The sequence below is a fragment of the Serratia sp. CY33525 genome (genome assembly GCF_052169115.1).
In the GTDB taxonomy this organism is placed as follows: Bacteria; Pseudomonadota; Gammaproteobacteria; order Enterobacterales; family Enterobacteriaceae; genus Serratia; species Serratia sarumanii.
Genome location: NZ_JBJNLK010000002.1, coordinates 731,435 through 786,814, shown reverse-complemented (window position 1 = coordinate 786,814; position 55,380 = coordinate 731,435). Strand labels below are relative to the sequence as shown.

General features: G+C 58.0%; 58 protein-coding genes and 4 tRNA genes (1 of these 62 running past the window's edge). 43 read left to right on the top strand and 19 right to left on the bottom strand.

From position 1 onward, the window contains the following. Positions 1 to 922: 922 nt before the first annotated feature. Both ACJ8IM_RS08710 and ACJ8IM_RS08705 read right to left on the bottom strand, forming a co-directional pair. Complete coding sequence (locus tag ACJ8IM_RS08710; protein WP_033654163.1) at positions 923 to 1,960, bottom strand: phage portal protein; 1,038 nt, start codon at positions 1,958 to 1,960, stop codon at positions 923 to 925. After that, positions 1,961 to 3,730 carry a terminase large subunit domain-containing protein gene (locus ACJ8IM_RS08705; RefSeq protein WP_033654164.1) on the bottom strand — a complete coding sequence of 590 codons (1,770 nt, stop codon included), beginning with the start codon at positions 3,728 to 3,730 and terminating at the stop codon, positions 1,961 to 1,963. Between the two features lie 187 nt (positions 3,731 to 3,917). Here ACJ8IM_RS08705 and ACJ8IM_RS08700 point away from each other — a divergent pair, with 187 nt between their 5' ends. The 25 genes from ACJ8IM_RS08700 (at position 3,918) to ACJ8IM_RS08580 (ending at position 23,437) form a co-directional block, all read left to right on the top strand. Beyond that, on the top strand, positions 3,918 to 4,718 hold the full coding sequence (locus ACJ8IM_RS08700) for a GPO family capsid scaffolding protein (protein ID WP_033654165.1): 801 nt from the start codon (positions 3,918 to 3,920) through the stop codon (positions 4,716 to 4,718). 60 nt (positions 4,719 to 4,778) lie between these two features. Continuing rightward, positions 4,779 to 5,873 carry a phage major capsid protein, P2 family gene (locus ACJ8IM_RS08695; protein WP_051917626.1) on the top strand — a complete coding sequence of 365 codons (1,095 nt, stop codon included), beginning with the start codon at positions 4,779 to 4,781 and terminating at the stop codon, positions 5,871 to 5,873. 3 nt (positions 5,874 to 5,876) lie between these two features. Next, the gene (gpM, locus tag ACJ8IM_RS08690) at positions 5,877 to 6,533 is read left to right on the top strand and encodes a phage terminase small subunit (protein WP_033654166.1); all 657 of its coding nucleotides are present in this window, start codon (positions 5,877 to 5,879) and stop codon (positions 6,531 to 6,533) included. A gap of 91 nt (positions 6,534 to 6,624) precedes the next feature. After that, positions 6,625 to 7,146 (top strand): head completion/stabilization protein, encoded by a 522-nt coding sequence (locus ACJ8IM_RS08685; RefSeq protein ID WP_077791431.1) that lies wholly within the window; start codon positions 6,625 to 6,627, stop codon positions 7,144 to 7,146. Beyond that, the gene (locus tag ACJ8IM_RS08680; RefSeq protein WP_033654167.1) at positions 7,146 to 7,349 is read left to right on the top strand and encodes a tail protein X; all 204 of its coding nucleotides are present in this window, start codon (positions 7,146 to 7,148) and stop codon (positions 7,347 to 7,349) included. The genes ACJ8IM_RS08685 and ACJ8IM_RS08680 overlap by 1 nt, the downstream gene beginning before the upstream one ends. 23 nt (positions 7,350 to 7,372) lie before the next feature. Next, positions 7,373 to 7,639 (top strand): phage holin, encoded by a 267-nt coding sequence (locus ACJ8IM_RS08675; RefSeq protein ID WP_033654168.1) that lies wholly within the window; start codon positions 7,373 to 7,375, stop codon positions 7,637 to 7,639. Then, positions 7,639 to 8,124: a lysozyme gene (locus ACJ8IM_RS08670; protein WP_033654169.1), complete on the top strand. Its 486-nt coding sequence runs from the start codon at positions 7,639 to 7,641 to the stop codon at positions 8,122 to 8,124. The genes ACJ8IM_RS08675 and ACJ8IM_RS08670 overlap by 1 nt, the downstream gene beginning before the upstream one ends. Then, positions 8,121 to 8,558: a lysis protein gene (locus ACJ8IM_RS08665; RefSeq protein ID WP_033654170.1), complete on the top strand. Its 438-nt coding sequence runs from the start codon at positions 8,121 to 8,123 to the stop codon at positions 8,556 to 8,558. Before ACJ8IM_RS08670 ends, ACJ8IM_RS08665 begins: the two co-directional genes overlap by 4 nt. An 8-nt stretch (positions 8,559 to 8,566) precedes the next feature. After that, entirely contained in the window at positions 8,567 to 9,034 is a 468-nt protein-coding gene (locus tag ACJ8IM_RS08660) for a phage tail protein (RefSeq protein WP_033654171.1), read from the top strand. Next, a complete protein-coding gene (locus ACJ8IM_RS08655; RefSeq protein WP_033654172.1) occupies positions 9,022 to 9,477 on the top strand; it encodes a phage virion morphogenesis protein in 456 nt (151 codons plus the stop codon). The genes ACJ8IM_RS08660 and ACJ8IM_RS08655 overlap by 13 nt, the downstream gene beginning before the upstream one ends. An 81-nt stretch (positions 9,478 to 9,558) precedes the next feature. Next, entirely contained in the window at positions 9,559 to 10,197 is a 639-nt protein-coding gene (locus tag ACJ8IM_RS08650) for a phage baseplate assembly protein V (protein WP_033654174.1), read from the top strand. Further along, on the top strand, positions 10,194 to 10,541 hold the full coding sequence (locus tag ACJ8IM_RS08645; protein WP_033654175.1) for a GPW/gp25 family protein: 348 nt from the start codon (positions 10,194 to 10,196) through the stop codon (positions 10,539 to 10,541). Before ACJ8IM_RS08650 ends, ACJ8IM_RS08645 begins: the two co-directional genes overlap by 4 nt. Then, entirely contained in the window at positions 10,541 to 11,449 is a 909-nt protein-coding gene (locus tag ACJ8IM_RS08640) for a baseplate assembly protein (RefSeq protein ID WP_033654176.1), read from the top strand. The genes ACJ8IM_RS08645 and ACJ8IM_RS08640 overlap by 1 nt, the downstream gene beginning before the upstream one ends. Then, positions 11,442 to 12,050, top strand: coding sequence for a phage tail protein I (locus ACJ8IM_RS08635; RefSeq protein ID WP_033654177.1), 609 nt, complete (start codon positions 11,442 to 11,444; stop codon positions 12,048 to 12,050). Before ACJ8IM_RS08640 ends, ACJ8IM_RS08635 begins: the two co-directional genes overlap by 8 nt. Beyond that, the gene (locus ACJ8IM_RS08630) at positions 12,043 to 14,205 is read left to right on the top strand and encodes a hypothetical protein (protein WP_033654178.1); all 2,163 of its coding nucleotides are present in this window, start codon (positions 12,043 to 12,045) and stop codon (positions 14,203 to 14,205) included. Before ACJ8IM_RS08635 ends, ACJ8IM_RS08630 begins: the two co-directional genes overlap by 8 nt. Before the next feature lies 1 nt (position 14,206). Continuing rightward, positions 14,207 to 15,142 (top strand): hypothetical protein, encoded by a 936-nt coding sequence (locus tag ACJ8IM_RS08625; protein WP_033654179.1) that lies wholly within the window; start codon positions 14,207 to 14,209, stop codon positions 15,140 to 15,142. 8 nt (positions 15,143 to 15,150) lie between these two features. Further along, positions 15,151 to 16,242 (top strand): phage tail protein, encoded by a 1,092-nt coding sequence (locus ACJ8IM_RS08620; protein WP_033654180.1) that lies wholly within the window; start codon positions 15,151 to 15,153, stop codon positions 16,240 to 16,242. A 193-nt stretch (positions 16,243 to 16,435) separates the two neighbouring features. Continuing rightward, positions 16,436 to 17,608 (top strand): phage tail sheath protein, encoded by a 1,173-nt coding sequence (locus tag ACJ8IM_RS08615; protein WP_033654181.1) that lies wholly within the window; start codon positions 16,436 to 16,438, stop codon positions 17,606 to 17,608. 10 nt (positions 17,609 to 17,618) lie between these two features. Next, a complete protein-coding gene (locus ACJ8IM_RS08610; RefSeq protein WP_033654182.1) occupies positions 17,619 to 18,134 on the top strand; it encodes a phage major tail tube protein in 516 nt (171 codons plus the stop codon). Between the two features lie 71 nt (positions 18,135 to 18,205). Then, entirely contained in the window at positions 18,206 to 18,532 is a 327-nt protein-coding gene (locus ACJ8IM_RS08605) for a phage tail assembly protein (RefSeq protein WP_051917628.1), read from the top strand. 11 nt (positions 18,533 to 18,543) lie between these two features. Further along, a complete protein-coding gene (locus ACJ8IM_RS08600) occupies positions 18,544 to 18,666 on the top strand; it encodes a GpE family phage tail protein (protein WP_072008420.1) in 123 nt (40 codons plus the stop codon). Then, a complete protein-coding gene (locus ACJ8IM_RS08595; protein ID WP_033654268.1) occupies positions 18,659 to 21,577 on the top strand; it encodes a phage tail tape measure protein in 2,919 nt (972 codons plus the stop codon). The genes ACJ8IM_RS08600 and ACJ8IM_RS08595 overlap by 8 nt, the downstream gene beginning before the upstream one ends. A gap of 11 nt (positions 21,578 to 21,588) precedes the next feature. Next, positions 21,589 to 22,053: a phage tail protein gene (locus ACJ8IM_RS08590; protein WP_033654183.1), complete on the top strand. Its 465-nt coding sequence runs from the start codon at positions 21,589 to 21,591 to the stop codon at positions 22,051 to 22,053. Next, positions 22,050 to 23,141, top strand: coding sequence for a phage late control D family protein (locus ACJ8IM_RS08585; protein WP_033654184.1), 1,092 nt, complete (start codon positions 22,050 to 22,052; stop codon positions 23,139 to 23,141). The genes ACJ8IM_RS08590 and ACJ8IM_RS08585 overlap by 4 nt, the downstream gene beginning before the upstream one ends. A 74-nt stretch (positions 23,142 to 23,215) precedes the next feature. After that, positions 23,216 to 23,437, top strand: coding sequence for an ogr/Delta-like zinc finger family protein (locus tag ACJ8IM_RS08580; RefSeq protein ID WP_072008418.1), 222 nt, complete (start codon positions 23,216 to 23,218; stop codon positions 23,435 to 23,437). 173 nt (positions 23,438 to 23,610) lie between these two features. On the opposite strand, the gene ACJ8IM_RS08575 is transcribed toward ACJ8IM_RS08580, so the two are convergent. The 6 genes from ACJ8IM_RS08575 to uvrY all read right to left on the bottom strand — a co-directional run bounded on the left by ACJ8IM_RS08575 (position 23,611) and on the right by uvrY (position 27,762). Next, positions 23,611 to 23,696: transfer RNA gene (locus ACJ8IM_RS08575), tRNA-Leu, on the bottom strand. A gap of 10 nt (positions 23,697 to 23,706) precedes the next feature. Next, positions 23,707 to 23,780: transfer RNA gene (locus ACJ8IM_RS08570), tRNA-Cys, on the bottom strand. 673 nt (positions 23,781 to 24,453) lie between these two features. Further along, positions 24,454 to 24,529, bottom strand: a tRNA-Gly gene (locus ACJ8IM_RS08565). A gap of 144 nt (positions 24,530 to 24,673) precedes the next feature. Further along, positions 24,674 to 25,222, bottom strand: a complete 549-nt coding sequence (gene pgsA / locus ACJ8IM_RS08560) for a CDP-diacylglycerol--glycerol-3-phosphate 3-phosphatidyltransferase (protein WP_033637960.1) — start codon at positions 25,220 to 25,222, stop codon at positions 24,674 to 24,676. A 58-nt stretch (positions 25,223 to 25,280) separates the two neighbouring features. Beyond that, complete coding sequence (uvrC, locus tag ACJ8IM_RS08555; RefSeq protein WP_048233314.1) at positions 25,281 to 27,113, bottom strand: excinuclease ABC subunit UvrC; 1,833 nt, start codon at positions 27,111 to 27,113, stop codon at positions 25,281 to 25,283. Continuing rightward, entirely contained in the window at positions 27,106 to 27,762 is a 657-nt protein-coding gene (gene uvrY, locus ACJ8IM_RS08550; protein WP_004927947.1) for a UvrY/SirA/GacA family response regulator transcription factor, read from the bottom strand. The genes uvrC and uvrY overlap by 8 nt, the downstream gene beginning before the upstream one ends. Positions 27,763 to 28,464: 702 nt before the next feature. Between uvrY and ACJ8IM_RS08545 the strand changes: the two genes are divergently transcribed. Together ACJ8IM_RS08545 and ACJ8IM_RS08540 are read left to right on the top strand one after the other, a co-directional pair. Beyond that, the gene (locus ACJ8IM_RS08545; RefSeq protein ID WP_004927950.1) at positions 28,465 to 28,689 is read left to right on the top strand and encodes a DUF2594 family protein; all 225 of its coding nucleotides are present in this window, start codon (positions 28,465 to 28,467) and stop codon (positions 28,687 to 28,689) included. A gap of 121 nt (positions 28,690 to 28,810) precedes the next feature. Then, a complete protein-coding gene (locus tag ACJ8IM_RS08540; RefSeq protein WP_033637958.1) occupies positions 28,811 to 29,152 on the top strand; it encodes a GlpM family protein in 342 nt (113 codons plus the stop codon). A gap of 18 nt (positions 29,153 to 29,170) precedes the next feature. Here ACJ8IM_RS08540 and ACJ8IM_RS08535 read toward each other — a convergent pair whose 3' ends face one another. Next, the gene (locus ACJ8IM_RS08535) at positions 29,171 to 29,602 is read right to left on the bottom strand and encodes a hypothetical protein (RefSeq protein ID WP_033654185.1); all 432 of its coding nucleotides are present in this window, start codon (positions 29,600 to 29,602) and stop codon (positions 29,171 to 29,173) included. Positions 29,603 to 29,773: 171 nt separating this feature from the next. After that, a complete protein-coding gene (locus ACJ8IM_RS08530) occupies positions 29,774 to 30,088 on the bottom strand; it encodes a hypothetical protein (RefSeq protein WP_033654187.1) in 315 nt (104 codons plus the stop codon). Positions 30,089 to 30,632: 544 nt separating this feature from the next. On the opposite strand from ACJ8IM_RS08530, the gene ACJ8IM_RS08525 reads away from it, so the two are divergent. After that, positions 30,633 to 30,992: a hypothetical protein gene (locus tag ACJ8IM_RS08525; protein ID WP_033637955.1), complete on the top strand. Its 360-nt coding sequence runs from the start codon at positions 30,633 to 30,635 to the stop codon at positions 30,990 to 30,992. A 41-nt stretch (positions 30,993 to 31,033) separates the two neighbouring features. Here ACJ8IM_RS08525 and ACJ8IM_RS08520 read toward each other — a convergent pair whose 3' ends face one another. From ACJ8IM_RS08520 to ACJ8IM_RS08505, 4 genes are read right to left on the bottom strand one after another with little or no spacing between them, the layout of a single operon-like run. After that, positions 31,034 to 32,302 (bottom strand): NAD(P)/FAD-dependent oxidoreductase, encoded by a 1,269-nt coding sequence (locus tag ACJ8IM_RS08520; protein WP_033654188.1) that lies wholly within the window; start codon positions 32,300 to 32,302, stop codon positions 31,034 to 31,036. Beyond that, positions 32,295 to 32,555, bottom strand: a complete 261-nt coding sequence (locus ACJ8IM_RS08515; protein ID WP_033654189.1) for a (2Fe-2S)-binding protein — start codon at positions 32,553 to 32,555, stop codon at positions 32,295 to 32,297. The genes ACJ8IM_RS08520 and ACJ8IM_RS08515 overlap by 8 nt, the downstream gene beginning before the upstream one ends. Then, on the bottom strand, positions 32,552 to 33,676 hold the full coding sequence (locus ACJ8IM_RS08510) for an NAD(P)/FAD-dependent oxidoreductase (RefSeq protein ID WP_033654190.1): 1,125 nt from the start codon (positions 33,674 to 33,676) through the stop codon (positions 32,552 to 32,554). Before ACJ8IM_RS08510 ends, ACJ8IM_RS08515 begins: the two co-directional genes overlap by 4 nt. Further along, positions 33,676 to 34,623, bottom strand: coding sequence for a 4-hydroxyproline epimerase (locus tag ACJ8IM_RS08505; RefSeq protein ID WP_033654191.1), 948 nt, complete (start codon positions 34,621 to 34,623; stop codon positions 33,676 to 33,678). Before ACJ8IM_RS08505 ends, ACJ8IM_RS08510 begins: the two co-directional genes overlap by 1 nt. Before the next feature lie 389 nt (positions 34,624 to 35,012). On the opposite strand from ACJ8IM_RS08505, the gene ACJ8IM_RS08500 reads away from it, so the two are divergent. The 5 genes from ACJ8IM_RS08500 (at position 35,013) to ACJ8IM_RS08480 (ending at position 41,310) form a co-directional block, all read left to right on the top strand. Next, positions 35,013 to 35,867, top strand: coding sequence for an AraC family transcriptional regulator (locus ACJ8IM_RS08500; protein WP_033637947.1), 855 nt, complete (start codon positions 35,013 to 35,015; stop codon positions 35,865 to 35,867). A gap of 208 nt (positions 35,868 to 36,075) precedes the next feature. Continuing rightward, on the top strand, positions 36,076 to 36,996 hold the full coding sequence (locus ACJ8IM_RS08495) for a dihydrodipicolinate synthase family protein (RefSeq protein ID WP_033654192.1): 921 nt from the start codon (positions 36,076 to 36,078) through the stop codon (positions 36,994 to 36,996). A gap of 54 nt (positions 36,997 to 37,050) precedes the next feature. Then, positions 37,051 to 38,667: an aldehyde dehydrogenase (NADP(+)) gene (locus ACJ8IM_RS08490; RefSeq protein WP_033654193.1), complete on the top strand. Its 1,617-nt coding sequence runs from the start codon at positions 37,051 to 37,053 to the stop codon at positions 38,665 to 38,667. A 44-nt stretch (positions 38,668 to 38,711) separates the two neighbouring features. Continuing rightward, positions 38,712 to 40,277, top strand: coding sequence for an APC family permease (locus tag ACJ8IM_RS08485; RefSeq protein WP_033646537.1), 1,566 nt, complete (start codon positions 38,712 to 38,714; stop codon positions 40,275 to 40,277). Between the two features lie 19 nt (positions 40,278 to 40,296). After that, on the top strand, positions 40,297 to 41,310 hold the full coding sequence (locus ACJ8IM_RS08480; protein WP_033654194.1) for an Ldh family oxidoreductase: 1,014 nt from the start codon (positions 40,297 to 40,299) through the stop codon (positions 41,308 to 41,310). Positions 41,311 to 41,355: 45 nt separating this feature from the next. Here the strand turns inward: ACJ8IM_RS08480 and ACJ8IM_RS08475 are convergent, their stop codons facing one another. From ACJ8IM_RS08475 to ACJ8IM_RS08465, 3 genes are all read right to left on the bottom strand, one after another. Next, positions 41,356 to 42,036 (bottom strand): hypothetical protein, encoded by a 681-nt coding sequence (locus tag ACJ8IM_RS08475; RefSeq protein WP_033637942.1) that lies wholly within the window; start codon positions 42,034 to 42,036, stop codon positions 41,356 to 41,358. A 177-nt stretch (positions 42,037 to 42,213) separates the two neighbouring features. Continuing rightward, positions 42,214 to 42,642, bottom strand: coding sequence for a universal stress protein (locus tag ACJ8IM_RS08470; RefSeq protein WP_033637941.1), 429 nt, complete (start codon positions 42,640 to 42,642; stop codon positions 42,214 to 42,216). A 181-nt stretch (positions 42,643 to 42,823) separates the two neighbouring features. Further along, entirely contained in the window at positions 42,824 to 43,540 is a 717-nt protein-coding gene (locus tag ACJ8IM_RS08465) for an autoinducer binding domain-containing protein (protein ID WP_033646539.1), read from the bottom strand. A 335-nt stretch (positions 43,541 to 43,875) separates the two neighbouring features. On the opposite strand from ACJ8IM_RS08465, the gene ACJ8IM_RS08460 reads away from it, so the two are divergent. From ACJ8IM_RS08460 to ACJ8IM_RS08430, 7 genes are all read left to right on the top strand, one after another. Next, the gene (locus tag ACJ8IM_RS08460; RefSeq protein ID WP_033654196.1) at positions 43,876 to 45,405 is read left to right on the top strand and encodes a 3-hydroxyacyl-CoA dehydrogenase NAD-binding domain-containing protein; all 1,530 of its coding nucleotides are present in this window, start codon (positions 43,876 to 43,878) and stop codon (positions 45,403 to 45,405) included. Positions 45,406 to 45,414: 9 nt separating this feature from the next. After that, positions 45,415 to 46,626, top strand: coding sequence for an acetyl-CoA C-acyltransferase (locus tag ACJ8IM_RS08455; protein WP_033654197.1), 1,212 nt, complete (start codon positions 45,415 to 45,417; stop codon positions 46,624 to 46,626). 15 nt (positions 46,627 to 46,641) lie between these two features. Further along, entirely contained in the window at positions 46,642 to 47,853 is a 1,212-nt protein-coding gene (gene hemA, locus ACJ8IM_RS08450) for a 5-aminolevulinate synthase (protein WP_033637936.1), read from the top strand. After that, positions 47,850 to 49,022: an MFS transporter gene (locus ACJ8IM_RS08445; protein WP_033646543.1), complete on the top strand. Its 1,173-nt coding sequence runs from the start codon at positions 47,850 to 47,852 to the stop codon at positions 49,020 to 49,022. The genes hemA and ACJ8IM_RS08445 overlap by 4 nt, the downstream gene beginning before the upstream one ends. Further along, the gene (locus ACJ8IM_RS08440; RefSeq protein ID WP_033637933.1) at positions 49,015 to 49,734 is read left to right on the top strand and encodes an enoyl-CoA hydratase-related protein; all 720 of its coding nucleotides are present in this window, start codon (positions 49,015 to 49,017) and stop codon (positions 49,732 to 49,734) included. Before ACJ8IM_RS08445 ends, ACJ8IM_RS08440 begins: the two co-directional genes overlap by 8 nt. A gap of 122 nt (positions 49,735 to 49,856) precedes the next feature. Next, a complete protein-coding gene (locus ACJ8IM_RS08435; protein WP_049195811.1) occupies positions 49,857 to 50,423 on the top strand; it encodes a GNAT family N-acetyltransferase in 567 nt (188 codons plus the stop codon). Beyond that, positions 50,407 to 50,967: a hypothetical protein gene (locus ACJ8IM_RS08430; protein ID WP_033654200.1), complete on the top strand. Its 561-nt coding sequence runs from the start codon at positions 50,407 to 50,409 to the stop codon at positions 50,965 to 50,967. Before ACJ8IM_RS08435 ends, ACJ8IM_RS08430 begins: the two co-directional genes overlap by 17 nt. Before the next feature lie 111 nt (positions 50,968 to 51,078). On the opposite strand, the gene ACJ8IM_RS08425 is transcribed toward ACJ8IM_RS08430, so the two are convergent. After that, positions 51,079 to 51,381: a putative quinol monooxygenase gene (locus ACJ8IM_RS08425; RefSeq protein WP_033637930.1), complete on the bottom strand. Its 303-nt coding sequence runs from the start codon at positions 51,379 to 51,381 to the stop codon at positions 51,079 to 51,081. 382 nt (positions 51,382 to 51,763) lie between these two features. Between ACJ8IM_RS08425 and ACJ8IM_RS08420 the strand changes: the two genes are divergently transcribed. Together ACJ8IM_RS08420 and ACJ8IM_RS08415 are read left to right on the top strand one after the other, a co-directional pair. Beyond that, on the top strand, positions 51,764 to 53,077 hold the full coding sequence (locus tag ACJ8IM_RS08420) for an MFS transporter (RefSeq protein ID WP_033654201.1): 1,314 nt from the start codon (positions 51,764 to 51,766) through the stop codon (positions 53,075 to 53,077). 74 nt (positions 53,078 to 53,151) lie between these two features. After that, entirely contained in the window at positions 53,152 to 53,655 is a 504-nt protein-coding gene (locus ACJ8IM_RS08415; protein WP_033654202.1) for a DedA family protein, read from the top strand. A gap of 220 nt (positions 53,656 to 53,875) precedes the next feature. On the opposite strand, the gene ACJ8IM_RS08410 is transcribed toward ACJ8IM_RS08415, so the two are convergent. Next, a tRNA-Lys gene (locus ACJ8IM_RS08410) sits at positions 53,876 to 53,951 on the bottom strand. 349 nt (positions 53,952 to 54,300) lie between these two features. Here ACJ8IM_RS08410 and cycA point away from each other — a divergent pair. Then, positions 54,301 to 55,380: the 5' portion of a D-serine/D-alanine/glycine transporter gene (gene cycA / locus ACJ8IM_RS08405; RefSeq protein ID WP_033637927.1), read on the top strand. Its footprint extends 321 nt past the window's final position; 1,080 of the gene's 1,401 nt are visible here — the first part of the coding sequence; its start codon is at positions 54,301 to 54,303; its stop codon lies off the right edge, out of view.

Genomic DNA, 55,380 nt, shown 5'->3' with positions numbered 1-55,380 from the left:
AAGAAACGGTCTAAATAGGCTGATTCAAGGCATTTACGGGAGAAAAAATCGGCTCAAACATGAAGAAATGAAATGACTGAGTCAGCCGAGAAGAATTTCCCCGCTTATTCGCACCTTCCCTAGTTACTTCACACTTTACAATACACTTGCAGTGTTAGAATTCATTTTACCGTAGCAATCACATTTTCCGCATAGTAAAAGGCGACGACACCACAAAAGTAGAGAAAAACCACATTTTTTCGTCGCATGATAACCAGATTTGAGAGTGAATTACTATTCACAAAAATGAATAACACCAGCCAAGCGGTATAGAAACCTGCAAATTACCGCCCCCACCAAAGCGCCTATACGCCACACAGCGAGGCGCTTTTTCTTTGCACCAACGATCGCACATCAAATCTGATCGCCTCGCAGCGATGCGCAAGTGAATGCGGTGCGGGGTCTGCGGCGGATAGGCAGGAAAAACGATCTCCATCGATCCCCTGTTCCGTGCCGTCCCCCCCGCCCCCACGCTGAATGCTTAACAATTCACTTTTTATGCAGTAGGAAAAAGGTGCTAAAGCCTTGTCTGGTGCGGTTTTGAGGGGTGATTAGGTATGCAATGAACTATGCGGATTGTTGCGCTTAGGATATGCGGCGTTTTTTTTGGCAAAGAATCACTTTCGATCTCTGCAAAAACCGCGTTTGCGGGTTGAGTGCCGACATTGAGCATGGCGGGCGACTTGGCGTTATCCTGCCACGTCACATTTTAATTTTCAACAGCCGTGTGACGCGACATTTTAATGAAAAAAAACGCTTGTGACATGTCACAGTAGCGCACGGATAAAGAATGCGATATGAATAGCGCCGCATAAGAATGCAAAAACCGCCTTTCGGCGGTTCACATTGCACACATCAAGAAATAACTTAATAAGCTACTAACTTACTGGTCATTTTTGAGCAGTTCATACACATTGAAGCTGATCACCTCTTCCCCTACCCAGTCGTTTAGCTCGCAAAGGCGTTCCTGTAATGGCGACATTTCATTAATCGCAAATACCCGCGCGGCCTTTTCCACGTCCCCTAAACCGCCGCTGTTGTTCGGCACAATCCCCATCAATTGCGGCGGTGTGCGTTGAGACGCCAGCTGATCGTCGCGCGTCACACCCTTGATGTTCAAAAACTCATCTTTCGCCGCCACCTCGGCCAGTGGGATCAGCTGCAAGCCGTCCGGCTTACCGCCGGGCGCATACATGAACAGATTGCGGAAGTTGCCCGGCCCTTTCGATTCCTTCAGCGCTTTACGCAGGTTGTCGATATCCTCCTGTTTGTGCGCGGCATCGTTCATGTACAGGATGAAGCCGGCATGGCTGCCGTTGAGGTAGTATTTCCGGCGAAACAGCGTTGCGGCCTCGTTCAACCAAATAGAGTTAAGTGCAGAAAGGTACTCGGGAACGCCGTAGATCTCCTGATTAATGTCCGGGTCAAGCAGGTGGAAAATGGTGCCATCTTCAAACTGATGCGGTTCCGCCCACGATTGTACGAACCAATAAGAGTCCGTATTGACGCCACGGCGGGTATATTTAGCCAGGCTTGGAACCAGCTTCATTAACCCGCCGAGGCGGTTGTAGCGTGCTTCCATGAACGCATTGCCGAACACCATAAAATCCAGAGCGTAGCGGCTGAAATCCTGTTTTGACAGCAAGGGGTGAGGTTTGAACATACTCACTAAAATGTTGCGTTTCATCATGATAGACGAAGTGTGATGCACAGCTGAACGGAACGTCTTCGCCAGGCCGTTGAACGAGATAGGCGGCTCATACCAGCGATCAACGACGCAGCACTCCAGATAATCCAGAATTTCGCGCCGATCCAGCATCGGGATCGGATCGCCGAAGGTGAACGCCTCGACGTGTTGCGCGCCAGTCTGTTTCTGTGTCGTTGGCTGGGCGTGCTTGCGGCCCCGGTTGCGCTTGCTCATTTAGTAGATCTCCATAAAACCTGTATTGCTACCGGTTGCCCCTTCGAGCGGTTCATTGAATAAGGCGTGCATGACGGCCCAGGCCACATCGCCGTGGCTGACGCCTTCGGCGCGGCTGGTGACATAGGTTGCCCGGCGGCCGGTGGCCGTCATTTGCTTGCGGATGGACATAAACGCCTGAGCGATATCCAGCGCGCCGGCATCAAACTCCAGGCGGCCGGAGCGGATCACGTCGCGGGCCTTCAGCACGAGGTCGGTTTTCATTTCCAGGCTGTAGTTGATGGCGTTCACCGCCGGGAAGAATTGGCGCACCAGTTGCGACACCGCGCGGCCCAGGCCGGTGTTGTCGATACCGATATAGCTCACGTTGTAACGTTCGGTCAGCGCCTTGATGTTGCGAGCCTGCGCCGCAAAATCCATCCCGCGCCACTGATGGCGCTCCAACACCCGGAATTTTCCGCCGGCAACCAGCGGCGGCAGGATGACCGCGCACCCGGCGCTGTCGCCATCTTCAGAACTGGCAGGGTCATAACCGATCCAGACTTCGCGCGACGCTACCGGGCGCAACGCAAACGGCTTGACGTCCGTCCAGTGCTCCCAACTGTCCACCATGCAGCGCTGCATTTCGCCCATCGGGAAGACGGACGATGTATCGTCGATGAAGTTGCACATGAACAGGTTGTCAAAATCTTCATCGCTGTTTTCCTCCCGCAGCTCGTCGAGGTCGAACAGGTCGCAGCCGCCGCGCAACGCATCTTCAATGGTGACGATCTGGCGGAATTGCTTGTCCTCGCAGAGCACGCCGCCGGCCAGGCGTTTATAGCTAACGTCAATTTCACGGCGGCGATCCTTGGATTTGCCCTTGTTGAACAGCGTGCCATTCCAGAATGAATAGGCCTCATGCGTCATGCTCGACGGGGTGGAAAAGTAGGTCGAACGGTAGCGAGTTTGTGACGCCATACCCGATGCGGCGCGGCGCAGTTTCTTGAAGCCGGGGATCCAGAAATATTCATCCAGATACAGATTGCCGGGCCGGCCCTGGGCGGTGTTGGAGTTGGTGCCGAGGAAATGCAATTCCGCCGCATTCGGCAGGATGATGGTTTCCCCGCGCAGCTCCACATCGACCTCTTGCGCAAAGGCGGTGATGTAGTTTTTGAACTGGTGCGCCTGCGCCTTGGATGCGGAAACAAACATCTGATTGCGCCCCGTGTCCAGGGCGTCGATCAGGGCTTCGCGTGCAAAATAGTACGTCGCGCCGATCTGGCGCGATTTCAGGATGTTGCGGATACGAAAATCTTTTGACAGCCCCGCCTCATACCAGCGCCGCTGATAGGCAAACATCTGTTCGAGAAAGATTTCTTTCAGCCGGGCATGCTGTTCGTCGGTGAAAACGTTCTTTTGCGTGCGCCGGCGCGGCCCGGCGTTTCGGCTCTCGATATTGGGATTGAGATCGGCCTCATTGCCGCCGCCGTTGTATTTGCCGATGCGCGCGTGCCGCTCGGCCTGGCGCGCCAACAGGTCAATTTCCTTGAGGTCGCGCCCTTCTTTGTCCGGCTTCAGTATCAGCTGGCAATAGCGTGCGGCGGTGGTGATCTGCATCTGATCGAGCGGGCCGTAATCGTCCCACTTGTCGCGGCGTTTCCAACTGTGTACCGTGACGGGATTCTCCCCGATCATTTCTGCGATGCGAGTGACGCGAAGCCCCTGCCAATACAGGTACATGGCCTGACGGCGGGGATCTAGATCGGTGCTGATAGTAATAGCGCTCATGCTTTATCGGCCTGAATTTCAACGTTTCAATACCGAAAGGCTACCTACGCGCCACAACCAACACCCCTAAAGCGCTTTGTGCCATTGACCACACAAAGCCGCCGCGTTGTCCCGCCATCCCGCCCCAGCCAACATAGGCCAAACACGGCCAATCCCGGCCCATCTGCTGACTGATCGGGGCTTACCCATGCCAATATCAAAATTTTTCCGCGTCGCCGTTGAAGGCGCGACCAGTGACGGCCGCAAAATCGAACGCCGTCATATCGAAGAAATGGCGGAAACGTTCTCGCCAGCATTCCGCCCGGCGCGCGCCAACCTTGAGCACTACCTGAGCATTTTCCCAAACAGCGATTTTAAGGCCCAGGGCGACGTCGTCGCGCTGAAGGCGCAGGAAATCACCTCCGGCCAATTGAAAGGCAAGCTGGCGCTGCTGGCGCAGGTCGATGCGACGGATGGGCTGGTGAAGCTGAACAACGATCGGCAAAAAATTTACACCAGTATCGAGTATTACCCGCAATTTGCCGACACCGGCAAAGCCTATCTGACCGGGCTAGCGTTTACCGACAATCCGGCGTCGTTGGGTAGTGAAGTCATGAAATTCACCGCCAACAACCTGGCCGAAACCAGCGGATTGCACTTCGGGGCGATGGAAGAAACCGTGATGGAATTTGACGCGCCAGAAGCCGACAAACCGAACCTTCTGACCCAAATCAAGGCCATGTTCAGCAAAAAACAGCACTCCGATGACGGCCGTTTTTCCGACGTTCATCAGGCGGTGGAATTTGTCGCAGAACGCCAGCAGGGGCTTGAAACCAAAATCGAAGCATTTTCCGGCCTGAAAACCACCGTCGAATCGCTGGAAAGCCAGCTGAAAGACGCGAAAACCGAGCTTTCCGAGCTGAAAACCACCCTCAGCACTTCTGACCGTTCTACCCATCGCCGCGACCTGTCTACCGGCAGTGGCGATAGCGTCTTAACCGACTGCTGACGGACTAACGGCGAAAACAGGCACCGCATCGACATAAACGACCGGAACAAGGAACAATCAATGAAACCGAATACCCGCAAGCAATATAAAATGCTGCTGAGCCAGGTCGCGAACCTGAACCACATCGAACCTGAAGACGTAGCCGCAAAATTCACCGTTGATCCGACGGTAACGCAGCGTCTGGAAGACAAGATTCAGGAAAGCAGCAGCTTTCTGAAACAGATCAACATCATTCCCGTTGACGAACAGAGCGGCTCTAAAGTCGGTCTGGGCATTGACCGCCCCATCGCCAGTACGACCAATACCGACGACAAAGAACGTGAACCGATGGATCCAAGCAGCCTGGACGAAGTGGGCTATGTGTGTACCCAGACCAACTTTGACACCGCGCTGAAATATTCCAAGCTGGACGCCTGGGCCAAGTTCAAAGACTTCCAGATCCGTATTCGCAACCAGATCGTGAAGCGCCAGGGCCTCGACCGAATCATGATCGGCTGGAACGGCATCAGCCGGGCTAAAACCTCGGATATCACCGTCAATAAGCTGTTGCAGGACGTTAACATCGGCTGGTTGCAGAAAGTTCGCAAAGGTGCGCCAGAGCAGGTGATGGATAAGGTGCTGGGCGAGGACGGCAGCGTCGTGTCGGAAAAAATCCGCATCGGTATCGATGGCGACTATCACAACCTGGATGCGCTGGTGATGGATGCCGTCAACGAGCTGATCGCGCCCTGGTTCCAGGACGACACCGAGCTGGTCGCCGTTGTCGGCCGCTCCCTGTTGGCGGACAAATATTTCCCGCTCGTCAACCAAGAACAGCCGAACACTGAAGCCCTGGCCGCCGATATCATCATCAGCCAGAAACGGCTGGGCGGCTTGCAGGCGGTGCGTGTTCCGTCCTTCCCTGACAACACCATTTTCATCACCCGACTGGATAACCTGTCGATCTACTGGCAAGACGGCACCCGCCGCCGCCACATCATCGACAACCCGAAACGCGACCGCATCGAAAACTACGAGTCCGTCAACGAAGCCTATGTCGTTGAAGACTACGAGGGCGTGGCGCTGATCGAAAATATCCAGATTCTGAAAGCGAAAGCCACTGCGCCAGCCGGCCAGCAGCCAGAGCAGCAGCCAACGGAAACCACGGAGGGCTAATCCATGAGCAGCCCGGCACGCAGACACAAGCACTACATTGCCGCGCAGCAGTCCGCCTCATTGGATGAGGCGGCCAGCCTGAGCCATCTGGGCAATTACGACCTGTTGCTGTTCAAGATGCAGCAGGATCTGGCGCGGCTGAGCGGCGTCGAGTCCCACGAAACCAAAGCCGAGTTGAAGCGCGGCATGCTGCCGACCTACATGCCGTGGGTGGCCGGTGTGCTGCAAAGCGACGCAGGCCGGCAGGATGCGATCCTGATGCGTGTGCTGGTCTGGTTTCTGGATATTGGCAACCTGGAATATGCCCTTGATATCGGCGAGTACGCCATTCGGCATGACCTTGTTGCGCCCGACGGTTTCGACCGCTCGACCAGTTGCCTGCTCGCCGAAGAGATCGCCGCCGCTGCACAGCGCGATTTTTCCGCCGGCCGGCCGCTGAACACGGCGCAGCTGCAACGCGCGCAGCAACTGCTGGCAAATCAGGACATGCCCGATCGGGTGAAAGCCCGTCTGTTCAAGTTTGTTGGCTATGCATTGCGCCAGGACGGCGACGCCGTGCTGGCACTGGACATGCTGAAAAAAGCCCTGCTGAAAGATGAAAACTCCGGCGTAAAAACGGATATCAAGCAGCTGGAAAAAGTCATTCAGGCAGGAAGTTAACCGAATCGCCCCCGGCGAGGGCGGCACGGGAGCCGCGACAGGTTTAAACCGCATCAACGCTCCCGTCCACCGCCCACCTACAGGAAAACGTATGGTCAGCATCGCAATAGAACCCGCACCCGGCGACAAGAAACCCAGCAACGCGCTGGAAATCGACATCGCCAAGCAGCCGACGCCGCCGGCCAGCACCGTCATCAAAAATACGGACTTTTGGCCGGATATCGACCTGAAACAGTACCGCGAAGACATGCGGCAGGACGGCACCATCACCCAGCCGCGTCTGCTTGAAGCGGCGCGGAACGCCATCAACGAAGTCAACGATCGGCTGGCAGGCTGGCGCAAGCAGCAACAGCGCGCGGGCTACAGCGAACTGGAACAGGTTCCCGCCGATCACCTGGACGACGAGAGCACCCGCGTGCAGCTTTATCGCCGCGCCGTGTTCTGCCTGACTCAGGCCAGCGTTACCGAGCGTTTTCGCAGCTTCGACGCCACGGCATCCGGTTCAAAGCGCGCCGACGCTATCGAACCGTCGATCGATGATCTCCGCCGCGATGCAGATTGGGCCATCAATGACCTGCAATCGCTGCCGCGCATGACGGTAGAGCTGATCTGATGAAGGTCTATGCGCACCAGGGCGACACCGTTGATGCGCTGTGCCAGCGCTACTACGGCAAGACGCAGGACGTGACCGAGCAAGTATTGCTGAATAATCCAGGCCTGGCAGACCAGGGGCCGATATTGCCGCACGGCTACCCGGTCGACATGCCGGACATTGTTCAATCCGAATCAGTTCAGACCCTGCAACTGTGGGATTAAACCCAGCGCGCGGGAGGTGGAGAATGAAACTCATGACTGAAAAGATTGCCGCCGGTATTAACTATTGCATTGCCGGCAGCTTATGCACTGGCGGGCTGATCGACTGGTTTCGCCACGTTGACTGGAATCAGGTAGCCGTGATCGGCGGTTTTCTTCTGGGCCTGATCACCTATCTGACACAGACCTATTTCGACTGGCGGCGCACGCGGGCCTACGAGAAAGGCGTCAGCGCCGGGATCATTACCGAGCCACCGGCGAAACGCGGGCTTTTTAATAAGGAAGCCGAATAATGGCAATGTCATCTGCCCTGCGTAAAAAGCTGTTCGGTGCGGCCGGCACTGGCGCGCTGGCGATCGCCACCTTGATGATCCCAGAGCTTGAGGGCGTCAGATTTGAACCCTATCGCGACGTGGCCGGCGTGCTGACCGTATGTTACGGCCACACCGGGGCCGATATCGTGCCGGGCAAGCGCTACACCCAGGCGGAATGCAAGGCAATTCTGGACAAAGACCTGATCCCCTTTGCGCGATCGGTCAATCGTTCGGTAAAAGTGCCGGCGTCGGAGTACCAGAAAGCCGCCCTGATCAGTTTCAGCTATAACGTGGGCGTCAGCGCCTTTGAGCGCTCGTCCCTGCTGCGCAAGCTGAACGCCGGCGACTATGCTGGCGCATGCGATGGCCTGCGCCAGTGGATTTATGCCGGCGGTAAACCGTGGAAAGGCTTGATGAATCGCCGCGATATTGAACACGAGGTCTGCACCTGGGGGCAAAAATGACCCGCCTGGCCGCCGGCGTTACGATGATCGCGCTTTGTGCGCTGGCGTTTCTGGTTTACAGCAATCAGGGGCTACGCCAGCAACGCGAAACGTTGCAACGCGACAACAAGAGACTGGCCGGCCAAATCGAGTGGCAGAACAAAACGCAAATAGCCGTTGCCACTATCGACGAAAACCGAAGCCGAGAGCTGACCGATGCAAAAAATAAAATTGATGATCTGCAACGCGATGTTGATGCTGGCCGCCGCCGGCTGCGCCTCAACGCCTCATGCCCGACCTCCGGCACCGCCGGCATGGTTGATGCAACCGCCACCCGACTTACTGACGCCGCTCAACGGGATTATTTCACCCTCAGAAAGCGAATAGAAACCGCCAATAGCCAGATCGCCGGGCTGCAAGACTACATTCGCGACGTCTGCCTGACGCAACCGTAGGAGCTGCCATGTTAAAACCCGACTCCCTGCGCGCCGCCCTGGGCGACGCCGTCAATCACATCAGAGAAAACCCTGATTTCCTGCATATTTTTATTGATAAGGGCACGATTTACAGCACCTTCGCCCCGTCGCTGTCGTTTGAGTATCAATACACCCTCAACATGATCGTGACCAACTACGCCGACGACGCCAATCTGTTGATCGTCCCAATTCTGCATTGGCTACGCACCAATCAGCCGGACATTATGGCGAACCCGGACAAGCGCGGCGACGGCTTCACCTTCGAGGCGGATTTCTTGAATAACGGGGTGAGAGATATCAGCATTGATCTGAAACTGACGGAGCGCGTGATCGTCAAAGAGGAAAACGGCAAGCTGCACGTCAGCCACGTCGAGGAACCGCCACCGCCGCCGAACAACGTCACCGAGTTTGAGATCTGGATGCAGGGCCGGAAGGTGGCAGCATGGGCCGCTTAGACGATTTCCAGACGCTGGACGACACCCTTTCTGTCTTGCTCCAACAGCTTTCCCCGCAGTCGCGGCGCGTATTCACCCGCCAGGTGGCGAAAGAATTGCGCCAGCGCCAGCAAAAGCATATCCAAGAGCAAAAAAACCCGGACGGATCCCCCTACGTCCCACGCAAGAACAAGCGCCGGGACAAACAGGGCCGCATTCGTCGCAAGATGTTCACGCGCCTGCGCACCGCGCGCTTTATGAAAACGGAATCCGGCCCCGATGAAGCCGCCGTCACCTTCGCCGCCGGCGTGACGAATTTGTCCGCCGTCCACCATTACGGCCTGCGTGATAAAGTCAGCCGGAACGGCCCGACAGTGCGTTATGAGCGCCGGCAACTGCTCGGCTTTACTGACGACGATATCGAATGGATCAAGGATCTGGCCCTGACCCACATCGCCAAATAGCGACATCCCCGCCGCCTTGTGCCAGCGATGGCACAAGGCGCATCGCATGCCCCCCGCGCCCGCACGCGTCACACTGGCGGTATGAATGCAATCCTCACTGAACTACGCCGCCGCCTGGCTAACATCGTGCGCATCGGCACCGTGTCCGACGTGGATACGGCGAAAGGCCTTTGCCGCGTATTAACCGGCGCGAATGAAACCGACTGGCTGAACTGGCTGACGCTGCGCGCCGGCCGTGTGCGCTTCTGGTCGGCCCCGTCGGTAGGCGAACAGGTGATCGTGTTGAGCATTTTCGGTGAGCTGACCACCGGCTTTGTGCTGCCTGCCGTGTTCTCCGATCAGCACCCTGCGCCATCCGCTTCACCTGACGCCGTCCGCATTGATTTTCCCGACGGCGCAGTCATTGAGTACGAGCCGGAAAACAGCACGCTAACGGCGCGCGGCATGAAATACGCCGATATCCAGACCGCTGAGAAAATCAGCGCCACGTCAAACGTCGTCGTCGTTACCGCCGGCCAGATGATCACGCTGGATGCGCCCGTCGTGGAATGCACCAACAAGCTGATCGCCGGATCGCTGCTGCTGAAGTACGGCGGCGAGATGTACGGCAACATCACCCACACCGGCGGAGGCTTTAACTCCAACGGCGTGATCGTCCATCTGCATTATCACGGCAATGTGCAGAACGGCGGCGGCAACACCGGGGGGCCAACATCATGATGTATCTCGGCATGAACCGTAACAGCGGCGAGGCTATCAGCGAGATCGACCACATCCGCCAGTCTGTCAGCGACATTTTGATCACCCCCGTCGGTAGCCGCGTCATGCGCCGCAAATACGGCTCGCAGCTGTCGGCCATGATCGACCAGCCGCAAAATCCGGCGCTCAAGCTTCAGATGATGGCCGCTGTTTATGGTGCGGTGCTGCGCTGGGAAGACCGCATATCCCTGACCGCCGTCAACATCACATCGAACATGGACGGGGAAATGGTTGTTGACCTGGTCGGCAACCGAACCGATACCGCCGGCCGCGTTCAATTCTCATTACCGATCAGGGGGCAATAATGGCGACGATTGACCTGAGTCAGCTACCCCGCCCCAATGTCATTGAAGCGCTGGACTATGAAACGCTCTTTGAGGCACGCAAAGAGCGATTGATCAGCCTGTACCCGGAGGAAGAACGGGAAGCAGTGCGCCGCACGCTGGGCTATGAGTCCGAGCCGATCGTCAAAATCCTGCAAGAATCCGCCTACCGTGAAGTGTTGTTGCGCCAGCGCGTCAATGAGGCGGCGCAGGCCGTAATGGTGGCCTACGCCATGAGCAGCGACCTCGACCAACTGGCCGCCAACAACGACGTGAAACGATTGGTGATCGATCAGGGTGATCCGGGTGCTGTCCCACCCGTACCGCCGACGATGGAAAGCGATGCCGACCTGCGCCAGCGCGTCCCCGCCGCCTTCGAAGGTATGAGCGTCGCCGGCCCGACCGGGGCCTATGAATTTCATGCGCAGAGCGCTGACGGCAAAGTCGCCGACGCCTCAGCGATCAGCCCTGCGCCGGCAGAAGTCACCATCAGCGTGTTATCCCGCGACGGCGACGGCACGGCATCGCCGGAGCTGCTGGCCGCCGTCAGCGCCGCACTGAATGACGAGGAAGTCCGCCCGGTTGCCGACCGCCTGACCGTGCAGTCTGCAAAAATTGTTAACTATCAGATTGATGCCACGCTCTACGTTTACCCCGGCCCGGCGATTGAGCCGATCATGGCCGATGCTGAGCTGCGTCTAAAAAACTACATCAACGAGCAGCGCCGGCTGGGCCGCGATATTCGGCTATCAGCCATCTATGCCGCACTGCATACCCAGGGCGTGCAGCGCGTTGAACTGGCCGCGCCGCTCGCTGACGTGGTGCTAGATCGTACCCAGGCCGCCAACTGCACCGATTACCACATCAGGATCGGCGGTTCAGATGAATAGCCTGTTGCCGCCTGGTTCATCGCAGCTTGAGCGGCGAGCAGCGGAGGCGTGCGCCGGTATCAGCGATCTAAGCGTCCCGCTGCGTGACCTGTGGAACCCGGCGCGCTGCCCGGTAAAGTTTTTGCCCTATCTGGCCTGGGCTTTTTCGGTAGACCGCTGGGACGAGAAATGGACGGCGGCAGAGAAGCGCAAGGCCGTGACGGATGCCTTTTACATACATCGCCGAAAGGGAACGGTTGCCGCCATCCGGCGTGTCATTGAGGCAATGGGTTTTTCAATGTCGATCGCCGAATGGTGGGAGGTCGCCGACCCGCGCGGCACGTTCCGTCTCACCATCGACGTGAACGACGTCGGGATCACTGACGAAATCGTCAAAGAGCTGGAGCGCCTGATTGGCGATGCCAGGCCTGTCAGTCGGCATATGGCAGGCATCAACATTATTGTTAATGCGACCGGGGTGTTGAATGTAGGTGTTGCCAGCTATGAGGGGGATATTGTCGATATATACCCGGCCGGATTTATACCAGAAAGAGCAATTTATTACGATGCATCCATTCATTATGACGGCAATTATCATTATACCGGGGTAGCAAATGAGTAATATTAATGAGGTGTCGCGATGGGAACCAACCATTGATCAGGTCGATGATAACGACCGTGTCAAAGGCGGGGAATCGGGCGTAATTAACATTCAAGCCGCACAATTAGCAGCGAGAACCAATTACCTCAAAAATCTGTTTGATACGCTAATGGGAATGGTTGCCCTGGGCGAAGGGCCGTATACATCAGCAGAACAGGCTCAAGCAGACATTGACAACGGAAAAATACCCGAAGCGACGAAATTCAGCGTGCGTTCTGTTATTTCCGGGCATTGGGTTGATGAATATTCAAATGCCGGCGGCGTCGCAACTCCAACGGGCGAATTCCTTCCATCCGGCGAAAGCATCATTTCAGCGCTGAGTAAAATAGATGCGACAAATCAGCGCGTAGACGGAATGATGCGATTAGCAGACGAATCCCCCCTTCTCAGCTCCGACGAATATATGTGGGGAGTCAGTAGCGCCGCAGGCACACGCGATATCGGCATGGCGCTGGATAAGGATTGGGGCCTGATGCTGGCAGAGCTGCCGCGTGCCGTGCAGGAATATCTTGTCAACATGTTGCCGGAATCGCTCTCAAACCGATACTCCGGCGTGCGTTGGGCCGTCGGCGAAGGCACCACCGGTGAGCTGGTTTTGCTGGATAACGGCGATTTCTACATCCCCGGCGTGGCGCTCCCCATACAGGACGCACTGGGGCAATCGTCAGCGCAGGTAAAATCGCATAACGGTACCCCTGCGCTATTTTGGAATGGCGTACCCGTCTGGGCTGAAAAGCCGGTTATTTCAGCCAATAAAATGACCGAGTCGGGTTGCGTTTTTTCATACCAAAATGCAGACGGCAGTACGGGGTCGGGCTTATTGTTCGTGCCAAGTATCCGCGAAATCCCCGTATCTGCCGCCTATATTCTGCTGTATATCTGCCTGGGGCAGAGCCTGGGCGCAGCGTATGACAAACCCGGCAAGGACATCCGCATTGTGGGGGCTGACCCGGCGTTGCACGGGCGCTGCCTGTCGCCGGCCGGCCGCGCGGACGGCAATAGCGGCAGCTGGAGCCAGCAGGATTTAGAGCGCACAACGGATATGGCCTATAACAAAGACCGCCAGGGGCACAATATTCCGCTGGCGAATGGGTTGATGTACGAAATGCGCGATGCCGGCATGAATCTGCCGACGATTATCAACGCCCCATGCAATGCGGGCGGGCAACCATTTTCAGGAATATCCGCAGGTACCCCGGCATACATCAAAAGCATGAAAATGGTGGAATACATCACGGCGTTTGCTGCTGGCGTAGGAAAACCCGTTAATGCAGATTTTGTTCTTTTTGAGCACGGGGAAACCAATAACGATAACGGCAGTTGCCGTAATCCCGGCGACTATGATGCGCTAATGACGCCCTACATGGATGATTCAATACCAGCATTTAAGGCGATAACGGGGCAGCAGAACGACATTTGCATTGTTGTCGGGCAGGTCGGCAGCAGAATAAACACGAAAGCCGGCGCGGTGGATGCAGAGGGGAACCCGACGGGCGAGACGGTGATCGTACAACCGTATTCCGTAGCAGCTGTTGATCAAGTGACCTATGTCAGACGAAACGCGAACGCCATCATGTATGGCAGTAAATACATGTTAAACCACCTGTTTAGCGATGGATCATTATCGCATCTGAATGAAAAGGGAAAGGTTATTCAGGGGGAAATGATTGAAAAGGCGATTTTCTGGCATTTATACGACAACAACAAAAAGGGAACATGGACAGGGAATCGTGTAAAAAAAGTAACTATCACGGATAACATCATTGATATTGAACGTGATGTGCCATTCCCGCCGCTGGTCTTCGACACTGCGATGTTGGGCGACTGCGAAAATTACGGACACTCGTTGGAGAGCGAATCCGCAATTATTGAGCGTGTAGATATTATTGATGAAATAAAGGTCAGGCTAACGCTAGATAAAGCGCCCTCGCTTACAGATCATCTGTTGATTGGATTTAATAACACGTCTCAATCGGATAATGGTTATGTTTATCCTCGGACGTGTGTCAGAGACTCGTCGCCGTGGGTTTCCAGGTATGTAAAACAAAATGATGACGCATTCCCTATTTACAATTGGGCGGTACTTGAACGCATCCCGCTAACAGGAGAGCTATAGCATGGCGATAATTAATAACACGCGCTCACCGTATAACGGAAAGCGAAAGGGGTTCGACCTCAGCCCGTATATTCTGAGTCCCGAGCAGCTTTACGCCGCGCACAAAGCCCGCGTTCTGGCGGACGGGGGCGTTATTTTCGATGAAGCGGGTTGCCTGGCACGTTTTGAAATGCTGGTTGCAAATGCGATTTATCAAAAGGTGATGTTGGCTCTCAATCCGATGTTCGGAGTTAAACTTGCTGCGGATGGCGTCTCTGTTCTAAAGGTTTACGGCCTGCGCGGCGATGACTTTATTGCCGTCAAACAGCAGCTCGATACCCCACCGGCGCAGGAGCTGCCACTGTTCGATCGGAACAGCCGGTCGATTCGCGTGAAGGTGGCGGCGTATGCCGGCGGGTACCTGCGCAGCGAGCACGCGCAAACAATCCAGCATGGCGATACGAACACCTACGCAATTTCAATGCTGGCGATGGATACCGACCCAATGGACTCCGTCGGCCTGACGGCGGGGTTAAGCCTGGCTAATTTAGGTTTGGCCTATATGCGCGTGATCGCAAGCCCGTACTCAACCGGCATTCGCGAAGCCTGGCGCTACGGCACGCGCGCCAGCAATTTTATCAATCAAGGCAGCCCAGGCGCGGCGATCACTGTGGCTCGCGAACCGTACGAAGCCTATATCCCCTCGGCAGCGTATTTTGATATTGCGGCGGGTACGATCACTGCGTTTGAAAACGGTGACGAAAAAAATACGGCGCAGTCGCCGACCGGAGCGCTCGCATCGTTGCGTGATGCAGGATTTGTTTATGTGGGCAATGTCATGTTCGACGTGAAGCAGGGCAGCGGATTCATGCAGAGTTGCGACGGCTTCTTCAGGGATTTCACGTTACTGACGGGGGCATCCCGGCGCGATGCTGAAGTTTTATCACGGATTAGCTAGGGGGACGCATGCCGCAGTATATCAGCATCATTACCGATGTCGGCGCGAACAAAATTGCAGCAGCAGCGGCAAATGGTGAAAAAATCAATATTGCCCATGCTGCGGTTGGCGATGGGCTTGGCACATCACCGACACCGGAGCCGGGGCAAACGGAATTACTCGGCGAACGGTATAGAACGCCGATTAACGCACTACGGATTGATGACCGCGCCCCTAATCAGATCATCGCAGAAATGACGATACCGGCCGCCGTCGGCGGATTCTGGTGTCGCGAGGCGGGGGTATTTGACGATACCGGCGCACTCATTGCCGTCTGTAATCTACCGCCGTCGTACAAACCAACGTCGGCAGAAGGTTCCGGCAGAATTCAGACAATCAGAATAGTGATAGCAGTCAGCAGCACTGCGGCCATTCAGCTGATTATCGATCCGACGGTTGTAACGGCCACCGTCGAATACGTTGACAAAAAAGTTAAAGCGGTTGAGAACAGAGCAGACAACGCCTACGCGCTGGCAGAAAGCAAAGCGGCATTTGATGATATTTACCCGCCCGGGATCAGCATATTTTTTGCGACGAACCTGAACCCTAACGAGCAGTGGCCCGGCACCACCTGGCACTATACCGGCGAGAATAAAACGATCCGCATCGGCAAGGCAGATGGCTCGGATGTGATGACCGCCGGCGGTTCGGACACGGTAACACTGAGCATTGAAAATATGCCGAAGCACAGCCACGGCGTCAGCGGCCAGGTCGGCGAGTTCGACCACGGCACCAAATGGGCATCAGAGTTTGACCACGGTACGAAATGGACGTCAGAAGGCGGCGAGCATGCGCACCAGGGGGGCATGGCCGCCCCCGGTCCGGCGTGGGATGGCGATTACGTCGTCGGTTCGGACAATGACAGCCATCGCACACGGAACCAGACAAGTCAGAACGGCAGCCATAGCCACACCGTCGAGATCGGCAAGCACAATCACACCGTCGACATTGGTAAGCACGGCCACAGCATCGATCTGACGTCTGCCGAGGTAGGCGGCGGCAAGGAATTCAGCATTGTAGAAAGCCACATCAAGCTGATGTGCTGGTATCGCGCCGCGTAAGCAAAGCCCCGATGTGGGGCTTTATTTTTTCCTGCAGTACAGCCATCATTGACTGTGCTGGCCATACCGGCAAACATAGACATCCCAAGCAGTATCAATGGCCATTGTGCCAGCCACCACACAAAGCCCACCGCATGCATTAACCGCGCACCGCCGCCACCATAGGGGAACACCGTTACAGGAGATCCGCCTAATGGCTCAAGACTATCACCACGGCGTGCGCGTGCAGGAAATCAACGAAGGCACCCGCACCATCACCACTGTCAGCACCGCCATCGTCGGTATGGTCTGTACCGGTGACGACGCCGACGCAAAAGCATTCCCGTTAAACACCCCTGTGTTAATTACCGACGTCCTGGCCGCCAGCGGCAAGGCCGGCGAAACCGGCACCCTCGCCCGCTCGCTGGATGCCATCGCCGATCAGGCCAAGCCCGTCACTGTTGTGGTGCGTGTCGCCCAGGGCGAAACCGAAGCCGAGACGACAACCAATATCATCGGCGGCGTGACCACCGAGGGCAAGAAAACCGGCATGAAAGCATTGTTGGCCGCACAAAGCCAGCTTGGCGTTAAACCCCGCATGCTGGGAGTGCCGGGCCACGATAACGAGGCGGTTGCCTCCGAATTACTGGCCGTGGCGCAAAGCCTCCGCGCCTTCGCCTACCTCAGCGCCTATGGCTGCAAGACGGTATCCGAGGCGCTCGACTACCGCAAAAACTTCAGCCAGCGCGAAGCTATGTTGATTTGGCCGGATTTTCTGAGCTGGGATACCACGACCAATGCATCCGCAACCGCGTTTGCAACAGCCCGCGCGCTGGGGCTGCGCGCCAAGCTGGATCAGAACGTCGGCTGGCACAAAACCCTGTCCAACGTCGGCGTTAACGGCGTGACCGGCATCAGCGCAGACGTCTATTGGGATTTGCAGGACACGGCCACCGATGCCAACCTGCTGAACCAAAACGACGTTACCACGCTGATCCGCAAAGACGGATTCCGATTCTGGGGGTCGCGCACCTGCTCCGATGATCCGCTGTTCCAGTTTGAAAACTACACCCGCACCGCGCAAGTGCTGGCCGACACGATGGCCGAGGCGCAGATGTGGGCGGTAGATCAGCCGCTGCACCCTTCCCTTGCCAAGGACATTATCGAGGGCATCAACGCCAAATTCCGCGAGCTGAAAAACGGCGGTTACATCGTTGACGGGAATTGCTGGATTGATGAAGCGGCCAACGACAAGGACACCCTGAAAGCCGGCAAGCTGCTGCTGGATTACGATTACACGCCTGTGCCGCCGCTCGAAAACCTGCTGCTGCGCCAGCGCATCACCGATCAGTATCTGATGAACTTCACTCAGAACGTGAACAGTTAAGGGGGACGCGATGGCCTTACCACGCAAACTGAAGTACCTGAATCTGTTCAATGACGCCAACAGCTACCAAGGCGTTATTGAAGAAATCACCCTGCCGAAGCTGACGCGAAAGCTTGAAGCATTCCGGGGCGGCGGCATGAACGGCAGCGCCAGCGTTGATCTGGGGCTGGATGATGGCGCACTTGACGCCGAGATCACTCTTGGCGGCATTGAGGCGCAGATTTACAAGCAATGGGGCATCGCCAAAGTTGACGGCGTACTCCTGCGCTTTGCCGGTTCATTCCAGCGTGACGACACCGCCGAGATCATTGCCGTCGAAGTGGTCATGCGCGGGCGTTTCTCCGAGTTTGATCATGGCAACTATAAGCAGGGCGACAACACGCAGACCAAGCTGAGCGCCAAGAATACCTATTTCAAGCTGACATGGGACGGCAGCGTCCTGATGGAAATCGACACGGTGAACATGGTCGAGATCGTTGATGGCGTTGATCGTCTGGCGGAGCACCGCCGCGCCATCGGTTTGTAATCGCCTGCTGACAGGTATTTCATGCGGCCCGCAGGGGCCGTCTAAACAGCACCAATCATTAGGATAACGTGATGAAAGAAAAACAGACGACAGACGGCGCAGAACTGGCGACCAACCAGCCGATCACCCTGGACGTTCCCATCGTGCGCGGCACCACGCAGATCACCGAAGTAACCGTCAACAAACCGAATTCCGGCGCGCTGCGCGGCACCCGTTTGCAGGCGCTGATCGAAACCGATGTTGATTCCCTGATCAGGGTATTGCCGCGCATCACCACGCCGAACCTGACGGCGGCCGAGGTTGCCAACCTCGATCCGGCTGACCTTTATCAGCTGTCGCAAGCTGTGGCGATTTTTTTCTTACCGAATTCGGTCAGGTCAGATTTCCTGAACAGCTGACAGTAGAAGATCTGACGGCGGATATTGCCGCCGTCTTCCATTGGCCGCCGACCGTCACCGACTCAATGCCGCTGGCCGAGCTGCTGGAGTGGCGGCATAAAGCCATAATCCGCAGTGGGGCAAGTGATGAGTGACAAAAACCTCCGATTGCAGGTTTTACTGAGCGCGGTCGATAAAGTCACCCGCCCGTTTAAATCCATGCAGGCCAGCAATAAAGCGCTGGCCGCTTCTGTTAAAGCCACCAAAGACCAATTAAAACAGCTGGATAATCAGGCTGGGAAAATTGACGGTTTCCGCAAGACAAAAGCCCAGGTAGCCGCCGCCGCGCAGGCGCTAAGCACTGCACGCGATAGAGCGCGCAGCCTGGCTATCGCCATGAAATCAACGGAAACCCCGACAGCCAGGCAGGCGCGCCAATTTCAGAAAGCCAGGGAGGAAGCGGCCCGCCTTCAGCAAAAATATTCAGATCTCCGGCTGTCACTGCAAAACCAGCGCACCGCACTGCAAAACAGCGGCATGGCGACTAACCGACTTGGTGAGGCCCAGCGATCGCTGCGCGCCAATATCAGCGGGACAACCGGCGCACTTGCAGCACAGCAGCGAAGACTTGAGCAGCAGGCCCAGCAGCAAAAACGGCTGAATGCTGCGCGCCATCAATTCGACGAGAGTAATCAGCGAAAAGTCATGGCTGCCGGGGTGGGTTATACCTCGATGGCCACCGGGCGCGCGATGGGCCGCGGGCTGGCAAATGCCTTGCACGTCGGTTATGACTTTGACGCGATGATGAGCAAAACCCAGGCTGTAACGCGCATCCCGTCCAAGTCAGATCCAGCAATGATGGCCATGCGCCATCAGGCGAGAACCCTGCCGCTCTCGTCAAAATTTACCGATCTCCAGGTTGCCGAGGGGCAATACTTCCTCGGGAGGACGGGTTATTCACCGCAGCAGGTATTAAAAGCCATGCCGGGGATGCTGAATCTGGCATCGGCCGGCGACATTGACCTGGGCACGACAGCCGATATTGCGTCCAACATTCAAACCGCGATGGGGATCCCGGCGGAAAAAATGGACAGAGTGGCGGACGTGCTTACCGCGCTGTTCACGCGGAACAACGTTGATATTCCAATGCTGGGCGAGTCATTGAAATATTCCGCCGGCGTCGGCCGCGAATATGGGCAAAGCCTGGAAACCGTTTCAGCCGCCACGGCGATCATGGGGAACGCGGGCATTCAAGGTAGCCAAGCTGGTACAGCAATGCGCGCTATTCTCAGCAGAATTGGCAACAGCCCAACCGTCAGAAAACTAGGCGTCGAAACCAAAGACAAAGACGGCAATATGCGCGACCTTGTCGATATTTTGAAAGATATCGACAAGAAGACGTCAAAAATGGGGAACGTCGATCGCGGTAAGATTTTCAAAGATATTGCTGGCATGTATGCGGTCACTGGATTCGGTGAGTTGATGCGTGCGGTATCAGATGGCAAGCTGCAAAAAATGCGCGGCGCGCCGGGTGAGTATGATGGCGAGGCCGCGCGCGTATCCGGCACCATGCTGGATAACATGAAAGGCGACATGACGATGCTGCATGCCGCCCTGGAAAATATCAGCGTTGAACTGTTTGAAAAAAACGACGCCTGGCTACGAAAAACGGCCAAAGGCATCAGCAACGTTTTGCACGGCGTCGCTGAGTTTTTAAAAGCGCACCCCAACATAAGCGCCGCCATTGTTAAGATAGGGGCAGCAGCCGCTATTGCAACGACCGTTTTCGGTACGCTGGCGATCGCCGTAGTCGGGCTGCTCGGCCCGTTTGCCCTGCTCCGGTTCAGCACCCGCATGTTAGGTATTCGCCTGCTGCCTAACCTCTCACTCAGCATGCTGAAATTCGCCAGTACGACGCCTATCACTAAAAAGCAAGTCGGGAGCTTCAGCCGCTCATTACTTGAGGCAGGGAAAAGCGCGCTGACATTCTCTAAGCAAGGATTAGGAAACGCCAGCCACGCAGTAATGACATTCGCATCATCACCATTACAGACAGCCGCAAAAGGAATGAAAGGAGTTGGGCGTGTATTTACCTGGCTGGCAACCTCACCACTGAGATTCCTCCGCTTCGCCCTCGGCGGCTTGGCGAGTATGTTCGGCATTCTACTCAGCCCGCTGGGACTGATTGCGGCCGCGATCGTTGGCGCTGGCGTGCTGATTTACAAATACTGGAAGCCTATCAAGGCGTTTCTAAGCGGTGTTGTCGAGGGCTTCAAAAGCGCCGCAGCACCGATCAAGGACGCTTTTGCGCCATTGATGCCGGTATTCAACTGGATAGGCGACAAAGTTAAAGCGTTGTGGGGCTGGTTCACAGATTTGCTGACGCCGGTGAAATCGACAAAAGACAGTCTGGACAGCGCAGCAACGGCCGGTAAGACGTTCGGCGAATTTCTGGCAGCAGGCATTGAGATGGCGCTAACCCCGCTGAAACTGCTGACGGACTCAATCAAGTGGGTGTTGGATAAGCTGGACGAAATCAAGGTACGGTCGGCAGAAACGCGCAAACTGGCGCAGGAAAACCCGGCCGTTGCCGATGCAGCCCGCCGCGCCGGCGTAACATTGACGCCGGCACCGCAAGGCAATTCCGCCGACGCCATCCGCCGGCGATATACCGGTGAACATGATAACGGCGGCCGTATCCCGCTGGGCAAATTCGGCATCGTCGGCGAGTACGGCCCGGAGATTGTCAGCGGGCCGGCAAACGTCACCAGCCGCCGAAACACCGCAGCAATGGCCGCAATCGCCGCCCTGTTCATGAATGGCGCAACAGCCGCGGACGCCCCACTACACCCGCACAGCCTGGCCGGGAACCAATACCGCTCCGCCGGTAGCGCATCATATCAGCGTACCAATGCGCCAATTGTCGAGATCCACGCGCCGATAACCATCAATCCGCAGCCAGGACAAAGCGCGTTAGATATCGCGCGAGAAGTCGCCAGACAACTTGACCAGAGAGAACGGCAGGCGCGCGCCAAGGTGAACAGCAGTTACAACGATTTCGAGTGAGGATAATCATTATGATGATGGCATTAGGCATGTTCGTGTTCATGCTGCAAACCGTTCCATACCAGGAATTTCAGCACCAAATGTCATGGCGACACCCAACAAACAGCCGCGTCGGGCTTCGACCGCAAAGCCAGTTTTTGGGGCCGGACGATGAAACGATCACATTGAGCGGCGTCCTATTGCCAGAACTGACCGGCGGCCGAGTGTCGTTAATGGCGATACAGCTGATGGCGGAAACAGGCAAGGCGTGGTCGCTTATCGAAGGCAGTGGCGCGATTCATGGCATGTTCGTGATCGAGAGTCTGACCCGAAGCAAAACCGTTTTCTTTCAGGACGGATCCGCCAGGCGCATTGAGTTTACAATCACTTTGAAGCGCACGGATGAAGGGTTAAAAGATATGTTCGGCGATTTATCCCAGCAATTTGAAGACCTCGCCACTCAGGTATCTGACACCGTCGGGGGGCTTTTATCATGAGCCTGCTCGACACCCTGGACAAGATCGGCGGCAGCAATACGCCGGCCTATACGTTGAAGATTGGCGGCGTAGATGTTACCGGGAAAGTGAACGAAAAACTGCTGAGCCTGACCCTAACCGATAACCGGGGATTTGAGGCTGACCAGCTGGAGATCGAACTTGACGACAGCGACGGCAGCCTGATACTACCCCGTCGCGGCGTCAGCATCGCCGTGGCTATCGGCTGGAAAGATACCGGCACGATCGACAAAGGGCTGTTTGTTGTGGATGAAATCGGGCATTCCGGCGCGCCGGATAAGTTGACGATCACGGCACGCAGCGCTGATTTTCGACAAACGCTAAACGTGCAACGCGACAACTCCTATCACAAGAAAACCCTGGGCGATATTGTGAAAACCGTCGCCACTCGCAACAAGCTAACGCCGGTCATCAATAAAAATGTGGCTGATATTTCTATTCCTCATATCGACCAAACGAACGAGTCGGACGGGAGTTTCATCACCCGCATAGCGAAGGAAAACGGCGCCGTGGCCGCTGTTAAGAACGGTAATCTGCTGTTCTTCAAACAGGGGCAAAATCAGACCGTCAACGGCAAACTGATCCCTGAAATGTTAATCAATCGCCAGTCGGGCGACAGCCATCAATTCACGTTGACTGATCGCGGGGCATATACGGGCGTCGTAGCCAACTGGTTAAACACCCGCGCGGCGAAAAGCGAGCCGGTCAAAGTCAAGCGCCGCCGCAAGAAAAAGCCAATGGTTGAGGAAGAAAAACAGGGTGAATACTTGGTCGGCAGCGATGAAAACGTCCTGGTGTTACGCCATACCTACGCGACAAAATACAACGCCCAGCGCGCGGCAAAGGCCAACTGGGAACGGATACAGCGCGGCGTCGCCACTTTCTCGATCCAGCTGGCACGAGGCCGCGCAGAGCTTTACCCGGAGGCCCCCGTCACGGTCAAAGGCTTTAAGCGTGAGATCGATGAAGCAAAGTGGACGCTGGTCACAGTAACGCACAGTTTGAACGGCAGCGGGTTTACGACGTCGCTGGATCTTGAGGTCAAAATCGACGAGCTGGAAATGGAATAATGCAAACGGCCAGTATTTGTGCATAATTATCAGCAATACTGGCCTTAGCCGGGAACATGACGGAGAACCCCGCCATGATGCATTGTCCTGAATGCGGCCAAGCCGCACACACCAGATCATCCAGCTACATCACCAATACGACCAAAGAGCGCTACAACCAGTGCACAAACATCAATTGTGGGTGCACGTTCGTTAGCCATGAAACCTTTACCCGCGTCATTTCAAAACCTCATAACGTTAATCCGGTTCCCCCTCACCCACAAAGCGGCGGCCAGGCTTCGCTGATTTTTGGATAGCCACAAAGAAAAACGCCCGCGATTGCGGGCGTTATTTTTGCATAGAGAAAATCTGCGCTGCCATCGCGCTGCCATTTTGCTGCCATTCAGTGATTTTAAGGCACAAAAAAACCGCCTCTCGGCGGTTACGACATTACTACTTATTGCTTTGATTATTCGGTATTTTCGTTCCCTGGTACCCGGGGCGGGACTTGAACCCGCACAGCCATAAGCCGAGGGATTTTAAATCCCTTGTGTCTACCGATTTCACCACCCGGGCTCGGGAAAGTTGGAGGCGCGTTCCGGAGTCGAACCGGACTGGACGGATTTGCAATCCGCTACATAACCGCTTTGTTAACGCGCCTTTATTCTGTTTGCCTTTTCAGGCCAAAGCCGGTGATTCACCCACTTCGTTTTGTTCTTTTGATCGGCGATGTTGAAATCGCTTATCTTAATCATCTGATTCTTAAGTAATTTATTTCGTTACCGCCGAATCGATGGACTGCATTATGGACTAAACCCCCCACCTTGGCAACCCCCCGAAATAGCAAAAAGTTCTCTAACGCTTTCAACTGCTTATTTTGTGGGCGCACTGTTCACAATGCCAACGGAAAGGCAAGCGAAATGTTGATTTTATATGCATCGGTTCAGGGATTCACGGGCAAATCGGATCTTTTTTCTCGGCAGGAATCGCTTACCCGCGCCCTCTGCGGCTTTTCACTTGCTTATGGTGATGGGATATCAGGCATAACATTATCATGAATCTCCGGTGCCGCTGCCCCGAACGGCCAACGCAACTGCAAGGCTGGAGACTGACGTCAGATTGTACACCGTACGGCGCCCAATCAAATGTGCCTGATTGCACCATGCAACGGATGCATCCTGGGTATGAAAACGACAGCAGATATAGTGGCAATAATCGAGGTAGCAGGATGAAGAAGGGTTTCACCGGACGGCAAAGGAATAGAAAACGAAAAAGGGGCCGAAGCCCCTTTTCGCTTACCTGCCGAATCACGGGGATTCAACAGGATAATGTTTGGAGCGGGAAACGAGGCTCGAACTCGCGACCTCAACCTTGGCAAGGTTGCGCTCTACCAACTGAGCTATTCCCGCATTACCAGAACTGACTGATTTATTTGCTATCTTTCGGCAATTCATCGTTGTCGTCTGATGCGATGCATTCTACTTGCCTGACGTGATGAGTCAATAAAATTGTTGGCTCATCACGATCGTTTGCCGATTTTTGCAGCGTATCGATCACGGTTCCAGCAGATCGTTGCGCGCCGCTTTCAAATATTGGAACATCGACCAGAAAGTCAGCACCGCCGCGATATACAGCAAGCCAATCGCCACATACTCTACGGAGCGATCCGGCCGCCACAGCAAACCCACCAGCGACATCATCTGCGCCATGGTTTTCACTTTGCCGATCCAGGATACCGCCACGCTGCTGCGCTTGCCAATTTCCGCCATCCACTCGCGCAGCGACGAAATGATGATTTCACGGGCGATCATGGTGGCCGCCGGCAGCGTGATCCACCAGCTGTGGTAGTGCTCCGCCACCAGCACCAGTGCCACCGCCACCATCACTTTGTCCGCGACCGGATCCAAAAACGCCCCGAAGCGCGTCGTTTGTTTCCAGCGGCGTGCCAGAAAGCCGTCAAACCAGTCGGTGACGGCGGCGAACACAAAGATAACGGCGCAAACCATCGGAGCCCAGTTGAACGGCAGATAAAACGCCAGCACAAAGAATGGGATCAGAACTACGCGAAACAGGGTAAGCCAAGTCGGTATATTCAATTGCATAATGCTACGGTAACTATCTGGCTAGAGTGGAAATTAAGAGTATGTTGCTACATTGCCCTCAGTGTTTCAATGCATTGTAGATCTTTTCTGCCAATGCTTGTGAAATACCCGGCACTTTTGCAATTTCCTCCACGCTGGCGTTCAACAAAGGTTGCAGTCCGCCCATATACTTCAACAGCACCTGGCGCCGTTTCGGCCCAACGCCTTCAATCAGCTCCAATGCGCTGGTATTTCTGACTTTCGCCCTTCTCTGCCGGTGGCCGGTAATCGCATGATTGTGCGAATCGTCGCGGATGTGTTGGATCACATGCAGCGCCGGCGAATCCGGCGGCAGCGAAATCCCCTCGCCTTCCGGCACGAAGAACAACGTTTCCAATCCGGCCTTGCGATCAGCGCCTTTGGCGATGCCAATCAGCAGCGGCTTATTCTTGTCCCAGGTGACGTTCAGCGATTTGAAGACGTCGATCGCCATGCCGAGCTGCCCTTTACCGCCGTCGATAAAGATGACATCCGGGATCTTTTTCTCTTCCAGCGCCTTGCCGTAACGGCGCTTCAGCACCTGCGTCATCGCCGCGTAGTCATCGCCGGGAGTGATGCCGCTGATATTGTAGCGCCGATACTCCGCTCGCACCGGGCCGTTACCGTCGAACACCACGCACGAAGCCACGGTCTGTTCGCCCATAGTGTGGCTGATATCGAAACACTCCATGCGATTGATTTCAGTCAGGTTCAGCACCTTGGCCAATTCCGCCAGCCGCTGATGAATAGTCGACTGTTGCGAAAGCTTGGTGGTCAACGCCGTTGCCGCGTTGGTACGCGCCAGCTTCAGATAACGGGCGCGGTCGCCGCGCGGTTTGCTTTGAATTTGGATCTTGCGCCCCGCCAACTCGGAGAGCGACTCCGCAAGCAGGTCTTTTTCCGGCAGGCTGAAATCCAGCAGGATCTCACCGGGCAGCGTGCGCGCCTGGCTGCCCTGCAGATAGAACTGACCGACAAAGGTCTGCACCACTTCGCTCATATCCGTGCCGCCCGGCACTTTAGGGAAATAGCTGCGGCTGCCCAGCACCTTGCCCTGACGGATGAACAGCACGTGCAGGCACGCCATACCGGCATCGAACGCCACGCCGATCACGTCCAGATCGTCGCTGTCGCCCGACACGAACTGCCGCTCGGTGACGCGGCGCACGGCCTGAATTTGATCGCGAATGCGCGCCGCCTCTTCGAAATTAAGCAGTTTGCTGGCTTCTTCCATACGCGCAATCAGCTGGTGCAATACCTGCTGATCTTTGCCCGAAAGAAACAGCCGTACGTAGTCCACCTGCTGCCGGTATTCTTCTTCGCTCACCAGGCCGGCAACACAAGGCCCCAGACAGCGGCCGATCTGATACTGCAGGCACGGGCGCGACCGGTTGCGATATACGCTGTTTTCGCACTGGCGGATCGGGAACAGCTTCTGCAGCAGCGCCAGCGTTTCGCGTACGGCGTAAGAGTTGGGAAAAGGCCCGAAATATTCGCCCTTGGCGTGTTTGGCGCCGCGGTGCACCGCCAAACGGGGATGGGTATCCGCACTGAGAAAAATCAGTGGGTAAGATTTATCGTCTCGCAAAAGAACATTATATCGCGGTTGGTACAATTTAATGTAGTTATGTTCCAACAGCAGCGCTTCTGTTTCGGTATGGGTAACCGTTACGTCTATTTGCGCGATATTTTTAACCAGCGTCTCGGTTTTACGGCTGCTGACCTGCTGCCGAAAATAGCTGGCGAGACGCTTTTTCAGGTCTTTGGCTTTACCGACGTAGATCACCGTACCCGTGGCGTCGTACATACGGTAGACGCCGGGCTGGCTGGTGACGGTACTCAGGAAGGCTTTGGCATCAAAACGGTCATTCACTGCTTAACAACGTCTCCGCATTGAACAATCCATGTCGGATGGCCAGGTGAGTCAATTCGACGTCGCCGCTGATATTCAGTTTGCTGAACATGCGGTAACGGTAGCTGTTCACCGTTTTCGGGCTGAGACTCAGTTGCTCCGAGATCTCATTCACCTTTTTGCCTTTGGTGATCATCAACATGATCTGTAACTCGCGTTCAGACAGGCAGCTGAACGGCGTTTCAGCCTGCGGCTCCAGCTGACTCAGGGCCATCTGCTGGGCGATATCAGACGCGATATAGCGCTGCCCCGCATGCACGGAACGCAAGGCGTTAATCACTTCCTGCGGCGCGGCGCCCTTGCTCAGGTAACCGGCGGCACCCGCCTGCATCACCTTCGCGGGCAAAGGATTTTCAGTATGGATGGTCAACATGATGACTTTGACGTCGGGTGCATAACGCACAATCTTGCGCGTGGCTTCCAGCCCGCCAATGCCCGGCATATTCATGTCCATCAGCACGATATCGACAGCGTTGCCACGGCACCATTTTACGGCGTCTTCACCGCACTGAGCCTCACCGACAACTTTTATACCTTTGATATCTTCAAGAATGCGTCGTATCCCTGCGCGCACCAGTTCGTGGTCATCAACAAGAAGAACGCTAATCAAGGAAAAATCTCCAAAAAAAGGGAGTAACGCAATCGGCCTCTGTTTTCGCCAGAGATATTACTTGTTTTTCAGACAAGAATGAACACAGATTAATACATACTTTCGAATAACTTTGCGGAGCAGAGCTGATTTTTCAATTTTAGCCGTCTATGCCGCCGATAAATCGTCACGTTGGAAAAGATCGGACGACGAAAATAATTGCGCGGCGCTGCACCAAACACAGGATAGCGCGACAATCATGTTGCGTGTGAGAAATCTGTGTAAGCAATCGCGACATGCATAATATTAACACGGCCGTTGGCTGTTTGTAATCATTTGATATTTAAAGGCGTAACGAAAGCCGCCGCCAACGTGGGTTTGGCAAGCCGCGTTCGAAACTATTATTCTCGGCAAACGCCGGTAAAATCGGTGTTCCCCGCCCAAATAATTATAATCCCCTCATTGTTCAACAATAACGTGCCGGTCAAATACTTGTTAACCACCTCGAAATAACTGGCCGACAGCGGATGATTCAGCATGGCAATGAGCGAACGTTGCCCGCCCGCATGACCGGAGCAAGCCCGGTGCAGATGACGGACGCATGCTATGCTATACTCCGCGCCCAGTTAAATTCGCCGCTGCGCGCGGGGCAACGTTTAGCCCGCGCGCGGTGCGCCAAAGCAGCTTGTATCAGGCTACGGCCTCAAAAAATCAGGAGAGAAAATGAGCAACGTTGATTTCACTACGTCTGCAAACCCGGAAATCTTGGCGACCGAGGTTGCCTGCCTCAAAGCTACGCTGACGCTGATCTTGAAGTCGATCGGCCAGGCCGACGCCGGGAAAGTCATCATCAACATGGAACGTTTCATCGCCCAGATTGAAGATCCTACCCAGGCGGAAATCTTCAAGAACAGCATTCAGCAAATCAAGCACGCTTACCGTCAGTAAGCGTTGCGTCCCAGACCCGCACTTCTTGTGGGTCTGCTTTTCACCGCGCTACTCCACACCCCATTGATCTTGCACGTGCTTTCGGGCAGTGTGTTGACTTTCCCCCACACCCGAGACCGTTATGGCCATCCTTGTCAAAGCGCTGATCGGCGCGCTGGTCGTGGTTCTGATCGGCCTGTTGGCCAAAACGCGCAACTATTATATCGCCGGTTTAGTCCCGCTCTTTCCCACTTTCGCCCTGATTGCGCATTACATTGTCGGCAACGAGCGTTCCATTGCGGCGCTGAAAACCACGCTGATTTTTGGCATGTGGGCGGTGCTACCCTACCTGGTGTATTTGATCTCGCTGTATTTCCTGATCAACAGTCTGCGGCTGTCGTTGGCTCTGGGGGCGGCGGTACTGTGCTGGATTGCGGCAGCGTGGCTACTCATTACGCTGTGGGGATGGTGGCAAGGGCGTTAACGCCCTTGCCAGGGCAGATTACGGTCGCCCCGCCTGCAAAATGAAGCCACGCTGCCGATCGCCGGCGATACGCAGATAGCGGCTTTCACCGGCGCGCAGCGTCATCGGTATGCTGCCGCCGGTCTCACGCCAAATACACAGGTGATTCTCGATCATATCTTGCCCGATACTGACCGAAACATTGCCTGGCGGCACGCGAAACTCTGCTTTTTCTTTCGCCTCCAGCGAAGCGGCAAACTCCCCATTCACATAGACGCCGGTGCGGCAGCTGCCCGCCAGCATTCCGCTGTCGCGCACCACCACCACCGTGGCGTAAGGCGTATCCGGGATATTCTGATAGAGCATCAGACGGCTTGGGGGGGGCAACTCAGCCTGTTGCGGCGGCACGGCTTGGGTCGCACATCCCGTCAACAGTGCAGAGGCAAATAACAACGCGGCGTAATGCTTCATCCTTGGCTCCTGAAGAAAATAATGCTTATCGTAACAAGAGAATAGCTGTCTCCAGTAGCATTCATACCGCAGATGCGAAAAAATCGGATAACTTCCCACTCCTCCCACGAACCTGCAGGGATAAGAAGATTCTGCATTAAAGCCATTGAAATAAAGGCGATTCTTGCAGATTTAAAACTTGATCATGCCACGTTGGATATCTGCAGCAAAAGCGCCACTGACGTAACTGAAACCATCCTGCGTGACGTAAACCCGGGTATGGCCGGTCTCTGATAACACCGCCACCATATATCCCCGGGCGATCATTTCATGAGACGGAACGTTCATCGGAGTTAGAAATCCGCGGCTACGGCACCACTGATAAAAGCGAGTTCGCCCATATCCCAACACGGAGCCAACATCGGAGAGGTGCTTAAAAGTATCATAATCCTCTGATGGTGCAGGTAAACCGTCATGACTTTCAGGCGTTTTCTTTATCCCTGACAAAATAAACTCCTTTTTTGTAGCTGTCGCGAACGGTTATCCTGCCTCTGAACTGAATTTAAAAAATCCAAAATTAAAATGCAAATGAATTCCCTGTAACTAAAAATTCTCTTCTGGATAAAATCCGAAAATAAAACCCCATTAAAAAAACAGAAATAAAAAAATAGGGTATTAATACCGAGAATTAAATTCTTGGCATGGGTAAATATCCTAAATAAAGATAATATTCAAACCAGCTAAGAACATACTTAGCCTGCATATTATTTCTCTACTCATAACGATGCAATGATGCTCGGATCCTTGCGGCAAAAAGAGAATGAATAAAACCAGCGCCACATCGACCTGCCCTCGCCATGAGGTCGCCGCTTCCTACAGACTTCACTCAATGCGCCACATCCTCTCTCAACGCGGCACTTCCTCAATCATACCTAAACAATAACCATTATCATTTCCAATTATTGCGCCAGTTTATTACACTGCCCTACCTCACCGGTTAGGAACATTCCTAGTCAGCGAGCCTCAGGATAGAGAAAGAGTTAGGGACACCATGAAGAATTGCCGTTGTTTGATTGCCTTACCGTTATTGATGTTGACCGCCTGCACCCAATGGGAAAGGCCCGGCGCGGTTGAGAGTACCCGAAATGCCGAATATGCCGAATGCCGCAGTCGCGGCTACGAACGTTTTCCGCCGGACGTGGTGCGGGACGTGGAGTTCAGCTACGAAAACAAATACATTCCTTGCGAGAAAAATAAGAAAGACTGTCCATCGGGATACCGCTATGACAAGGAACCGTCGATTAAAACAGTGCAAACCGATCGCAATCAGTCCGCACGAGACGCCACCATCGAAGCCTGCATGTACGGCAAAGGCTGGCGAGAGAAAACCTACTATTGGCCGCAATGGTGATATAGCGGCGTTTGCCGGGTGCGGAATGCCCGCTAACCCATTCAGCCGTCGTCGTCATCGCCAAGCAGCCCCAGCGCAACCAACGTTTCCGCTCTGACCGGCGTTAAAGGCACACGCGGCGGCGGCAAAGGCCAGCCAAAAAGCTGCCTCGCCGCCGTCGCACAGACTTTACCCTGACATGCCCCCATGCCACAGCGGCTGCCCAGCTTGGCCGTGTGCCAATCCGGCTGATGACGCACCTGTTCCAGCATGACGTCTTCACAGCGGCACAGCAGCGTTTGTGGTTTGGCCAGCGAATCCAAGCGCTCATCGAGAGCGAAGGCACTGGCCGCCGCCGTGGCGAAACGCTGCCATCGCCGCCGCTGCGCCGCCAGGCGATCCGCCTTTTCCCGTTGCCCGGTGGCAGCATAACCGGCAATGGCGCCCTCGGTGAGCGCCAATTCACTGCCGCCGATGCCGGTACATTCCCCGGCAGCAAAAATTTGCACCTGGCTGGTTTGCTGCCAATGATCCACCGCTACGGCGTCGTGTTCTATCCGACACCCCAGCAGCATCGCCAACTCAATGTTCGCCACCAGACCAAAACCGCAGGCCAACCTGTCGCAGGCGATCGTTCTTTCCCGCCCGCCGTTATTGACGCGCACCGCGGTTAAACGCTCTTGCCCCAACGCCGCCTGCACCCGGCTACCGGCACGGTAACGATGCGGCATCAGAGAAAGCGCCTGACGCAGCTTGCCTGACCAACGCCACAGGCCGCCGGCGAACGCCGCCAACCGCCAAAGCGGCGCCTGCTCAGCCACCAGCACCACCTCGCCTCCGGCCTGTTTCACGCTGTTCGCCACCGCCAACAGCAGCGGCCCGCTGCCGGCTATCGCCACTCGTTCGCCGCGGATAGCCAGCCCCTGCTTGATTTGCGCCTGTAGACCACCAGCGCCGGTCACCCCCGGCAGCGTCCAGCCGGGGAACGGCAGCAGAAGTTCACGCGCGCCATTGCATAGAATCAGCTTTTGATAGCGAATCACGCCGCAGCCTTCGGCGTCTTCATATGCCAATCGGTTAGCGCCACACTGCGCCACCAGCTTGCAACCGGGCTGCAGCGCAATATTTTCCTTCGTCGCCACCGCCTGCCGATAGCGGTTCGCCGTTTCAGGCAAAACCACCTGTGGCCCATCGCGCCAAATTTGCCCGCCGGGATGCGGATTATCATCAATCATTCGCACCTGGCCACCGCTTTCCGCCGCGGCCAGCGCCGCCGCCATGCCGGCCGGCCCGGCACCGACGATCAGCACCTCACAGTCTAAGTTACTCATCATCGCTCCTCTCAATGCGCATGCCGGCTTGGCACAGCGTTTGGCACGCCAGGCGACGCAGACCGTTAATGTTCACCCGGCACTCCTGACAAACGCCCATGCCGCAAAAGGGAGCGCGCGGTTGATGTGAAACAGACAACCGACAACGCTCGTCGCCGCACAGGCTGAGCGCCGCAGCAACGCTGAGACCAACCGGCACCCGCCGGTGCTCGCCATCGATGCTCAACGTGATCGTGTTTTGTCTTTCATTCATACAGGCAGCTCCTCGGCGGCAAACGCCCGCGCCGCCAAATACGGGGAATCGTCAATCTCCGGCGTTTGCCGGCCGATCTGCGCAGCGATCAGCGCAGCGCTGCCGAGGGCGGTCGTGACGCCCAATCCCTCGTGCCCCAGTGCCAGCCACAGCCAGGAATGCCGTGGATGCGCGCCCAACAGCGGCAGCCCGTCGGCGGAGGCGGCGCGCAGCCCGGTCCAGCAGCGAATGATGTTCATCTGCGCCAGTGCGGGCAAGAAATGCTGCGCACGCGCAAGCATCGCCGCCAACAGCGGCATGTCCAACACCGAATCGACGGCGCCGAACTGGCGAGAAGAACCGATCAGCCATTGCCCGGTGGGCCGTGCCTGCACATTGAATGCCACCGACGTGCCGTCGCTGGCATGCGCGCTGGCCCCATACCCCAACTCCACCAGTTGATGCCGCACCCGCGGCGGGTAGCGATCGGTGATCGCCAGATGGCCCTTTTTGGCGTGCAGCAAAGTCTGCGACAATAGGCCATTGGCCCCAAGGCCGCACGCCAGGAGCACCACCGGCGCGGCCAGGCGTCTGCCGTCCGCCAGCCGCACGGCTCCCTCTTCCAGCGCTGCCGCTTCGCCGTGCACCACGTCGATTGCCGCACCACCGTCGGCCAACAGCCAGCGAGCCGCGAGCGGCGCATACAGAATGCCGTCGCCCGGCACCCGCAGTCCGCCGGCCAGGCCGTGCCGCAGCATCGGCTCCATGGCGGCGATCTGTTCCGCCGTCAGCAATTCCGCGGCCACGCCCTGCTCCGCCAGCCGCACCCGCTTTTGCTCGGCGATGGCCATTTCATCCGCTTTATCCGCCAGCCATAGCGTTCCGCAGCCGCGCCAGGCACACGCTTGCGGCATGCGTCCCGTCACTTCACGCCATAACCGCAGTGAATAAGCGCTCAACGCCAGCTCGGCCGGATTATCGTCCATGCACACCAGATGCCCCATGCCGGCGGCGGTGGCGCCGGCGCGGCGATCGTCCACCACCGAGACGCGATAGCCTTCCCGCGCCAACCGCCAGGCGCAGGCGGCGCCGATGATGCCGGCGCCGACCACGATGACATCGGCTCCCCGCTCGGTGCCCATCAGCGTATTCCCCAGACGAAGGGATCGCGTTCGTCGAGCAGCAGCTGGCTATCGGCGCACACGTAGGCCTGCCCGCGAATAAAGGGGGCGATGCGATCGCCGTTCCAACGATAATAGGCCTGGAATTCGCTGCCGATCACGCTGGCCTGCCGCCACTGCGTGTCCGGCGGCAGTTTGCCGTCCGCCGCCAGACACGCCAGTTTGGCGCTGGTGCCGGTGCCGCACGGGGAACGATCATAGGCTTTACCGGGGCACAGCACGAAGCTGCGGCTGTCGGCCTGCGGATCGTCACCGAACAGTTCGATATGGTCTATCGCTCCGCCGTCTTCACCGTGAATGCCCGCCTGTTCCAACGTCTGCCGCACCGCCCAGGTGAACGCGGTCAACGCCTCCAGATTTTGTTTATCGATGGACAACGGCGACTCGCCGATCAGGAAGAACCAGTTGCCGCCCCAGGCGATGTCACCGGTCACCGGCCCGTAACCCGCCACCTCAAGCCGCACCTGGCGGCGGTAACGATAAGCCGCCACGTTCTCTACCGTGACGCTGCCGTCCTCGTGCAGCGTGGCGTTTACCGGGCCGACCGGGGTTTCTATCAGATGGCGCCCGGCGTGGATGCGCCCCAGGTGCGCCAGCGAAGCGATCAGCCCGATAGTGCCGTGCCCGCACATGCCCAGATAGCCGCTGTTGTTAAAGAAGATCACCCCGGCGGTGGCCTGTGGCGAGCAGGGTCGGCACAGCAACGCCCCCACCAGCACGTCATTGCCGCGCGGTTCGAGCATCACCGCGCAGCGCCAATCATCATAATGTTGCGCGAAGCGCGCCCGCCGTTCCGCCATGCTGCCCGCGCCGAGATCGGGAAAACCTTCCACGATCAGGCGGGTCGGCTCTCCGCCGGTATGAGAATCGATCGCCCGCAAAGCGGTGATATGCGCAGAAAGTGCCATCGGCGTCTCCTGAGTTAATGAGATGTTACCAATAGCGTTAGCCTGAACGAATGTGGGCTTAACGGCTTGATGCGTTTCGGCGCGGCGAATGAAGAAATCAGCATAGTGACAAAAGTCAGGCCTGACGCGTTGCGGGCATGATATTAACGAATGCCATAACAATAACTTATTTATCATGGCGTTACTTTCATGCTAAATCTCCGCATGACGAGAAACGCCGCAGTTTTCAAGCAACCGCCACGCGCCGTCCGGCAAAAGTATGCGGCAATCCGCATATTTGGCAGGTGGCCGGAAATAGCGCTTGATTCGTTACAGAAAAGTTAATATTGATGCGAAGACATCAACCTGACCCGCCTGTTTTCCCGGCTAACGACCGAAAAGGGACTGCTATGAGATCCACTTCAGACTATCAGCCTCCGGTTTCTCTCTCGCCGCCTTCACTCGTGGGGCTGCCGGAGCAGGAGGACGTTTTTGCCGTCGAACATCTGTCACGCCTGTGCGACGGGCTGGCGCAGCAGCGCCCGAACAACCTGCGCGATCTGCTGAATACGCTGGCGCTGATCGCGCCGTTGCTGAACGCGATCCCCAACGTGGTGTTCTTTATCAAAGACGCCCAGGCCCGCTACCTGCTGGCCAACCTCACGCTGGCCAGGCGCTGCGGTTTCAAAACCGTCACGCCGCTGCTGGGCAAGACCTCCGCCGACGTTTTTCCCGCTCAGCTCGGATCCGGCTATACCGAACAGGATCTGCGGGTATTGCGCCACGGCGTGCTGATCCAGGATCAGCTGGAAATGCACCTGTACAATGGCCGAGAAACCGGCTGGTGCCTGACGCAAAAGCTGGCGCTGTATGATGCGCAGGGAAAAATCATCGGTATGGCGGGTATTTCTCACGATCTGCAGGAGGCCAGGGCCAATCACCCGGCCTACCAACGGCTGGCGGCGATCGACGTGCACATCCGCCGCCACTATGCCCGGCCGATCGCGCTTGAGGAGCTGACGGCACTGACCGGGTTGTCGGTGGCGCAGATCGAACGCTACTGCAAACGTATCTTCCACCTCACCCCGCGCCAGATGATCCACAAAGTGCGGCTGGAAAAGGCCACGGAACTGCTGGCCGGCGATCTGCCGATCACCGACATCGCGCTGCAGTGCGGCTACACCGATCACAGCGCCTTCAGCCGTCAGTTCAAAGCGATGACCGGCTCCACGCCGCGCGATTTCCGCCTGACGCTTTCCGCTTAACGCGCTGATTTATCTGGTTACCCCCCTCTTTTCACGGTGCGCCGGCGCCCGAATTTTTCACGCCCGCGTTCCGCCGGCATTGTGCCAATTTCGTCGCGGCAATCGGCGAAAAGCGTCAAGCCTCCCTGCGCAATACCGGTCAATCTGTCGGTGAGCCTTACCAAAGATTCACTTTTCATTAACACTTACGGACGACAGGACAAACACGATGAGCCATAAAGCCATAAGCTGGAGCGGCGTATTCCCGGCGGTGACGACCCAGTTCCGCAACGATTTCTCTCTGGATCTCGACGCCACCCATACGGTGATCAAAAACCTGGTGCGCGACGGCGTCTCCGGCCTGGTGGTGTGCGGCACCGTCGGTGAAAATACCTCAATGACGGTGCAGGAAAAGCTGGCGGTGATCGAAGTGGCGAGAGATGCCGCCGACGGTAAAGTGCCGGTAATCGCCGGCATCGCCGAGTTCACCACCGCCTTCGCGCAGAATATGGCGCGTGAAGCGCAAAAGGCCGGCGTCGACGGGATTATGGTGATGCCGGCGCTGGTCTACTCCGCCAAGCCGCACGAAACCGCCGCGCATTTCCGCAGCGTCGCCGGCGCGACCGATCTGCCGATCATGGTCTACAACAACCCTCCCATTTACAAAAATGACGTCACGCCCGACATCCTGACCTCGCTGGTCGACTGCGAGAACATCGTGTGCTTCAAAGACTCGTCGGGCGACACCCGCCGCTTTATCGATCTGCGCAACGAAGTCGGCGATCGCTTCGTGCTGTTCGCCGGGTTGGACGATGTGGTGCTGGAAAGCATCGCCGTCGGCGCGCAAGGTTGGATCTCCGGCATGTCCAATGCCTTCCCGCGCGAAGGGGAAACCCTGTTCCGGCTGGCGAAGGAAAAACGCTATGAGGAAGCATTGGCGCTGTACCGCTGGTTCATGCCGCTGCTGCACCTCGATGCCCGCCCTGACCTGGTGCAGTGCATCAAGCTTTGCGAGCAGCGAGTCGGCCGCGGCAGCGCCGTCACTCGTCCGCCGCGCCTGGCGCTGCAGGGGGAAACGCTCAGCGAGATCAACGCCATGATCGATAAAGCGCTGGCCACTCGCCCGGCGCTGCCGAACGTCGGCCTGTAACGCCTTCACCGCCCGGCCATGCCGGGCGTCATGCTTTCTCTACCGGGGGAACCGATGCCCAACGCTCGCTATGCCGCCATCAGCGGCCAACAATTTATCGGCGGCCAGCGCCGCGCCGAAGGGGAAGCGGCGCTGCTCAGCCTGCGCGCCGACGACGCTCAGCCGACCGGCTACCGCTTCCACCAGGCCACGGCGGCAGAAACCGCCGCCGCCGCCGAAGCCGCCGCCGCGGCTTTTGCGCCCTATTCGCAGCTCAGCGCGGAACTACGCGCTAACTTTCTCGACGCCATCGCCGAGGAGATAGACGCGTTGGATGATGTTTTCTTCGCCTTCGCCATGCAGGAAACGGCCTTGCCCCAGGCGCGGTTGAGCGGCGAACGTGCCAGAACCAGCGGCCAGATGCGGCTGTTCGCCACGCTGCTGCGGCGCGGCGACGTCGAGGGCGTGCGCATCGACTGCGCGCTGCCGCAGCGTTCCCCCCTGCCGCGTCCCGATCTGCGTCAATACCGCACGGCGCTCGGCCCGGTGGCGGTCTTCGGCGCCAGCAACTTCCCGCTGGCGTTTTCCACCGCGGGCGGCGACACCGCCGCCGCGCTCGCCGCCGGCTGCCCGATCGTGTTCAAGGCGCACAGCGGCCATATGATCACCGCGGAGCTGACCGCTCAGGCGATCGAGCGCGCACGCGAACGCACCGGGATGCCCGCCGGCGTCTTCAACATGATCTTCGGCAACCGCGTGGGGGCCGATTTGGTACAACATCCGGCGATTCAGGCGGTGGGATTCACCGGCTCGCTGCAAGGTGGCCGGGCGCTCTTCGATCTGGCGACGCAACGCCCTCAACCTATCCCGGTCTTCGCCGAAATGTCGAGCATCAACCCGGTAGTGATCCTGCCCAAGGCGCTGGCGCGGCGCGAGCAGCGCATCGCGCAGGAACTGGTCTCTTCCTTCACGCTCGGCTGCGGTCAGTTCTGCACCAAGCCCGGCGTGATAGTCGCGCTGCGCGGCGCCGCCTTCGATCGGCTGGCCGAAACGATGAGCGCCCTAGTCAACGCCGCCGAGCCGCAGCCGATGCTGAATGCCGGCACGCTGGAGCACTACCGTCACGGGCTGGCGGCCCTCGATGCCCACCCGGGTATGCGGCATCTGGCAGGCCGCAGCGAAACGCCCGCTCTTCGCGCGGCAGCGCAGCTTTATCAGGCGGAGGGGGCGCTGCTGCTGCAGGCCGACCCGCTGCTGCAACAAGAGGTCTTCGGCCCGGTCAGCATCCTGGTGGCGATGGATGACGAAGCGCAGCTGCATGCGGCGCTGGCGGCATTGCAAGGCCAGTTGACCGCCACGCTGCTGGCGGACGACGACGATCTCGCGATGGCCGCCGGGCTGACGACCCTGTTGGCGCGCAAAGCCGGTCGGGTGCTGTTCAACGGGTATCCGACCGGGGTGGAGGTGTGCGACGCCATGGTGCACGGCGGCCCTTATCCGGCCACCAGCGACGCGCGCGGCACCTCGGTAGGCACGCTGGCCATCGAGCGTTTCCTGCGGCCGGTCTGTTTGCAAAACACCCCCGCAGCGCTGTTGCCGCCGGCGCTGCAGGACGCCAACCCGCTCAACCTGCTACGGCTGGTGAACGGCGTTTACACCCGAGATCCCCTGGTTTCACCTGCCCAAAATTAGCCCGGCCGCATCTGCCTGCCACTCAATAACAAAAGGGTAATACCATGACAACCCAAGGCAAATTCAAGAAGCAGCTTACGCTCACCGATCTGACGTTCATCGGTCTGGGCGCCATCTTCGGCTCCGGTTGGCTGTTCGCCGCCAGCCATGTCTCCTCCATCGCCGGCCCGGCCGGCATCTATTCCTGGCTGATCGGCGGCCTGGCGGTGCTGCTGCTCGGCATCGTCTACTGCGAGCTGGGCGCCGCCCTGCCGCGCGCCGGCGGCATCATTCGCTATCCGGTATTCTCACACGGCGAACTGATGGGTTATCTGCTGGGATTTATCACGCTGATCGCCTTCTCCAGCCTGATCGCCATCGAAGTCGTCGCCGCCCGGCAGTACGCCGCCGCCTGGTTCCCGTTCCTCAGCCAGCCGGGTTCCGGCGACCCGACCCCGGTCGGCTGGCTGGTGCAGTTGGCGCTGCTGTGCTTTTTCTTCGCGCTCAACTATTACAGCGTCAAAACCTTCGCCAAATCCAATAACCTGATTAGCGTGCTGAAGTTTCTGGTGCCGCTGCTGGTGATCGTGGTGTTGTTCAGCTTTTTCAAACCGGAAAACCTGCACAGCCAGGGCTTTGCCCCCTTCGGTTCCGCCGGCGTTGAGGCCGCCATTTCCGCCGGCGGCATCATCTTTGCCTACCTCGGCCTGACGCCGATCATTTCGGTCGCCAGCGAGGTGCAACGGCCGCAGCGCACCATTCCCATCGCGCTGATCCTGTCGGTGGTGCTGTCCACCATCATCTATGTGCTGCTGCAGATAGCGTTTCTCGGCAGTATCCCCAGCGAGATGCTGAGCGGCGGCTGGGCCGGCATCAGCCAACAGTTCTCCCTGCCGTTCCGCGACATCGCCATCACGCTCGGCATGGGATGGCTGGCGTTTCTGGTGGTCAGCGACGCGATCGTTTCGCCGAGCGGCACCGGCAACATCTATATGAACGCCACGCCTCGCGTGATCTACGGTTGGGCGCGCGCCGGCACCTTCTTCAAACTGTTCACCCGGGTGGATGGCGACTCCGGCATCCCCCGCCCGGCGCTGTGGTTGACCTTCGCTCTCTCGGTATTCTGGACGCTGCCGTTCCCGTCGTGGGAAAAGCTGATCGGCGTGGTGTCCGCCGCCCTGGTGCTGAGCTACGCCATCGCCCCGGTCACCGCCGCCGGGCTGCGGCGCAATGCGCCCGATATGCCGCGTCCGTTCCGGGTGCGCGGTTTCTGCGTGCTCGGCCCGCTGTCGTTTATCATTTCGGCGCTGATCGTCTTCTGGTCCGGCTGGGACACCGTCTCCTGGCTGCTCGGCTTGCAGATCCTGATGTTCTTCATCTACATCCTGTTCAAGAATCAGGTGCCGACCCATGCCGTTAGCCTCCGGCAGCAAATTTGGTCCTCGCTGTGGCTGATCGTCTTCTATGCGCTGGTGATCGGGCTTTCCTATCTCAGCAGCTTCGGCGGCATCGGCGCTATTGCCCACCCGTGGGACACCCTCACCATGGCGGTGATTGCGCTGGCGATTTACTACTGGGGCGCCTATACCTGTTTACCCCAGGCCAATTTTATCGGCGATGAAGAAGAATGAACTCGGGGAGGACATCGAAATGACATCCATGCACGTGCTGTCGCTGGAACAGGCTTATCAACTGGCGTTGCGTACGCTGCGCAGCAACGGTTTCAATCCGGCGCATGCCGAGGCGGTGGCGCAAAATGTCACCCAGGGCGAACGCGACGGCTGCGCTTCTCACGGGCTATACCGGCTGTTGGGCTGCGTGCGATCGCTGCGGGCAGGCAAGGTCTCTGCCGATGCGATGCCCAGGTTGTTCGACCAGGCGCCGGCCATCTTGCGCGCCGACGCCGGCGGCGCGTTTTCCCTGCTGGCCTACCGCACCGCTCTGCCGGTCTTTATCGAGAAGGTGCGCGCCAATGGCATCGCCGCGCTGGCGATCAACCGCTGCGTGCATTTCTCCGCGCTGTGGGCCGACATCGAACCGCTGACCGAACAGGGGTTGGTGGCCTTGGCCTGCACACCCAGCCACGCGTGGGTGACGCCGGCCGGCGGTTCGCGACCGCTGTTCGGCACCAACCCCATCGCCTTTGGCTGGCCGCGTGCGGATCGGCCGCCGTTTTTGTTCGACATGGCCACCAGCGCGGCGGCGCGCGGCGAAATCGAACTGCATCGCCGCGCCGGCACCCCGCTGCCTGAAGGCTGGGGCATTGATAAGGCGGGCAATCCGTCCACCGATGCCGCCAGCGTGCTGGAGGGGGCAATGCTGACCTTCGGCGGGCATAAGGGCTCGGCGCTGGCAGCGATGGTGGAATTGTTGGCCGGGCCGCTGATCGGCGATATGACCAGCAAGGAATCGCTGGCCTATGACGACGGCACCGGTTCGTCGCCTTACGGCGGTGAGCTGATCATCGCGTTGGATCCCGAGCGTTTTCTCGGTGCGGATAAGGCGAAATATTTCGCCGGAGCAGAGGCGATGTTTGCCGATATGCAGGCGCAAGGCGCACGCATCCCCGGCGAACGCCGTTATCGGCAGCGGCGCCAGAGCGAGCAATACGGCGTGGAAATCCCCAGGACGTTGTACGACGAAATCGTGGCGCTGTGCGATTAGCGCCGGGTTAATGCCCCGCGCCGGCAACCCGGCGCGGGGAAAGGCTTATCCTGCCTGAGCCAGATCGCTGTGCAGGCGCTTGCGCCACACCGGTTTGGTGTCCCAGCGGGCAAAGTGTTTCGCCTCTTTACCCGGCTGCACCTGATGCCACATATCTTCTTGCCACCGGATCGGTTCCTTTCCTCGCAACGTTGGGCGGGTCTGTTTAATCGTCCGTTGCAAGACGCCCGCTTCCTCAGCGGTAATGGGCGGCGCCTGTCTGGCGGCATCCAGCGCCCGGCTTCCCAACGGTGCCATCACCTGATACAACACGTTGACCTGCTGCAGCGTCGCCTGCTGATTAGTGCTCATCCCCTTACCCGACCAACCGTCGAAGTTTTCACCGGGATCGTCCCCCTGCGCGCGATACTCATTACCTGGCCCCTCGACGATATTCCATCCTTGCCAGGTCACCAGAGTGTGTAATCCATCACGATCCTGCAGGTTTTTATTCTTGATCTGTTTGAGCACTTCGGCGCGGTTTGGCACACCGATCAGGTTCATAAACTCGTCCAGCGCGTCCCAATGCTGCCCCGCCACCAGACCATTCCAGACATTACGCAAACAGTTCCAGGGAATGGTGTGATGCCAGGTCAGCGTAATAAGCGGTTTGGTTGACGCATGTTGCCAACGGCTCGGTTCACTGCCCCGATCGCCTCTGATAATCCCATCGACTTCTAATGGCATAGCTGCCCCTCTTCTGGCTGAGATGAAGAATATGCGCAAGGCCGGTGGCCCGGTTGGCATAAAAACGTCAGCTAAAATCGTAGCAGCTCAGGCTGAGATGGCAATAAAGCGCAAGGCACGCTCTGCTGCCGGCCGGCAACCGCAGAACGCGCCCGAAAACGGTGGGCTTAAGACGGATTATCTGACCACCATTACCGAAATATTGGCATGGCGAACGATAGCGGCGGCGTTAGATCCCAGCAGATAGGTTTTCACGCTCGGGCGACGCGAACCGATGATGATAAGATCGGCGTCGATCTCTTCCGCCAGTTCCAACACCTGATCGCGTGCAGAGCCGAAGCTGACGGTGTAATTGAGGCGATCCAACGGCAGATCGATTTCAGACATGATTTTCTTCAGTTTGTCCACCGCCTTCACTTCCGCCTGATTCTCAAACTCCTTGAGACCGAACGAATAGGCAGTAACAAACGCCGAGGCATCCGGTAGCGCATGGAAGAAATGCACTTTAGCGCCGGACAGCTTCGCCAAATATTCCACATGCTTCAGCGCATGCTCAGTCAACAGATCCTCTTCAATATCGATCGGCACTAAAATAGTCTTGTACATATCACGTCCTTTCTATGTAAACCGGGTGCCTACAGAGTACTGCCGCGCACGGCCGCGGTGAATCGCTTTATCACGCTTTTGTGATCGGGGGGTAAATACTGAATAAGGACAGTTCTTAATTTAACAAAATATAAACATCACGCCGATAACGGATAGGGACTTAATTATTTATTACTCAAGATTAAATCAGCTGCAAATAAACCGCTTTGGCGGTGGCGGCGGTTTTATTAGCGACAGAAAGTTTTTTAATCGAGTTGCCGATATGGAAATTGACCGTGCGCTCGCTCACCCCCATCAACAGCGCGATCTCTTCCGCCGTTTTCCCTTCGCTGCACCAGCGTAGGATGTCTTTTTCGCGCAGCGTCAGCACATCTTTTATCGCGTCGTCGTTCACCGAGATCAAGGCTTCACGCAGCGTTTTATGGGCGGTTTGCGCCAGCCAAAGGAAGAAGGTTTCATTTGCCGCCCGCGCTTGCGGCGTTTGCTCGGGTAGCGCTTTGCCGGCAAACGTCAGGATCCCCAGCCGGCCATAGCAATCCTTGACCGACTGCGACCAACCGGCGCACAGGCCGAACTGCGCCATATGCCGCCAAAGCAGCGGCCGCTCGTGATAAAAGCTTTCGTCCCACTGAAACTGCAGCGTGGAATGGTGAGCGCGCTCAATAACCGGATCCTGCAAATACACCCGCTGCCGCCGATAATCTTCGAGATAGTTCGCTGAAAAATTCCCTTCGATCAGCATCTTGGGGCGGCTGGCCGGATAACAGGAAAACACGATGTAGGAGAAATAATCAAACCCCAACGCCTCAGCGCAGGGCCCCAGTTGCGTCAGAAAACGTTCGCGATCGGCCAGGCTGCCAATCACCTCCGCCATGAGCCGTTGAGTGCGGGTATCCATAACGCAGGTTCTCCAGATAGCGATGCCGATTTATCGATAGGTCAGACTCACTATAGAATATCGCCGTCCGGCGTCAGTAGCCGTTTCATATAATAAAAAATACCAACGCTATAACGAAAACAGCTATTCCCCTTAAAATAAGCCTTTTTATTGCGCCGCACAGGAAAACTACGCGAATAGCATAATTTCCTCGGCACGTAAACCTGTCATTTCTACCGTTAGACAGCCAGGACACCGCCAATTACTTTCCAGACAGGCACCCAGTGCCGCCGTAAATCCAAAGAGATAATAAGCATTTGCGAATTTCGCATGGCATACAGTGACGGGGATTTTCTATGGCAGAAAGTAATGCAGCAATTCAGTCGGCTGCGATTATCGGCGCGGGAACGATGGGCAGAGGCATCGCTTATCTTTTCGCACAAAAAGGCATTCGCACGGTGCTTTATAATCGCAACGGCAATACCCTCAATCAGGCTCGCGAATATATCGAGCTAGACCTGAACAAGAAAGTCGAACAGGGCAAGATCGCGCTGCAGGATAAAGGCGCGGTGCTGGCCAATCTGGTGTTCACCTCGGCGTTTGAGACCATTGCCGACAGCGAGCTGGTGATAGAAACCATCGCCGAGCAAGAGCAAACCAAACTTGAGGTGCTGGCGGCCATCGCCGCGGCGGTCAAGCCCGACACGCTGATCGCCACCAATACCTCCTCACTGTCGCTTAACAAGCTGGCAACCGCGGTGACGCACAGCGAGCGGTTTATCGGTTTGCACTTTTTCAATCCCGCGCCGCTGATGAAACTGATTGAAATCATCCCGGCCTACTTTACCGCACGCGCCACCACCGAACGTTGCCGTCAGCTGGTAGCCGCGTTGGGGAAACGCGATGTCGTCTGCCAGGCCACGCCGGGGTTTATCGTCAACCGCATGGCCCGCCCCTACTACCTGGAAGGGTTCCGCCTGTTGGAAGAACACGTGGCGCGCGCGCCGCAGATCGACCGCGCCCTCAAGGCCGGCGGGCACTTTCGCATGGGGCCGCTCGAGCTGACCGATTTTATCGGCCAGGACATCAACTATCAGGTCAGCCGGCAAATCTGGCAGGACATGCAATACGATCCGCGCTATACCCCCGGCCATCTGCAGCGTTCGCTGGTCGATGCCGGTCTGTTGGGGAAAAAGAACGGCCGCTCCTATTTTGCCGCCGAAGAAAACGCCTTACCGGTAACGGCCGCCACCGATGCAGACGTCGAGACGCTGCGCGTTTACGGCGAACACCCTTTTTTTACCCTGTTGCAACAGCGGGCCGCGCTTCAGTGGCCACGGCTGCGCGTGGAGCAACGGCCGGCCTTACCGGGCCTGGGGCCGGCCGTCCAGATCAATGAGGCTTTCACCGTCAGCGTCACCGATGGCCGCACGGCGAGCCAGTTGGCGGAGCAGACGGCGGCGGATGCCTTTGTGGTCGATGTCGCCCTGAATTACGCCGACACGGCGTATCTGGTGGCAGCGCACAACCGCCACGCCTCTGCGGCCAATAAGGCGCTGTTTTTACGCCTGCTGCACACGGCAATCCCGCAGGTTGAATTTATCAAGGACTCCCCGGCGCTGATCGTCGCCCGCGTCCTCAGCAGCCTGATCAACGAGTCGGTGATCATGGTGGAAAGCGGCGTCTGCAGCCGGGAAGACATCGATGTCGCCGCCGTCGCTGGCGTTAACTACGCCGACGGCATTTTCGGCTGGCTCGATAGCCTGGGGGAGAAAAACGTCAGGACGACGCTGAGCAACATGGCGCAGCTGCTGCACGCGGCACGCTATGCGCCGCATTACACCCTTCTGCACGCCGCGCAACCGGCGCTGATGACCACGCCTTAAGGATCCATGATGAGCATTAACGATGACGGCGTTTATCTGATCGACGGCACGCGCACGGCGATTGGCGCCTATGGCGGCAGCCTGGCGCATACCCGCCCCGACGACATGGCGGCAACGATCATTCGCAGTCTGCTGCAGCGCCATACGGCGGCGGAAGCGAAGCTGGACGAAGTGGTGCTGGGCTGCGCCAACCAGGCCGGCGAGGACAACCGCAACGTCGCCCGCATGGCGGCGCTGCTTTCCGGGCTGGATCCGTCGGTGCCGGCCATCACCCTCAACCGCCTTTGCGCCTCTGGGTTGGATGCGGTGATCTACGCCGCGGCGAAAATCCGCAGCGGCCTTAGCGAACTGATTCTGGCCGGCGGCGTGGAAAGCATGAGCCGCGCGCCCTATGTGCTGAGCAAGGGCGACACGCCGTTCGACAAGGGGGTGAAGCTGTATGACACCACGCTGGGATGGCGCTTTGTTAACCCGCGGCTGGCGGAGCGCTACGGCAGCGATCCGCTCGGCATCACGGCGGAAAACGTGGCTCAACGGCAGCACATCTCGCGCGAGGAGCAGGATCTGTTCGCGCTGGCCTCGCAGCAAAAGGCCCGCCGGGCGATCGACAGCGGCCGGCTGGCGCGGGAAATCACGCCCGTGGACGTGCCGGCGGATCGCAAGACCACGCGTACATTCGCGCAGGATGAGTTCCCGCGCCTCAGCACGCTGCAGCAGCTGCAGGCGCTGAAACCGGCGTTCTCCGCCGGCGGTTCGGTCACGGCGGGCAACGCTTCCGGCATCAACGACGGCGCCGCCGCGCTGCTGCTGGCTTCCGGGCGCTACGTGAAACGCCAGGGGTGGCAACCGCTGGCGGAGATCGGCGACAGCGCGGCCGCCGGCGTTGAACCGGCGCTGATGGGGCTGGGGCCGATCGCCTCCACCGAGCGCTTGCTGCAGCGCGGCGGGTTCACCTTGAACGACTTCGACATCATCGAGATTAACGAAGCCTTCGCCTCACAGGTTCTGGCGGCGCTGAAACACTGGCGCATCGACGCCAACGACGCGCGGGTCAACCCGAATGGCGGCGCCATCGCGCTCGGTCACCCGCTGGGGATGTCCGGCGCGCGCCTGGTGCTGTCGGCGGCGCTGGAACTACGCGATCGGCAGGCCGGCAACGCATTGGTGACGATGTGCGTCGGCGTCGGTCAGGGTCTGTCATTAAACCTTAAAGCCGTTTAACACAAGGAACATACGATGAGCGTACTGAACATTCTTGAAGAAAAGCTGGCGGAAACCAAAAAACAGGGGCGTTTTCGCGAGTTCCTCAACCTTGAACGCGGCGTGCAGGACAAACCCTGGGCCACCAGCCACGGGCACCACGGTGAGCGCCGCCTCAACGTCTGGTGCTCGAACGACTATCTGGCGATGAGCCACCACCCCAAAGTGCTGCTAGCCACCACCGAAGCGGTTAACCGGGTCGGGCTGGGCACCTGCGGCGCCCGCAGCATTTCCGGCACCTCGGTCTACCACAGTGAGCTGGAAACGCTGTTGGCCAGCGCCTACGGCAAAGAGTCGGCGCTGCTGTTCACCACCGGTTTCGGCGCCAACGACGCCACCTTGTCCACCCTGTGCGACGCCATTCCCGATCTGATCGTGTTCTCCGACGAGCTGAATCACGCCTCGATGATTTACGGTATCCGCTACAGCAAAGCGGAGAAAAAGATCTTCCGCCACAACGACGTGGCACACCTTGCCGAACTGCTGCAGGCCGCCGATCCGGCGCGGCCAAAGCTGATCGCCTTCGAGTCGCTGTATTCCATGGACGGTGACTTCGCCCCGCTGGCGCAGATCGTGGCGCTGGCGGAGCAATATCAGGCGCTGACCTATCTCGACGAGATCCACTCCGCCGGCGTCTATGGCGAACGGGGGCTGGGCTACGCCGAACAGCTGGGCCTGCTGGATAAAATCACCATTATTCAGGGTGGGTTCGGCAAATCTTACGGTGCGGCGGGCGGTTATATCGCCGCGCCCCGCTCGGTGGTGGAGGCGGTGCGCAGCTGGGCCCCGGCATTCGTCTTCAGCACCTCGTCGCCGGCGCCGGTGGTGGCCGCCGCGCTGGCCAGTTTTAAATACAACCTCGAGCATGACACCCAGCGCAAGCACCTGCTGGCGATCGTCGATCACCTGAAAACCGGCCTGCGCGCCGCCGGCATCCCGCTGGTGTCGGCCGACAGCCATATCCTGCCGCTGCGGGTCGGCGATCCGCACCGCAACAAACACATCAGCAAAGTGCTGCTCGATGAGCATGATATTTACGTGCAACCGGTCAATGCGCCGACGGTGCCCGCAGGCAGCGAGCGGCTGCGGGTGACGCCGACCTCGGCGCACTCCCATGCCGACGTGGAGACGTTCCTGGCCGCGCTGGGGCGGGTCTGGGCGGCGAACGATCTGCGGAGGGCGGGATGACGTTAGCGGATTATAACGGCCATCTGGTCACGCTCTGTCTGATGGCGACCGGCACGTTCGCCATCGGCACCGACGCCTTTATCGTCGCCGGCGTGCTCAGCGACATTTCCGACACCTTTGCCGTCAGCCCCGCGCAAGCGGGGCAGTTGATATCGGTATTCGCACTGGCTTATATGCTGTTCGCGCCGCTGACCGCCTGGCTGCTGGGCAACGTCAACCGCAAGCATATCCTGCAGCTGGCGCTGGTGCTGTTCATCGCCGGCAACCTGGCCTGCGCCTGGGCCACCAGCTACCTGCAGATCTCGCTCGGCAGAGTGCTGGCCGCATTGGGAGCAGCCTGTTACACGCCGCAGGCCGCCGCCGCCGCGGTGGGGCTGGTGGCGGAAAAACGCCGCGGCCTGGCCATTTCCATCGTCTATGGCGGCATGACGTTGGCTATTGCGCTCGGCATTCCGTTCGGTACCTTTCTCGCCAAACTGATCGGCTGGCGTGAAATCTTCCTGTTCATCGCCCTGCTGGGGGCGATTGCGCTGCTGGGCCTGTCGTTGGCGCTGCGCGCCATCGCGCCGCCGGGCAAGCATTCGCTGAAAGAGCGGCTCGCCCCGCTGCGGCAAAAGGCGGTGCTGACCACGCTGCTGATCACCTTTTTCGCCGTTTGCTCGGAACACATCGTCTATAGCTACGTCAGCGTATTGCTGAAAAACACCCAGTTCGGCCCGCAGGCGATCCTGCCCCTCGCGCTGCTGGTGTTCGGCATTGGCGCGGTGATCGGCAACTTTGCCTCCGGCGCGTTAACCGATGCCCTCGGCAGCAAGTTCGTGCTGCTGTTTTCCGTGGCGATCCAGACGCTGTCCCTGTTCCTGCTGGCCTTTTATGTCACTTCCCCCTGGTGGGTGCTGGCCATCTTCCTGGTCTGGGGCATCACCGGCTGGATGTACCTGGTGCCGATCCAGCATCACCTGTTGTCGCTGTCGAAACGCTTTGGCGCGCTGACCGTGTCGCTCAACAGCTCGGTGCTGTACGCCGGCATCGCGGCGGGCGGCATGCTGGGCGGCCTGACGCTCTACGCGCTGCCGGCCTATTACCTGCCGCTGTTTTCGCTGCCGCTCGGCGCCATCGCCCTGCTGCTGACACTGCTGTTTTTCCGGGGAGAGACCGGCAATGAGTAAAGCCCTTCCGGTGCTTTATGAGCGCCATGGCGAGCAGGTTGCGGTCATCACCCTCAATCGGCCGGAAAAAAAGAACGCCATCAACCTGCAGATGGCCGAGCTGATCCGCACTTACCTGCGGCAGGCGGATAACGATGACTCGGTGCGCGCGATCGTTCTGGCCGGTCAACCGGCGGTATTTTCCGCCGGCATGGATGTCGACGCCTTCCGTCAGGGCGAACTGCCCATCGTCACGCCGGAGGGGTTTGGCGGGCTGATCCATGCGCAGATCGCCAAGGTGATCATCGCCGCCGTTGACGGCATCGCGTACGGAGGCGGCTTTGAGCTGGCGCTGGCGTGCGATCTGATCGTCGCCGGCCAGAACGCGCGCTTCAGTTTCCCCGAAACCGGGCTCGGGTTAGTCGCCGCACAAGGTGGATGCGCGCGCTTGCCGACGCGCATTTCCCCCTATGTCGCACTCGACTGGCTGCTGACCGGCAGAACCGTCGGCGCACGGGAGGCGCTGTCACACGGCGCCATTTCCCGTATCAGCGAGGGGGCGGCCCGGGAAGAGGCGCTGCGCATCGCCGAACAGATCGCCGCAAAAGATCTTGCCGCCAGCCAAACGGTGAAGGCCATCGTGCGCCAGGGGCTGGCACGGCAAGAAGCCCCCTCATTCGCTTTTCAACAAGGCCCGGTCGAGCGCCTGCGCCAGGCTGCCGCCCGCCGATAATTCTCCCGCCGGTTCGCCTGAACCGGCATTTCCCGCTTTTCCGCCTCCGCTCATTTTACGCAGCCCATCTCTCGGCGCCGGGTTACACTGCGGTAGCCCTAATGCGCTGATAAGGAAAAACAATGCGCCATTTGCCTCTGCTGACCCCCAGACTTCGCCTGCGCCCGTTCACCGCCGACGATCTGCCCGACTTTACCGCCTACCGCAGCCACCCGGACGTGGCACGCTATCAAAGCTGGAGCGACTACAGCGCCGCCGATGCGCAGGCCTTTTTCGCACGGCAACGGCGGCTCGAATTCAACCGTGACGACAGCTGGTTTCAACTGGCGGTCGAACGCCGCGAGGACGGCGCGTTGCTCGGCGATATCGCGGTGCATTTCTTCGATGAGGGGCGTCAGGCTGAACTGGGCGTGACCTTCGCGCCCAGCCACCAGCGTCAAGGGCTGGCGCGCGAGGCGCTGAACGCCGTCATCGCCCTGCTGTTCGGGCCGCTGGCGAAGCACCGTATTACTGCGGTGGTGGACGCGCGTAATCTTGCCGCCGCCACGCTGTTCGGCAAACTGGGTTTTCGGCGCGAGGCCCATTGGCGGCAAAACGTGTTTTTCAAAGGCGCGTGGGGCGACGAATTCGGTTTCGCTCTGCTGCAAAGCGAATGGCGGGAGAATGCAAAGCATGACGCTGCTGAATAAATACCTTGGGCAATACCAGTTCTCGGAGCGGCATGCGATCGCCATCGCCGCGCCACAGGCGCGGATCCTGGCGGCCGTGGCCGCTTACGATCCCAAGCACGACCGTTTTTTCCGCAGCATGATAGCGCTGCGCGAATTGCCCGCGCGGCTGATGCCACGCAATAAACCCAGCCCGCCGCCGTTTGGCCTGCATAACTTTTGCCTGCTTGAGCAGGATGACAGCGCGTTGGTCTATGGCCTGATCGGCCGCTTTTGGCAGGCTGAATACGGTCTGGAGCAGGTCGCTGACGGGGCGGGCTTTCTGGCCTTCGTTAAGCCCGGCGTCGCCAAACTGGCGCTGGGTTATGTCGTGAGCCCTCTGCCGGACGGCCGCTGCCGCCTGGTGACGGAAACGCGCATCTTCTGCCCCGACGACGCCAGCCGGCGGCGGTTTACCCCCTATTGGTATGCGATTCGCCTGGTCAGCGGGCTGATACGCCGCCGTATGTTGCGCGCCATTAAAACAGTCAGCGAAAAGCCGGCGGTGAATCATTCACCAGGCTGATTTATTTAAGAGCATTCTTAGAGAATGAAAATCATTATCAGCCTATTTTTTAATCACAACAAGATAGTAGTGAGAAGCCATTGACCCCGCCCCCTGCGGGGATTTTTTCGCCTATTTATCACCTGTTTCAGGAAATACCTGCATAAACAGGAAGGTGCAAGGCTTGCGCTGATGCTGGTTGATCTGCGGCACCAGCCGGGTGAAATGCTCGGTCTGGCAATGCGCATCCAGGGCGGCGCGATCCGGCCAGCTTTCGATAAAAATAAAATGCCCGGGATCCTGCTGGTCGATACACAGCTCATAACTGATGCACAAAGGTTCCTGCCGGGTTTTCTCCACCAGCTCGCGATACCATGGCATAACGGTTGCAATGTGTTCCGGGTGGATAAAATCTTCAGCGATGACCTTCAGCATGTAGCGCTCCTGTATTTTGTTTTGCCGCGTTTCACCTTATATCCCCCCCTCACGAGATGAAAGCGCCTTTCTCCGGGTCTACCACCGGGTTGCCAATTCGGTGATAGCGCACACAGATCGCGATCAAAGCGCTTGAACGCGCCATAGCCCTGTGTGAACTTTTAATTAACAAGAAAGCAACACACTATTCACCGTGGTGATGTCTGCACCAACCTGCCGACTCGATACGCGGCGTTTTTTTCGCCTCTAAAGGCCTGACCATTAGTCCTTTAGACCTTTAAGGCTCACGAAAAAATCCGTGGTTACCGCCGTGTTGCGGGCAACGGCATCAGGACGGTCCTGTGACCGACGTTTGTCATTCTCAGAAGAGAGGTTATCGCCAGTGAATCACGCCACCTATGCCGCTCCAGCGCTCAACGCCGCCATCCGCAAAACCTGGCGCAGACTGGTGCCCTTGATGTTCGCCATGTACTTTGTCGCCTTTATCGACAGGGTTAACGTCGGCTTTGCCAAGGACGCGATGGCCATCGATATCGCGCTGTCGCAATCCGCCTTTGCCCTGGGCGCCGGGATATTTTTTGCCGCCTATGCGCTGTTCGGCATCCCGGCCAACCTGCTGATGAACCGCTGGGGCGCCAAACGCTGGCTCAGCGCCACCACCGCGCTGTGGGGGGCGCTGTCGGCCTGTACCGGGCTGGTGACCAACGAACAGCAGTTTATCGTCTTGCGCTTTCTGCTGGGGATCGCCGAAGCCGGCTTTTACCCCGGCATCCTGCTGCTCGCGTCGATCTATTTTCCCAATAAGGTGCGCGCCTCGGTGATCGGCATTTTCGTGCTTGGCGTGCCGGCGGCCCTGACGCTCGGCTCGCCGCTGTCGGGAGCCTTGCTGGAGATGCACGGCGTGCTGGGCAAACCCGGCTGGTTCTGGATGTTCGTGCTGGAGGGGCTGCCGGCCGTCGCCCTCGGCGTCTTCGCCTTTTTCTATCTCGACGATAGCCCGCAGCAGGCCCGCTTTCTGACCGAGGAAGAGCGTGCGGCGCTGGTGGCACAGTTGGCCGCCGAACAGCAGCAGACCGAAACCAGCAGCGTCAAAGCGGCGATGAGAAGCGGCAAAGTTTGGCATCTGGCGTTGATCTACGGCACCCTGCAAATCGGCGTGTACGGCCTGATGTTTTTCCTGCCGTCGCAGGTCGCCTCGCTGATGGGCACCCATCTCGGCTTCAAGGCCTCGCTGGTGGCCGCCATTCCCTGGGCGTTCTCTGCGCTGGGCGTCTATTTCCTGCCGCGCTTTGCCGACAGAAACACCGCCAGAAGATTACCGATCGCCGTCGGCTGCATGATCGCGGCGGCGCTGGGGTTGGTGGTCTCTTCCTATGCCGGCCCTTTGCTCGCTATCGTCGCCCTGAGCTGTTGTGCAGTCAGTTTCCTGGCGGTACAGCCGATTTTCTGGACGTTTCCCGCTCAGGTGCTCACCGGCCCGGCGCTGGCGGCCGGCATCGGCTTTTGCACTACGCTCGGCGCCGCGTTCAGCTTTTTAGCCCCGCTGATCCGCACCGAGGCGGAACAGCGTTTTCACAGCCCGCATGCCGGGCCGCTGGTGCTGGCCGCTTTCTCGCTGCTGTGCGCCGCGCTGTTGTGGGCGCTCAGAAACCGGCGCGCCGAGGTGAGCAAGCAAGACGCAAAGATTGCCGGATAGCGGCGCGTTATTTAACCCTTATTGAACCTGCGGATGGGACACTGGCACTCAGCCCCCTCGCCCGCAGGTGTTAAATGGATGAATTGACGCACATTATCGCCAAATACAGTCCGGAGCCGGAGATGTTGCTGCTGCTGATTTTCCTGTTTGCGCTGGGTAAATCCGTGATCTTCGTTTCCTCCATCCTGCCGCCCGCTTCGGTCACGCTGCTGATGGGCATTGTTGCGGGCAAGCACGCGCTGCCCCTCGGCGCCGTTTGGGCGGCCATCGCCCTCGGCGCCGCGCTGGGATCGATCTTGTCGTTCCACTGCGGCGCGCTGCTATGCCGCCGCGATCTTGGCCGCCGGCTGCCGGCACGCTTTCACGCGCCGCTGCGCAAAGCCCAGCGCGCCTTGCAAAAGAGAGGGCTGCCGCTGCTGTTCGCCTCGCGTTTTCTGGCGGTGATGCGCTATACCGTACCGCTGATGGCCGGCATGCTGAAACTGCCGCTGGGGCGCGTCTATGCCACCGCCGCGCTCTCGGCTGCCGCCTGGGCGCTGATCTTGATGTCGGCTGCGCATGTATTCCCCGTATCTTGACCTGAAAGATTCTTGGGCAAATTTTCGGCCCATGCGCCGACGTTGCGCCAGCGCACAGCCTCTCTTGCCGTATAAACTGCGGTGCAACATCGCAGTTTGCGCCAGATCACCTTTCTGAACATCAGTCGAAAAATGCGAATTTTTTTGCAGAATGCGCGCTTAAAACGGCGCAATGAGGAAACAAACAGAGAAAAGTCCGAGCGTAACACGCTGATTTGGTTGGCGGGTCGTACAGGGGTCGAACCTGCGCCCCATTGATTAAGAGTCAACGGCTCTAGCGACTGATCGAACAACTCAACGCGCTAAACTGTCTTCCTCACCGGCGCCGCTGTCGAACGCTTACACCCATTACTTTTTCTCATGCGAACTTTACAACCCTTTGTTTAATCAACGAGATAAGCCGCATAAGGTCTGTTAATCCCACGTTTTGAAGAGTAATCTTCCGCTCCCTGAACGTCCGATTTGCCTCCTCCGTGTAAAGATTGATCGACTTTTATCCCGCGTATAAATGTTGTAAACATGTTGCACAAAGGTGGCGTTATTGCACTACCTTACTAAAGCCGGACCAACCGGATAAATGTATAAAAAAGAGCCACTTCAGAGCTCGCGACTTCACTAATGACAGGTAAAACAGGACATCATCAGATGGTAGATCACTCTAAAATAGCGACTGACGCGACGCCCGCTTCAGAAGATCATCTACGGCGAAACCTCACTAACCGACATATTCAACTGATCGCCATCGGCGGCGCCATCGGCACCGGTCTGTTTATGGGCTCCGGTAAAACCATCAGTCTGGCCGGCCCTTCGATCATCTTCGTGTACATGATCATCGGCTTTATGCTGTTCTTCGTGATGCGCGCCATGGGCGAGCTGCTGCTGTCCAACCTGGAATACAAATCGTTCAGCGATTTCGCCGCGGACCTGCTCGGCCCGTGGGCCGGTTTCTTCACCGGCTGGACCTACTGGTTCTGCTGGGTGGTCACCGGCATCGCCGACGTCGTGGCGATCACCGCCTACGCCCAGTTCTGGTTCCCCGAGCTGTCGCAGTGGATCGCTTCGCTGCTGTGCGTGCTGTTGCTGCTCGGCCTTAACCTGGCGACGGTGAAAATGTTCGGTGAAATGGAGTTCTGGTTTGCGATGATCAAAATCGTCGCCATCGTCGGGCTGATCGTCGCCGGGCTGGTGATGATCGCCATGCAGTTCCAATCGCCGACCGGCACCGTGGCCTCATTCACCCATTTGTGGAATGACGGCGGCATGTTCCCGAAAGGCATCAGCGGCTTCTTCGCCGGCTTCCAGATTGCGGTATTCGCCTTCGTCGGCATTGAGCTGGTGGGCACCACCGCCGCGGAAACCAAGGATCCGGAGAAATCGCTGCCGCGCGCCATCAACTCGATTCCGATCCGCATCATCATGTTCTACGTGTTCGCCCTGATCGTCATCATGTCGGTGACGCCGTGGAGCTCCGTGGTGCCGGACAAGAGCCCGTTCGTTGAGCTGTTCGTGCTGATCGGCCTGCCGGCCGCGGCCAGCGTGATCAACTTTGTGGTGCTGACCTCAGCCGCCTCTTCCGCCAACAGCGGCGTATTCTCCACCAGCCGCATGCTGTTCGGGCTGGCGCAGGAAGGCGACGCGCCGAAATCGTTCGCCAACCTGTCCAAGCGCGCGGTGCCGGCCAACGGCCTTACCTTCTCCTGCATCTGCCTGCTGGGCGGCGTGGTG

Bases quoted from the DNA above. Each gene is read 5' to 3' on its own strand.
- ACJ8IM_RS08445 (WP_033646543.1), top strand. From the start codon at position 47,850: ATGACGTTAGCGGATTATAACGGCCATCTGGTCACGCTCTGTCTGATG.
- ACJ8IM_RS08440 (WP_033637933.1), top strand. From the start codon at position 49,015: ATGAGTAAAGCCCTTCCGGTGCTTTATGAGCGCCATGGCGAGCAGGTT.
- ACJ8IM_RS08595 (WP_033654268.1), top strand. From the start codon at position 18,659: ATGAGTGACAAAAACCTCCGATTGCAGGTTTTACTGAGCGCGGTCGAT.
- ACJ8IM_RS08620 (WP_033654180.1), top strand. From the start codon at position 15,151: ATGCCGCAGTATATCAGCATCATTACCGATGTCGGCGCGAACAAAATT.
- gpM (WP_033654166.1), top strand. From the start codon at position 5,877: ATGAGCAGCCCGGCACGCAGACACAAGCACTACATTGCCGCGCAGCAG.
- ACJ8IM_RS08535 (WP_033654185.1), bottom strand. From the start codon at position 29,602: ATGAAGCATTACGCCGCGTTGTTATTTGCCTCTGCACTGTTGACGGGA.
- ACJ8IM_RS08525 (WP_033637955.1), top strand. From the start codon at position 30,633: ATGAAGAATTGCCGTTGTTTGATTGCCTTACCGTTATTGATGTTGACC.
- ACJ8IM_RS08485 (WP_033646537.1), top strand. From the start codon at position 38,712: ATGACAACCCAAGGCAAATTCAAGAAGCAGCTTACGCTCACCGATCTG.
- ACJ8IM_RS08515 (WP_033654189.1), bottom strand. From the start codon at position 32,555: ATGAATGAAAGACAAAACACGATCACGTTGAGCATCGATGGCGAGCAC.
- ACJ8IM_RS08615 (WP_033654181.1), top strand. From the start codon at position 16,436: ATGGCTCAAGACTATCACCACGGCGTGCGCGTGCAGGAAATCAACGAA.
- ACJ8IM_RS08635 (WP_033654177.1), top strand. From the start codon at position 11,442: ATGAATAGCCTGTTGCCGCCTGGTTCATCGCAGCTTGAGCGGCGAGCA.
- ACJ8IM_RS08435 (WP_049195811.1), top strand. From the start codon at position 49,857: ATGCGCCATTTGCCTCTGCTGACCCCCAGACTTCGCCTGCGCCCGTTC.
- ACJ8IM_RS08685 (WP_077791431.1), top strand. From the start codon at position 6,625: ATGGTCAGCATCGCAATAGAACCCGCACCCGGCGACAAGAAACCCAGC.
- ACJ8IM_RS08650 (WP_033654174.1), top strand. From the start codon at position 9,559: ATGAATGCAATCCTCACTGAACTACGCCGCCGCCTGGCTAACATCGTG.
- ACJ8IM_RS08430 (WP_033654200.1), top strand. From the start codon at position 50,407: ATGACGCTGCTGAATAAATACCTTGGGCAATACCAGTTCTCGGAGCGG.
- ACJ8IM_RS08630 (WP_033654178.1), top strand. From the start codon at position 12,043: ATGAGTAATATTAATGAGGTGTCGCGATGGGAACCAACCATTGATCAG.
- ACJ8IM_RS08585 (WP_033654184.1), top strand. From the start codon at position 22,050: ATGAGCCTGCTCGACACCCTGGACAAGATCGGCGGCAGCAATACGCCG.
- ACJ8IM_RS08505 (WP_033654191.1), bottom strand. From the start codon at position 34,623: ATGGCACTTTCTGCGCATATCACCGCTTTGCGGGCGATCGATTCTCAT.
- ACJ8IM_RS08470 (WP_033637941.1), bottom strand. From the start codon at position 42,642: ATGTACAAGACTATTTTAGTGCCGATCGATATTGAAGAGGATCTGTTG.
- ACJ8IM_RS08610 (WP_033654182.1), top strand. From the start codon at position 17,619: ATGGCCTTACCACGCAAACTGAAGTACCTGAATCTGTTCAATGACGCC.
- ACJ8IM_RS08500 (WP_033637947.1), top strand. From the start codon at position 35,013: ATGAGATCCACTTCAGACTATCAGCCTCCGGTTTCTCTCTCGCCGCCT.
- ACJ8IM_RS08415 (WP_033654202.1), top strand. From the start codon at position 53,152: ATGGATGAATTGACGCACATTATCGCCAAATACAGTCCGGAGCCGGAG.
- hemA (WP_033637936.1), top strand. From the start codon at position 46,642: ATGAGCGTACTGAACATTCTTGAAGAAAAGCTGGCGGAAACCAAAAAA.
- ACJ8IM_RS08670 (WP_033654169.1), top strand. From the start codon at position 7,639: ATGGCAATGTCATCTGCCCTGCGTAAAAAGCTGTTCGGTGCGGCCGGC.
- ACJ8IM_RS08660 (WP_033654171.1), top strand. From the start codon at position 8,567: ATGTTAAAACCCGACTCCCTGCGCGCCGCCCTGGGCGACGCCGTCAAT.
- ACJ8IM_RS08460 (WP_033654196.1), top strand. From the start codon at position 43,876: ATGGCAGAAAGTAATGCAGCAATTCAGTCGGCTGCGATTATCGGCGCG.
- ACJ8IM_RS08655 (WP_033654172.1), top strand. From the start codon at position 9,022: ATGGGCCGCTTAGACGATTTCCAGACGCTGGACGACACCCTTTCTGTC.
- ACJ8IM_RS08490 (WP_033654193.1), top strand. From the start codon at position 37,051: ATGCCCAACGCTCGCTATGCCGCCATCAGCGGCCAACAATTTATCGGC.
- ACJ8IM_RS08580 (WP_072008418.1), top strand. From the start codon at position 23,216: ATGATGCATTGTCCTGAATGCGGCCAAGCCGCACACACCAGATCATCC.
- ACJ8IM_RS08605 (WP_051917628.1), top strand. From the start codon at position 18,206: ATGAAAGAAAAACAGACGACAGACGGCGCAGAACTGGCGACCAACCAG.
- ACJ8IM_RS08645 (WP_033654175.1), top strand. From the start codon at position 10,194: ATGATGTATCTCGGCATGAACCGTAACAGCGGCGAGGCTATCAGCGAG.
- ACJ8IM_RS08510 (WP_033654190.1), bottom strand. From the start codon at position 33,676: ATGGGCACCGAGCGGGGAGCCGATGTCATCGTGGTCGGCGCCGGCATC.
- ACJ8IM_RS08695 (WP_051917626.1), top strand. From the start codon at position 4,779: ATGAAACCGAATACCCGCAAGCAATATAAAATGCTGCTGAGCCAGGTC.
- ACJ8IM_RS08475 (WP_033637942.1), bottom strand. From the start codon at position 42,036: ATGCCATTAGAAGTCGATGGGATTATCAGAGGCGATCGGGGCAGTGAA.
- ACJ8IM_RS08705 (WP_033654164.1), bottom strand. From the start codon at position 3,730: ATGAGCGCTATTACTATCAGCACCGATCTAGATCCCCGCCGTCAGGCC.
- ACJ8IM_RS08640 (WP_033654176.1), top strand. From the start codon at position 10,541: ATGGCGACGATTGACCTGAGTCAGCTACCCCGCCCCAATGTCATTGAA.
- ACJ8IM_RS08465 (WP_033646539.1), bottom strand. From the start codon at position 43,540: ATGGATACCCGCACTCAACGGCTCATGGCGGAGGTGATTGGCAGCCTG.
- ACJ8IM_RS08625 (WP_033654179.1), top strand. From the start codon at position 14,207: ATGGCGATAATTAATAACACGCGCTCACCGTATAACGGAAAGCGAAAG.
- ACJ8IM_RS08480 (WP_033654194.1), top strand. From the start codon at position 40,297: ATGACATCCATGCACGTGCTGTCGCTGGAACAGGCTTATCAACTGGCG.
- ACJ8IM_RS08680 (WP_033654167.1), top strand. From the start codon at position 7,146: ATGAAGGTCTATGCGCACCAGGGCGACACCGTTGATGCGCTGTGCCAG.
- ACJ8IM_RS08700 (WP_033654165.1), top strand. From the start codon at position 3,918: ATGCCAATATCAAAATTTTTCCGCGTCGCCGTTGAAGGCGCGACCAGT.
- ACJ8IM_RS08495 (WP_033654192.1), top strand. From the start codon at position 36,076: ATGAGCCATAAAGCCATAAGCTGGAGCGGCGTATTCCCGGCGGTGACG.
- ACJ8IM_RS08520 (WP_033654188.1), bottom strand. From the start codon at position 32,302: ATGAGTAACTTAGACTGTGAGGTGCTGATCGTCGGTGCCGGGCCGGCC.
- ACJ8IM_RS08540 (WP_033637958.1), top strand. From the start codon at position 28,811: ATGGCCATCCTTGTCAAAGCGCTGATCGGCGCGCTGGTCGTGGTTCTG.
- ACJ8IM_RS08545 (WP_004927950.1), top strand. From the start codon at position 28,465: ATGAGCAACGTTGATTTCACTACGTCTGCAAACCCGGAAATCTTGGCG.
- ACJ8IM_RS08590 (WP_033654183.1), top strand. From the start codon at position 21,589: ATGATGATGGCATTAGGCATGTTCGTGTTCATGCTGCAAACCGTTCCA.
- ACJ8IM_RS08675 (WP_033654168.1), top strand. From the start codon at position 7,373: ATGAAACTCATGACTGAAAAGATTGCCGCCGGTATTAACTATTGCATT.
- pgsA (WP_033637960.1), bottom strand. From the start codon at position 25,222: ATGCAATTGAATATACCGACTTGGCTTACCCTGTTTCGCGTAGTTCTG.
- ACJ8IM_RS08665 (WP_033654170.1), top strand. From the start codon at position 8,121: ATGACCCGCCTGGCCGCCGGCGTTACGATGATCGCGCTTTGTGCGCTG.
- ACJ8IM_RS08425 (WP_033637930.1), bottom strand. From the start codon at position 51,381: ATGCTGAAGGTCATCGCTGAAGATTTTATCCACCCGGAACACATTGCA.
- ACJ8IM_RS08455 (WP_033654197.1), top strand. From the start codon at position 45,415: ATGAGCATTAACGATGACGGCGTTTATCTGATCGACGGCACGCGCACG.
- ACJ8IM_RS08710 (WP_033654163.1), bottom strand. From the start codon at position 1,960: ATGAGCAAGCGCAACCGGGGCCGCAAGCACGCCCAGCCAACGACACAG.